Origin of the sequence: Blautia sp. AM29-29 (assembly GCF_003480555.1) — a bacterium.
Lineage (GTDB): Bacteria > Bacillota > Clostridia > Lachnospirales > Lachnospiraceae > Fusicatenibacter > Fusicatenibacter saccharivorans.
Genome location: NZ_QUJD01000011.1, coordinates 1 through 57,493 on the forward strand (window position 1 = coordinate 1; position 57,493 = coordinate 57,493).

57 protein-coding genes and 3 pseudogenes (1 of these 60 cut by a window edge) are annotated in these 57,493 nt (G+C 44.7%); 32 read left to right on the forward strand and 28 right to left on the reverse strand.

Going from position 1 to position 57,493, the window contains the following annotated elements:
* Positions 1-76 precede the first annotated feature (76 nt).
* The 4 genes from DW769_RS09360 (at position 77) to cytX (ending at position 3,381) form a co-directional block, all read left to right on the forward strand.
* Complete coding sequence (locus DW769_RS09360; RefSeq protein ID WP_330425673.1) at positions 77-478, forward strand: hypothetical protein; 402 nt, start codon at positions 77-79, stop codon at positions 476-478.
* A gap of 198 nt (positions 479-676) precedes the next feature.
* Positions 677-1,540 (forward strand): serine hydrolase domain-containing protein, encoded by an 864-nt coding sequence (locus DW769_RS09365; RefSeq protein ID WP_055228665.1) that lies wholly within the window; start codon positions 677-679, stop codon positions 1,538-1,540.
* A gap of 214 nt (positions 1,541-1,754) precedes the next feature.
* The gene (locus DW769_RS09370) at positions 1,755-2,105 is read left to right on the forward strand and encodes an arsenate reductase family protein (protein ID WP_022462799.1); all 351 of its coding nucleotides are present in this window, start codon (positions 1,755-1,757) and stop codon (positions 2,103-2,105) included.
* A 115-nt stretch (positions 2,106-2,220) separates the two neighbouring features.
* Positions 2,221-3,381 carry a putative hydroxymethylpyrimidine transporter CytX gene (cytX, locus tag DW769_RS09375; protein WP_118750327.1) on the forward strand — a complete coding sequence of 387 codons (1,161 nt, stop codon included), beginning with the start codon at positions 2,221-2,223 and terminating at the stop codon, positions 3,379-3,381.
* 416 nt (positions 3,382-3,797) lie between these two features.
* Here the strand turns inward: cytX and DW769_RS09385 are convergent, their stop codons facing one another.
* Positions 3,798-4,640: an AraC family transcriptional regulator gene (locus DW769_RS09385; RefSeq protein WP_158578776.1), complete on the reverse strand. Its 843-nt coding sequence runs from the start codon at positions 4,638-4,640 to the stop codon at positions 3,798-3,800.
* 146 nt (positions 4,641-4,786) lie between these two features.
* On the opposite strand from DW769_RS09385, the gene DW769_RS09390 reads away from it, so the two are divergent.
* The 5 genes from DW769_RS09390 (at position 4,787) to DW769_RS17055 (ending at position 8,734) form a co-directional block, all read left to right on the forward strand.
* The gene (locus DW769_RS09390) at positions 4,787-6,505 is read left to right on the forward strand and encodes a glycoside hydrolase family 2 protein (RefSeq protein WP_118750304.1); all 1,719 of its coding nucleotides are present in this window, start codon (positions 4,787-4,789) and stop codon (positions 6,503-6,505) included.
* A gap of 324 nt (positions 6,506-6,829) precedes the next feature.
* A complete protein-coding gene (locus DW769_RS17430) occupies positions 6,830-7,078 on the forward strand; it encodes a nitroreductase family protein (RefSeq protein ID WP_442857761.1) in 249 nt (82 codons plus the stop codon).
* Positions 7,079-7,158: 80 nt separating this feature from the next.
* Positions 7,159-7,623 carry an 8-oxo-dGTP diphosphatase gene (locus tag DW769_RS09400; RefSeq protein WP_243038338.1) on the forward strand — a complete coding sequence of 155 codons (465 nt, stop codon included), beginning with the start codon at positions 7,159-7,161 and terminating at the stop codon, positions 7,621-7,623.
* Positions 7,624-7,650: 27 nt separating this feature from the next.
* Positions 7,651-8,115: a low molecular weight protein-tyrosine-phosphatase gene (locus tag DW769_RS09405; protein WP_118750307.1), complete on the forward strand. Its 465-nt coding sequence runs from the start codon at positions 7,651-7,653 to the stop codon at positions 8,113-8,115.
* A gap of 490 nt (positions 8,116-8,605) precedes the next feature.
* A complete protein-coding gene (locus DW769_RS17055) occupies positions 8,606-8,734 on the forward strand; it encodes a hypothetical protein (protein ID WP_279220884.1) in 129 nt (42 codons plus the stop codon).
* A 670-nt stretch (positions 8,735-9,404) separates the two neighbouring features.
* Here the strand turns inward: DW769_RS17055 and DW769_RS09415 are convergent.
* Complete coding sequence (locus DW769_RS09415; protein ID WP_022461058.1) at positions 9,405-9,659, reverse strand: heavy-metal-associated domain-containing protein; 255 nt, start codon at positions 9,657-9,659, stop codon at positions 9,405-9,407.
* A 290-nt stretch (positions 9,660-9,949) separates the two neighbouring features.
* Between DW769_RS09415 and DW769_RS09420 the strand changes: the two genes are divergently transcribed.
* Positions 9,950-10,852 carry an AraC family transcriptional regulator gene (locus DW769_RS09420; protein ID WP_118750308.1) on the forward strand — a complete coding sequence of 301 codons (903 nt, stop codon included), beginning with the start codon at positions 9,950-9,952 and terminating at the stop codon, positions 10,850-10,852.
* A 10-nt stretch (positions 10,853-10,862) separates the two neighbouring features.
* On the opposite strand, the gene DW769_RS09425 is transcribed toward DW769_RS09420, so the two are convergent.
* Entirely contained in the window at positions 10,863-12,197 is a 1,335-nt protein-coding gene (locus DW769_RS09425) for an MATE family efflux transporter (RefSeq protein WP_117761791.1), read from the reverse strand.
* Between the two features lie 314 nt (positions 12,198-12,511).
* On the opposite strand from DW769_RS09425, the gene pckA reads away from it, so the two are divergent.
* A complete protein-coding gene (pckA, locus tag DW769_RS09430; protein ID WP_117761790.1) occupies positions 12,512-14,116 on the forward strand; it encodes a phosphoenolpyruvate carboxykinase (ATP) in 1,605 nt (534 codons plus the stop codon).
* Between the two features lie 240 nt (positions 14,117-14,356).
* On the opposite strand, the gene DW769_RS09435 is transcribed toward pckA, so the two are convergent.
* A complete protein-coding gene (locus DW769_RS09435; RefSeq protein WP_118750309.1) occupies positions 14,357-15,847 on the reverse strand; it encodes an AAA family ATPase in 1,491 nt (496 codons plus the stop codon).
* A gap of 303 nt (positions 15,848-16,150) precedes the next feature.
* Positions 16,151-17,077: a DMT family transporter gene (locus tag DW769_RS09440; RefSeq protein ID WP_118750310.1), complete on the reverse strand. Its 927-nt coding sequence runs from the start codon at positions 17,075-17,077 to the stop codon at positions 16,151-16,153.
* A 315-nt stretch (positions 17,078-17,392) separates the two neighbouring features.
* On the opposite strand from DW769_RS09440, the gene DW769_RS09445 reads away from it, so the two are divergent.
* From DW769_RS09445 to DW769_RS09495, 11 genes and pseudogenes are all read left to right on the forward strand, one after another.
* Positions 17,393-19,321 (forward strand): ABC transporter substrate-binding protein, encoded by a 1,929-nt coding sequence (locus DW769_RS09445; protein ID WP_158568572.1) that lies wholly within the window; start codon positions 17,393-17,395, stop codon positions 19,319-19,321.
* Between the two features lie 98 nt (positions 19,322-19,419).
* On the forward strand, positions 19,420-20,424 hold the full coding sequence (locus DW769_RS09450; protein ID WP_117510332.1) for an ABC transporter permease: 1,005 nt from the start codon (positions 19,420-19,422) through the stop codon (positions 20,422-20,424).
* A 15-nt stretch (positions 20,425-20,439) separates the two neighbouring features.
* Positions 20,440-21,693 carry an ABC transporter permease gene (locus DW769_RS09455; RefSeq protein WP_117510331.1) on the forward strand — a complete coding sequence of 418 codons (1,254 nt, stop codon included), beginning with the start codon at positions 20,440-20,442 and terminating at the stop codon, positions 21,691-21,693.
* Between the two features lie 10 nt (positions 21,694-21,703).
* The gene (locus tag DW769_RS09460; RefSeq protein WP_199688479.1) at positions 21,704-22,711 is read left to right on the forward strand and encodes an ABC transporter ATP-binding protein; all 1,008 of its coding nucleotides are present in this window, start codon (positions 21,704-21,706) and stop codon (positions 22,709-22,711) included.
* Positions 22,704-23,522: an ABC transporter ATP-binding protein gene (locus tag DW769_RS09465; RefSeq protein WP_022462701.1), complete on the forward strand. Its 819-nt coding sequence runs from the start codon at positions 22,704-22,706 to the stop codon at positions 23,520-23,522. Before DW769_RS09460 ends, DW769_RS09465 begins: the two co-directional genes overlap by 8 nt.
* A gap of 198 nt (positions 23,523-23,720) precedes the next feature.
* Positions 23,721-25,586, forward strand: coding sequence for a sensor histidine kinase (locus tag DW769_RS09470; RefSeq protein WP_118750311.1), 1,866 nt, complete (start codon positions 23,721-23,723; stop codon positions 25,584-25,586).
* The gene (locus DW769_RS09475; protein ID WP_118750312.1) at positions 25,558-27,006 is read left to right on the forward strand and encodes a response regulator; all 1,449 of its coding nucleotides are present in this window, start codon (positions 25,558-25,560) and stop codon (positions 27,004-27,006) included. Before DW769_RS09470 ends, DW769_RS09475 begins: the two co-directional genes overlap by 29 nt.
* Positions 26,999-28,756 carry an ABC transporter ATP-binding protein gene (locus DW769_RS09480; protein ID WP_118750313.1) on the forward strand — a complete coding sequence of 586 codons (1,758 nt, stop codon included), beginning with the start codon at positions 26,999-27,001 and terminating at the stop codon, positions 28,754-28,756. The genes DW769_RS09475 and DW769_RS09480 overlap by 8 nt, the downstream gene beginning before the upstream one ends.
* Positions 28,757-28,871: 115 nt before the next feature.
* Positions 28,872-29,141, forward strand: coding sequence for a spore coat associated protein CotJA (locus DW769_RS09485; RefSeq protein WP_082424512.1), 270 nt, complete (start codon positions 28,872-28,874; stop codon positions 29,139-29,141).
* Positions 29,138-29,419: a spore coat protein CotJB gene (locus tag DW769_RS09490; protein WP_022462706.1), complete on the forward strand. Its 282-nt coding sequence runs from the start codon at positions 29,138-29,140 to the stop codon at positions 29,417-29,419. Before DW769_RS09485 ends, DW769_RS09490 begins: the two co-directional genes overlap by 4 nt.
* Positions 29,420-29,422: 3 nt before the next feature.
* A pseudogene (locus tag DW769_RS09495) lies at positions 29,423-29,608 on the forward strand (manganese catalase family protein); the annotation flags it as partial.
* A 115-nt stretch (positions 29,609-29,723) separates the two neighbouring features.
* On the opposite strand, the gene DW769_RS09500 reads toward DW769_RS09495, so the two are convergent.
* Complete coding sequence (locus DW769_RS09500) at positions 29,724-31,697, reverse strand: hypothetical protein (protein ID WP_158579815.1); 1,974 nt, start codon at positions 31,695-31,697, stop codon at positions 29,724-29,726.
* 109 nt (positions 31,698-31,806) lie between these two features.
* Between DW769_RS09500 and DW769_RS09505 the strand changes: the two genes are divergently transcribed.
* The 5 genes and pseudogenes from DW769_RS09505 to DW769_RS09515 all read left to right on the forward strand — a co-directional run.
* Positions 31,807-32,013, forward strand: coding sequence for a helix-turn-helix domain-containing protein (locus DW769_RS09505; protein ID WP_118750316.1), 207 nt, complete (start codon positions 31,807-31,809; stop codon positions 32,011-32,013).
* A 206-nt stretch (positions 32,014-32,219) separates the two neighbouring features.
* Complete coding sequence (locus tag DW769_RS17060; RefSeq protein ID WP_279220885.1) at positions 32,220-32,351, forward strand: hypothetical protein; 132 nt, start codon at positions 32,220-32,222, stop codon at positions 32,349-32,351.
* Between the two features lie 288 nt (positions 32,352-32,639).
* Positions 32,640-32,816, forward strand: coding sequence for a hypothetical protein (locus tag DW769_RS16425; RefSeq protein ID WP_158579816.1), 177 nt, complete (start codon positions 32,640-32,642; stop codon positions 32,814-32,816).
* Between the two features lie 79 nt (positions 32,817-32,895).
* Positions 32,896-34,509 carry a recombinase family protein gene (locus tag DW769_RS09510; protein ID WP_118750317.1) on the forward strand — a complete coding sequence of 538 codons (1,614 nt, stop codon included), beginning with the start codon at positions 32,896-32,898 and terminating at the stop codon, positions 34,507-34,509.
* Positions 34,510-34,594: 85 nt separating this feature from the next.
* Positions 34,595-34,843 (forward strand): annotated as a pseudogene (locus DW769_RS09515) (manganese catalase family protein); the annotation flags it as partial.
* Between the two features lie 84 nt (positions 34,844-34,927).
* On the opposite strand, the gene DW769_RS09520 reads toward DW769_RS09515, so the two are convergent.
* The 4 genes from DW769_RS09520 to DW769_RS09535 form a co-directional block, all read right to left on the reverse strand.
* Positions 34,928-36,499: a recombinase family protein gene (locus DW769_RS09520; RefSeq protein WP_055058898.1), complete on the reverse strand. Its 1,572-nt coding sequence runs from the start codon at positions 36,497-36,499 to the stop codon at positions 34,928-34,930.
* A 78-nt stretch (positions 36,500-36,577) separates the two neighbouring features.
* Positions 36,578-36,721: a hypothetical protein gene (locus tag DW769_RS16600; protein ID WP_005427045.1), complete on the reverse strand. Its 144-nt coding sequence runs from the start codon at positions 36,719-36,721 to the stop codon at positions 36,578-36,580.
* Between the two features lie 501 nt (positions 36,722-37,222).
* Complete coding sequence (locus DW769_RS09530; protein WP_009255079.1) at positions 37,223-37,462, reverse strand: helix-turn-helix domain-containing protein; 240 nt, start codon at positions 37,460-37,462, stop codon at positions 37,223-37,225.
* Entirely contained in the window at positions 37,459-37,881 is a 423-nt protein-coding gene (locus DW769_RS09535) for an RNA polymerase sigma factor (protein WP_022615780.1), read from the reverse strand. The genes DW769_RS09530 and DW769_RS09535 overlap by 4 nt, the downstream gene beginning before the upstream one ends.
* A 593-nt stretch (positions 37,882-38,474) precedes the next feature.
* Between DW769_RS09535 and DW769_RS09540 the strand changes: the two genes are divergently transcribed.
* A complete protein-coding gene (locus DW769_RS09540) occupies positions 38,475-38,831 on the forward strand; it encodes a helix-turn-helix domain-containing protein (protein WP_103900081.1) in 357 nt (118 codons plus the stop codon).
* 86 nt (positions 38,832-38,917) lie between these two features.
* On the opposite strand, the gene DW769_RS09545 is transcribed toward DW769_RS09540, so the two are convergent.
* From DW769_RS09545 to DW769_RS09560, 4 genes are all read right to left on the reverse strand, one after another.
* Complete coding sequence (locus tag DW769_RS09545; protein WP_055058897.1) at positions 38,918-39,091, reverse strand: cysteine-rich KTR domain-containing protein; 174 nt, start codon at positions 39,089-39,091, stop codon at positions 38,918-38,920.
* The gene (locus DW769_RS09550) at positions 39,088-39,855 is read right to left on the reverse strand and encodes a MerR family transcriptional regulator (protein ID WP_055058896.1); all 768 of its coding nucleotides are present in this window, start codon (positions 39,853-39,855) and stop codon (positions 39,088-39,090) included. The genes DW769_RS09545 and DW769_RS09550 overlap by 4 nt, the downstream gene beginning before the upstream one ends.
* Positions 39,848-40,759 (reverse strand): DUF2268 domain-containing protein, encoded by a 912-nt coding sequence (locus DW769_RS09555; protein WP_074133956.1) that lies wholly within the window; start codon positions 40,757-40,759, stop codon positions 39,848-39,850. The genes DW769_RS09550 and DW769_RS09555 overlap by 8 nt, the downstream gene beginning before the upstream one ends.
* A gap of 285 nt (positions 40,760-41,044) precedes the next feature.
* Positions 41,045-41,740: a hypothetical protein gene (locus tag DW769_RS09560; RefSeq protein WP_055058894.1), complete on the reverse strand. Its 696-nt coding sequence runs from the start codon at positions 41,738-41,740 to the stop codon at positions 41,045-41,047.
* Between the two features lie 179 nt (positions 41,741-41,919).
* On the opposite strand from DW769_RS09560, the gene DW769_RS09565 reads away from it, so the two are divergent.
* Positions 41,920-42,480: a TetR/AcrR family transcriptional regulator gene (locus DW769_RS09565; protein WP_103900079.1), complete on the forward strand. Its 561-nt coding sequence runs from the start codon at positions 41,920-41,922 to the stop codon at positions 42,478-42,480.
* A gap of 74 nt (positions 42,481-42,554) precedes the next feature.
* On the opposite strand, the gene DW769_RS09570 is transcribed toward DW769_RS09565, so the two are convergent.
* The 14 genes from DW769_RS09570 to DW769_RS09640 all read right to left on the reverse strand — a co-directional run bounded on the left by DW769_RS09570 (position 42,555) and on the right by DW769_RS09640 (position 55,535).
* Entirely contained in the window at positions 42,555-43,463 is a 909-nt protein-coding gene (locus DW769_RS09570) for a conjugal transfer protein (RefSeq protein WP_118298618.1), read from the reverse strand.
* Between the two features lie 16 nt (positions 43,464-43,479).
* Positions 43,480-44,484 (reverse strand): bifunctional lytic transglycosylase/C40 family peptidase, encoded by a 1,005-nt coding sequence (locus tag DW769_RS09575; RefSeq protein WP_118298619.1) that lies wholly within the window; start codon positions 44,482-44,484, stop codon positions 43,480-43,482.
* Positions 44,481-46,811, reverse strand: a complete 2,331-nt coding sequence (locus DW769_RS09580) for a CD3337/EF1877 family mobilome membrane protein (RefSeq protein WP_118298620.1) — start codon at positions 46,809-46,811, stop codon at positions 44,481-44,483. Before DW769_RS09580 ends, DW769_RS09575 begins: the two co-directional genes overlap by 4 nt.
* On the reverse strand, positions 46,811-49,261 hold the full coding sequence (locus tag DW769_RS09585) for an ATP-binding protein (RefSeq protein WP_118298621.1): 2,451 nt from the start codon (positions 49,259-49,261) through the stop codon (positions 46,811-46,813). The genes DW769_RS09580 and DW769_RS09585 overlap by 1 nt, the downstream gene beginning before the upstream one ends.
* Entirely contained in the window at positions 49,245-49,637 is a 393-nt protein-coding gene (locus DW769_RS09590; protein WP_077715683.1) for a conjugal transfer protein, read from the reverse strand. Before DW769_RS09590 ends, DW769_RS09585 begins: the two co-directional genes overlap by 17 nt.
* A gap of 93 nt (positions 49,638-49,730) precedes the next feature.
* A complete protein-coding gene (locus DW769_RS09595) occupies positions 49,731-50,219 on the reverse strand; it encodes an antirestriction protein ArdA (protein ID WP_173879910.1) in 489 nt (162 codons plus the stop codon).
* A gap of 25 nt (positions 50,220-50,244) precedes the next feature.
* Positions 50,245-50,739 (reverse strand): antirestriction protein ArdA, encoded by a 495-nt coding sequence (locus DW769_RS09600; RefSeq protein WP_118298660.1) that lies wholly within the window; start codon positions 50,737-50,739, stop codon positions 50,245-50,247.
* A gap of 73 nt (positions 50,740-50,812) precedes the next feature.
* Positions 50,813-51,319, reverse strand: a complete 507-nt coding sequence (locus tag DW769_RS09605) for a superinfection exclusion B family protein (protein ID WP_118298622.1) — start codon at positions 51,317-51,319, stop codon at positions 50,813-50,815.
* A gap of 185 nt (positions 51,320-51,504) precedes the next feature.
* Positions 51,505-51,726 carry a hypothetical protein gene (locus DW769_RS09610; protein ID WP_002570387.1) on the reverse strand — a complete coding sequence of 74 codons (222 nt, stop codon included), beginning with the start codon at positions 51,724-51,726 and terminating at the stop codon, positions 51,505-51,507.
* A 51-nt stretch (positions 51,727-51,777) separates the two neighbouring features.
* On the reverse strand, positions 51,778-53,001 hold the full coding sequence (gene mobT, locus DW769_RS09615) for a MobT family relaxase (protein ID WP_118298661.1): 1,224 nt from the start codon (positions 52,999-53,001) through the stop codon (positions 51,778-51,780).
* A 151-nt stretch (positions 53,002-53,152) separates the two neighbouring features.
* A complete protein-coding gene (locus DW769_RS09625) occupies positions 53,153-54,550 on the reverse strand; it encodes an FtsK/SpoIIIE domain-containing protein (RefSeq protein ID WP_118298623.1) in 1,398 nt (465 codons plus the stop codon).
* Positions 54,551-54,573: 23 nt separating this feature from the next.
* On the reverse strand, positions 54,574-54,819 hold the full coding sequence (locus tag DW769_RS09630; RefSeq protein ID WP_103900071.1) for a hypothetical protein: 246 nt from the start codon (positions 54,817-54,819) through the stop codon (positions 54,574-54,576).
* A gap of 2 nt (positions 54,820-54,821) precedes the next feature.
* Complete coding sequence (locus DW769_RS09635; RefSeq protein ID WP_118298624.1) at positions 54,822-55,199, reverse strand: YdcP family protein; 378 nt, start codon at positions 55,197-55,199, stop codon at positions 54,822-54,824.
* Between the two features lie 21 nt (positions 55,200-55,220).
* The gene (locus DW769_RS09640; RefSeq protein WP_103900069.1) at positions 55,221-55,535 is read right to left on the reverse strand and encodes a YdcP family protein; all 315 of its coding nucleotides are present in this window, start codon (positions 55,533-55,535) and stop codon (positions 55,221-55,223) included.
* Between the two features lie 229 nt (positions 55,536-55,764).
* On the opposite strand from DW769_RS09640, the pseudogene DW769_RS17290 reads away from it, so the two are divergent.
* The 3 genes and pseudogenes from DW769_RS17290 to DW769_RS09650 form a co-directional block, all read left to right on the forward strand.
* A pseudogene (locus tag DW769_RS17290) lies at positions 55,765-56,022 on the forward strand (manganese catalase family protein); the annotation flags it as partial.
* Between the two features lie 165 nt (positions 56,023-56,187).
* Positions 56,188-56,358 carry a hypothetical protein gene (locus DW769_RS16430; RefSeq protein WP_156327612.1) on the forward strand — a complete coding sequence of 57 codons (171 nt, stop codon included), beginning with the start codon at positions 56,188-56,190 and terminating at the stop codon, positions 56,356-56,358.
* A gap of 188 nt (positions 56,359-56,546) precedes the next feature.
* Positions 56,547-57,493 carry the 5' portion of a glycerophosphodiester phosphodiesterase gene (locus tag DW769_RS09650; protein ID WP_118750319.1) on the forward strand. Its footprint extends 901 nt past the window's final position, so 947 of the gene's 1,848 nt are visible here — the first part of the coding sequence; it begins with the start codon at positions 56,547-56,549; its stop codon lies off the right edge, out of view.

The following is a 57,493-nucleotide window of genomic DNA, read 5'->3' on the forward strand; positions in this document are numbered from 1 at the left end:
TGCAATGGTGGAAGAAACAGGAATCCCCCTGCTTTAGCTGTGGGGAGTGTCAATCAAGCATGAATATGCGCATTACATGCAGTACAATATGCGGATACCTGAGAAGTATAAATGGCAGGCTGGAACACATGGAAGTGCGTGGAAATATTGTTGTTCTCTTATAGGTGCAGCACCGACACCTTATTATAAGGCAGGAGAGGCGCTGTTGGATCATAACTATGATAAAGTATTAAAAAGCCGGATTCATGATAAGACAGTGCCGATTCGAGATACGTATCAGCGCCAGCAGAAAGCACAGAAGCAGAAGGATGAAGTTGTTCAATATAAAATTGGAGACAATATCACACATCCGAAATTCGGAGATGGAATCATAGAAAAGATTAATCTGAGATCTGGCGGAGTTCATCTTCATATTCGGTTTGATGGTGAGGTGAAATGTATTGATCAGAAGTGGTTGATGAGGAGGAAATATACATAGGAATACATAGGAAGATAGGATCAAAGCATATTGTTTGGTTTGGCCGTCGCTTTCCATGAAGGCGTGAGTTGAAATGAATATGCCCGGAATGGCAGAAAACTACCGGAAAGATTGCCTTCCGTGAATTGAATGAAAAATAAGAATTTAAGAAAAGAATCCATCATGATATTATAGTAAAAATAAAGGAGGAACCTAGCTATGGACATATCTGATTTTATAGGAGCTGCAAAAACATTTCACGTTCTTGGAATAAAGGTCACAAAAGATGGCGACCTCATAAATGAATGGTACAGCGAACCCGAATGCCGTAGAAATATCTATTCTGCAACGAAGAGCTTCACATCCTGTGCAGTTGGTTTTGCTGTCCAGGAAGGATTACTGTCTTTAGATGAAAAACTGACGGATGCCTTTCCCGAAGATTTACCCGATGTGATCGATGATAATCTGAAAATGGCAACGGTTCGAGACCTGCTTACGATGTGTTTAGGACAGGAACAGGGCAGCCTTATGGGAGAACAGCGGCCATTATACCAGGAGGATGACTGGGTAAAAATGTCTTTGGCGATTCCGTTTCAATATAAGCCAGGTACACATTTTGTATATAATAATGTTGGTCCCTACCTGGCAGGCATTCTTGTACAGAGACGTTCCGGATGCGATCTGGTCTCTTATCTTACACCAAGGCTTTTTAAACATCTTGGAATCAAGCGGCCGACATGGGAGACAGATCCTCTTGGAAACAGTTTTGGCGCAGGTGGATTGTTCCTTACACTTTCTGAACTTCATAAATTCGGATTGTTTTACCTGAATAAGGGAAAATGGAATGGAAAACAGATTTTATCCGAAAAATGGATAGAAGAAAGTACAGCAGCATCCGATACAGACAATTATGGTTATCTTTTCTGGAGAGGAGAATACAATTCCTACCGGGCGGATGGAAAATATTCTCAGATTTCTATGATCCTTCCGGACAAGAATGCGGTTATTTCGATGGTCGCAGAATGCCGGAACGGGGAAGAACTTATGAGTGCTTTGTATGATTTGGTATGTGCAAAGTTATAGATTATTATTGCATAATTGTGAAAAAGGAAAGACCAAAAGAGCTCAAACAGCTCGTCTATATAAGATAGATGGGCTGGATTCCGAAGCTGATGAAGGTGCTGGAATTGATCTTGGAAGAAGGAAAATAATTGCCGATCCTCCGTTCCTGTGCTGAAATGATTCCGGCAAAAGATACAGGATTATGGATAAATTATATTTGATTGGAGATGGAGAAATGTTATTTATATGTTACCCAAAATGCTCAACCTGCCAGAAAGCGAAAAAATGGTTAGATGCACAGAAAATAGAATATACCGAGCGCAACATCGTGGATGTGAATCCAACCTGCGGTGAGTTAAAGGAATGGTATTCTAAGAGCGGCTTTCCACTTAAAAAGTTCTTTAATACCAGCGGCCTTCTTTATAAAGAAATGAAACTGAAGGACAAACTTCCTGCCATGAGCGAAGAGGAACAGCTGCAGCTTCTTGCCACGAATGGTATGCTGGTGAAACGCCCGCTGCTGATCGATGGTGATACCGTGCTGATCGGCTTTAAGGAAGCAGAATGGTCTGAAAAGCTGGGATGATTGGAGAAAGATTGGGAGTCAGATGAACGGATAGAGTAAATTCATTGCCGCATTTTCCCTTCTGTGCTAAAATGGTTTCCGGTATGAAAATTTAAGCAAAGAGAGGAACATGAAAATGAACGAAAAACGTACCGGCCTGTTCGAGAATGGCCTGATCTGGTTTGGGGCAGGTGTCTCGATTGCCGAAATCCTGACCGGAACATACCTTGCACCGCTCGGCATGGGAAAAGGTCTGGCAGCGATTCTTATCGGCCATATCATCGGATGCCTGATGCTGTTTCTGGCGGGCGTGATCGGCGGAAGGGTCAGAAAAAGTGCCATGGAAACCGTAAAAATGAGTTTTGGACAGAAGGGAAGCATCCTTTTTGCTGTCCTGAATGTATTGCAGCTCGTTGGCTGGACCGCCATCATGATCTATGACGGAGCGCTCGCCGCAGACGGCGTAATGCATACGGGCAGATGGATCTGGTGCCTTGTGATCGGAGTTTTGATTATTCTCTGGATTGTGATCGGAATCACGAATCTTGGTAAAATCAACACGGTTGCCATGGCAGCATTATTTCTGCTTAGCCTGATCCTGAGCAAGGTCATCTTTGCCGGAGGCGGAGCAGGAGCACCATCGGATGACAGTATGACATTCGGTGCAGCAGTAGAACTTGCGGTTGCGATGCCGTTATCCTGGCTGCCACTGATCAGCGATTACACAAGAGAAGCAAAAGAACCGGTCAAAGCAACGGCCATCAGCGCGGTTGTCTATGGAATCGTCAGCTGCTGGATGTATGTGATTGGAATGGGAGCAGCGATCATCACCGGAGAATATGACATCGCGCAGATCATGCTGAAGGCAGGCCTTGGCATTGCGGGCCTTCTGATTATTGTATTTTCAACAGTAACAACAACATTTCTGGATGCCTACTCCGCAGGAATTTCCAGCGAGACCGTCGTAAGCAAATGGAATGGAAAGCATGTGGCCATCGTTGTCACCGTCATTGGAACCATCGCAGCGATTGTATATCCGATGGACAACATCACAGATTTTCTCTATCTGATCGGCTCGGTTTTTGCACCGATGATCGCAATCCAGATTGCCGACTTTTTCCTGCTGAAACGGGACAAGAGCAGCCTGGCCGTACATATTCCGAATCTGATCATCTGGGTGATTGGATTTGCGGTATACCGAATTCTGATGAACATCGACATGCCGCTGGGAAACACTCTGCCGGATATGGTGATTACGATTGTAATCTGCCTGATCGTTGGAAAATTTGTTTCATAAAAAGTGAATAAAAAGATCAGATGACTGTTCTGCCTGCATTTGAGCAGGCGGGGCAGTCATTTTGTGTGCCGAGCATGGCACTAATCTTGCTGGTGCAAGTCCAGTCACGGGTATTTACCGCCAAGTGTAGCGAATCACAAGTCGGTATCAGTAACGGTATGGATGGAGGAAGTGGTGTAGCAAAGTTCTTGAGCCTATGAACAGAAACTTGATCAGGCGATTAGGTGGGTGAGATTGCAAATCAAATCGAAGCCCAAATGGTAAACGTAAACCGAATATGTAGTAGCAATAATTCATACCTTTTTAGCTGTATTTTGTATCGTAAACAGAAAGAAAATGCACTATAATCCAAGGCAATGAAAGTACTTAAAAAAGTAGTTTCGTTGCCTTGGTTCCATTTTTAGAAAGAATAATATTTAGGTGGGAAAATTCCCAGGCGCTGTGTGGAGTTTTCTGTAAGAAGCCGGGGACAGACCGCACTGTTTCTTGAAAAAGTAAGAAAAGTGGTGAGGGTCTAAGAACCCAAGCTGTGTGGAGATGGCAGAAACAGGAAGAGTGGTGCGGCTTAGCATGGACTGGGCCAGCTTGCACTTCTGGGACAGGTAATACTGGTAGGGAGCAACATGATATACCTCCTGGAACAGGTGGATGAGCCTGGAGCGGGATAGGGAAACGGTATCTGCCAGATGATCCAAGGACAGACTTTCTGTTAAGTGCATATCGATATAATTGCGGATCGCCAGTGCAGTAGGATTGATGGGAACTTTGTTTGCCAGAAAATCCGCAAGCTCCTGAATATATTGATGGAGCAGTACAGCCAGCTTGTCAGCAGAGTGTACAGGGTCGGCGGTAAAGGCATCAAGGATCCGGGTCAGAGGTGTTTCGTTATGGAAGCGGGGGATCAGGGTGACACCGTCTAAGCCGTAATCGGAGAGAAGATGCTGTACCAGACTGCCGCTGACATTGAACCAGATCTTGGTCCAGGGATCAACTTTGTCTGAATAGTAGTGGTGGTAGGTGCCGGCAGTAAGGATATAGGCATCTCCGGCATTTACAGTGAGGATACTGCCGTTTCGCTCGATATGTCCACGGCCGCTTAAAACGTATTCAAACACACACAGGGGTCTGCGATAAACCAGGATCTCATAGGCAGGATCCGGGTAAGTGATACCGGCCATGATGGGAGAAAAGCTTTCCGCGGTAGGGCCGGTGTAGACCGTGTATTTTTCAATCTGTGTGCGTGTAATTTCCTGAGGCATGGTGGTTCCTCCATTTTTTGAAAGCAAATTGCAATAATGTAATAACAGCATTGTAGTAAAAAGGAGTAAGCCTGTCAACTATGGCTTTCACCATATAAAATAAAAATGAAATCAACCCAAATAAATGATCACAGGAGGACAAAATTATGACACAAATACCCAGACCGGAGCATCCCCAGCCCCAGATGAAGAGGGAGCATTGGAAAAACCTGAATGGAGAATGGGATTTTTCCTTTGACTTTGGATGCAGCGGCATAGATCAGAAATGGCAGGAAGGAAAGACAGATTGGGAGAAGAAGATCCTGGTGCCCTTCTGCCCGGAAAGTGATCTGAGCGGAATCGGCTATAAGGACTTTATCCCCAGCGTATGGTATCACCGCACCATCACATTGACAGGGGAGGAGCTGAAGGGAGATCTTCTCTTACACTTCGGCGCAGTGGACTATGATGCAAGAGTATGGATCAATGGAGTAGAGGCAGGCAGACACCAGGGCGGTTATGTTTCCTTTACGTTTGATATTACAAAGCTTGTAAAGGAAGGAGAAAATGACATTACGCTTTTTGCAGCAGATGATGTGAGAGGCGGAAAGCAGCCCAAGGGAAAGCAGAGTCATTTCTTCTACTCCAGAGGTTGTGATTATACCAGAACGACAGGTATCTGGCAGACGGTATGGCTTGAGTGGGTACCGGAAAGCTACATTGAAAAAGTGCAATATTATCCAAACCTGGCAGAGGCAACTCTGGGAATTAAGGCGGTAGTAAAGGGGCAGGGCACACTGGAAGCAAAGGCCTTTTATGGGGGAGAGCCCTGTGGCAGCGTAAGCGCAAAGTCAGAGGGCGGCACCGTTACCATGACACTTCCTTTGTCCCGTCTGGAAAAGTGGGAGCCGGGTCATGGCAGACTGTATGACCTTACATTAACCTATGGAGAAGATAAGGTAGAAAGCTACTTTGGTATGCGTGAGGTAAGACTGGATGGAGAGAAATTCCTCATCAACGATAAGAGCGTGTTCCAAAGACTGGTGCTGGATCAGGGCTTCTATCCGGATGGCATTTACACAGCGCCTACAGAGGAAGCACTTGTCAAGGATGTGGAACTGTCCATGGCTGCAGGCTTCAACGGCGCAAGACTCCATCAGAAGGTATTTGAGCCTCTGTTCTTGTATCACTGCGATAAAGCAGGCTATCTGGTATGGGGCGAGCAGGGCTGTTGGGGACTGGATTACAGCAATCCAGCAGCATTAAAATATTTCCTGCCTGAGTGGATGGAAGCCTTGGAGAGAGACTTCAACCATCCCGCCATCATCGGCTGGTGTCCGTTTAATGAGACATGGGATTATGAGGGAAGAAGGCAGGATGACAGCTTACTGGCCAATGTGTATAAGATGACAAAGCTGTATGATACCACCAGACCCTGCATTGATACCAGCGGAAATTATCATGTGGTGACGGACATCTATGACTTACACAATTATGAGCAGGATCCGGCAAAGTTTGCAGCAACCTACGAGTCCTTTAAACAGGGAGGTGATTTGGAAGATAATCATGGCTACAGGCAGACACCTGTAAAGGGTATCCCTACCTTCATCAGTGAGTATGGCGGTATCAAGTGGGACGAGGAAGGTGTTGAAAAGGATGGCTGGGGCTATGGTGCAGGTCCTGCTACCAAGGAGGAATTCCTGAACCGATATAAGGGACTGACCGATGCCCTTTTGGACAATCCCCATATGTTTGCCTTCTGCTATACCCAGCTGTATGATGTGGAGCAGGAGTTAAACGGTCTGTATACCTATGAACGTAAACCAAAGTTTGATATGGATGTGATAAAGGCAATCAATGCCCGTAAGGCAGCAATCGAGGATTAAAAGCATCCCGCAGAGTATAAAAGAAATCGTGTGAGAGACATTGGGGTCTGACCCTCTTACAATTTTCTTGGTGAGATAAAAAACAAGTGCAAAACTTTTAAATGTATAGCTATAAATGAGCAAATTTGAAAAACTGTACAAACAAATCTGCTATACATGGACATTAAGAGGATTAAACAATTTATTGTTAAGGAACTGGAAGTTCACAACAATGAATGCTCCGATTCTGAGACAGGCACTCCGGTCAGATTTTACCTGCGTCACCGGAATCTCAGCATCAGGAAAATATTTCAGGAAGCAAGTTCTTTTAGAAAAGCACTTTCCATGGACGAGCGTGTATCCGAAATCTGCAATTCCCAGTCTATCGGCGCAGCGATTGAGAATATGACGCTGGAGGCTGCCGCACAGGGCCTTGGCAGTCTGTGGATCTGCAATTCCTTTTTTGCCCAGAAAGAACTGAGCGACTGGGCGGGCGGTGAGCTGTACGCAGTTCTTGCCGTCGGCTATGCGGATGAAGCACCCGAGGCCAGACTGCGGAAGAGAACAGAAGATGTGATTGAGTGGAGAGTGTGAGATTTTATATAAAAAGCTATGTCAAAAATGGGATTCCTTTGTTATAATGAAGCCTGTATATGACATAGAAGGAAATCATTTTGAATCGTAAATCACAAGTAGAATTGACAAGCATGTGCCTCATCTGCGATGAAACACGAATTCTGGTGGAGGAAAAGTGCGGCACATCTTATTCGGGCGGCCTGGTTTTCCCAGGCGGCCATGTAGAGAAAAATGAATCGCTGCAGGATTCGGTCATTCGTGAAATGAAAGAAGAGACAGGGCTGACCATAAAGAATCCAAAGCTGTGCGGCGTAAAGGACTGGATCGAGAAGGACGGCACGAGATATCTTGTTCTGCTGTACAAAACAGATCAGTTCGAAGGAGAATTAAAATCATCCGAGGAAGGCCGCGTCTTCTGGCTCGACCGGAAAGATGTTCCGACTGCCAATCTGATCTGGAATATGAGAGAACTGCTGGAGATTTTTGACACGGACAATTACAGCGAGTTTTTCTTCCGGGATGAAGATGATGTAAGACCGGACAGAACAAATCTGCTGGGATAATGCGCAAAAGGAAGGAATTTTAGGAGTATGATAACTGTGTATTTCATTTGCCACGGCAATATTTGCCGCTCGACTCTTGCTGAGAGCGTATTCACCCACAAAGTAAATTCCCTCGGCCTTGCCCACAATTTTGAAATTGACAGCTTCGCCACCAGCCGCGAGGAGATCGGCAATCCGCCGCACTACGGGACAGTCAATAAACTGCGCGAGGAGCACATTCCGCTCGTGCCGCATCACGCGAAGCAGATTACATGGAAGGATTACGAGCGCGCCGACTACATCATCGGCATGGATACCGCGAATATCCGCAATCTGAACCGGATGCTGAAAAATGATCCGGATGGAAAGGTTTACAAATTTCTTTCCTTCACCGGTTCCGGCCGCGATATTGCGGATCCGTGGTATACGGGAGATTTTGAGGCGACGTACCGCGATGTCGTGGAGGGATGCAACGGTTTTCTGGCGTATCTGCGCCGGGAAGGAAAAATCTGAAAAACAAAAAGCGCCGAAAACAAGGCCAGTGCCCATTTGCAGAGAATGCGGCACTGGCCTTTTACTATAAGAAAATCCTATAGCCACTCCAAAAAATTAGCAATTAGACGTAACCAGACAAATATGGTATGATAACTGCATAGAAAACATAGCGAAATAATAGAAAAATAAAAGCTTTCCTATTTGAAAATTCATTCGATAGAACACGCGAAAGAGAGGCAGAAAATCAATGACGAATTATGATTATGAGATTGTAAATGGAAGAAAAATCCGCGTAAGACCAAAAGAAACCGTATCGGAGATCGACAAAAACGGCTATTTCCGCAGATAGCCGAATCACTTCACGACTCCGTTCGGCGACGGTGAAAACGATCTGAAGGCAGAAGGTAATAAGAGATACCGTCTCGTCTGGGCAAAGCTGTGCCACTGGTCCAACCGCGCGGCGATCGTAAGAGAGCTGGAGGGCCTGGAAGATCAGATTTCCGTCAATATGGTAGAACATGCCCCGCATGAGAAAAACCTTGGCTGGGAATACGTTTACAATGAAAACAACATCGACCCGCTGCTCGGTGATCAGTTCCTCTCTGAGGCGTATTACCGTGCTGATGATGATTACTAGGGAAGAACGACCGTTCCGGCGCTGATCGACACAACGACGGGAAAGGTAGTCAACAACGATTACAACTGGCTGACCACTTATTTCGAGGTCAACTTCCGCCCATGGCACAAAAAAGGCGCGCCGGAGCTGTATCCGGTGGAGCTGCGGGAAGAGATTGATAAGATGAATCTCTGGCTCTTCGATAATATCAACAACGCGGTATACCGCAGTTCCTTCTCCAGAAGCAACGAAGGCCATTTCGACGGTGTGAACACCTTCTTTGCAGATTTTGCCGTGCCGCCGGCAGACGCCAGGGAAGAATTGAGGGAGAGGAAGACGGCTTCCGCGCCAGCACACACTACGATCTGGCACTTCCGAAGATTGACTGGGATGCGCAGTGGAAGGTTTCGACCGAGCGCGCCTACCTGTCCTCAGACCCGACCCATCCGATCTATCTTGGAAACAACCGCAGATTCGACATCGACCCGACCTGGTACGATCTGGGCGCAGAATCTCCGAAAAAAGAGGAGAAAGAAACGCCGCCGTCCTGCGGATGCTACTGCGGCTGATCAAATCATAGATAAAAAATAGAAAACACCGTTTCAGAGGCAGATTTCCAAAAGGAAATAAACTTCTGAAACGGTGCTTTTTTCCGATGCACAAACTGCAAAAGGAAAGGCATGAAATCCGCTTATCGTCCGAAATGGAAAAATCCCTTTTTCTCATACGGCTCACTCGTATACGAAACCAGCTCATATCCGATGTCCTTGATCTGCTGTTTCAGATACGGAATATCGAGCGGCGCTTCGCTGATGACAACGGTCTCGCCGTTTTTTGCAGAAGAGTTTACTTTCTTTGGAGAGCAGCTCTTGCGGACTACATCATTCATATGGGATTCGCACATGCCGCACATCATACCATCAATTTTTAAGACTGTTTTAATCATACAATACCTGCTTTCTTCCGGGAATACAGCGAAACGAAAGCGTGCCGGACTGTATTCCTGGGGTTTTGATGAAAAATTTGAAATCACATACCCTATCGGGGTATCTAAAATATAGCGCGGATGAAAAGAAATGTCAATAAGCTGATAAAATATGATAATTATTATCATTTAAGAAGGAAAAATACGGTCATGGAAGGGCGATTCGCCGGCAGAACAGGGAAACTTGCCGGAATCGCAAAGTTCGTGTTACAATTGGGACAGCAGAGCAAAACAAGAGAGGAGACAAAAATATGCTCTCACAGATGAATTACCGAAAAGAAACACAGCCCCACGGTGATGAGCTTTTTCCGCTGAGCATTCACGTTTTCGAGACAGACCTGCAGAGTACCGTGCGGGTGTACTGCCATTGGCATGAGGAAGTGGAGCTCCTTTATGCAGTAAAGGGCGAAGCTGTTTTTCATATGGATACCGAGACCTTTCTCCTGCGGGAAGGGGAGACCGCCTTTGTCAATGCAAACCGTCTGCATGAGGTAGAGGGAATCGACGGACAGGAATTTACGTTTCTTGCCGTTGTATTCCAGCCGCGTTTTCTGTCCGGCACATCGCTTGACCGGATCCAGCAGCAGTATATCGAACCAGTGCTGTCCTCCGAGATCCGTTTTCCATCCAAGACAGAGCGGGGGACACGCCTTGCAGAAAAAACGGCACAGGCCATGCAGGAGATCCGAAATCTGCAGGAAAGAAAAGAACCGGGCTGGGAGCTGCTGTTAAAAGCGGAACTTCTGAAAATCTGGCAGGGATATTACAGTGCGGCAGAAAAGAACGGCGGAAAAACGGATGCCTCGACGAATTACCGTGTCAGCAGAATGAAAGAGATCCTCACATACATGAATGCTCATTTCTGTGAGGATCTCGAAATCGCGGAACTGGCGAGCCAGTTTCATATGAGTGAGAGCGCTTTCTGCCGCTTCTTTAAGTCGATTATGCATATTTCCGCCGTGACGTATGTCAATAACCTGCGGATTGCCGAGAGCTGCCGGCTGCTGCTTTCCACCGAGGAGGCGATCAGCAAGATTGCGAGCGACTGCGGATTCCGAAATATCAGCTATTTTAACCGCGTCTTCCAGGAACGCATGCACCAGACGCCGGGGCAGTTCCGCAGTTTATCCGCAGAAAACCGTACTGCGATATAAGATTCGGAACTTATGCAGGCTTCTGCGATCGGAATGCACGCCGCAGGAAGAAAAGTCCGGTCATATCAGCCAGTGCCCAGCCGATCGGAATGGCGATCCAGATTCCGGCAACGCCAAGCGCCGTGGCGGAGAAAAGGTATGCCAGCGCCACACGCATGCCAAGCGAAATGACGGTCAGAACAACCGACATCTCGGCGCGTTTGACAGCGCGGTAATACCCGTACAGCAGAAACAGCCATCCGATGCCGAGATAGAACGAGCCTTCCAGCCGCAGGTACTGTATGCCGATCGCGATGACCTCCATTTCTGATGCTTTCACGAAAATCTGCATCAGCGGATGCGCGAACAGATTGACAAGCAGAGAAATGACGATGGAAAAAGCAGCGCTCAGTGCAAAAGCATCTTTCGTGCCGCGCCGGATCCGCTCGTGATTTCCGGCCCCGTAATTCTGTGCGGTGAAAGTGGAGTAGGCATTTCCGAAATCCTGCACCGGCAGATAGGCAAAGGTATCAATTTTCACCGCGGCCGCAAATGCCGCCATGACCGCCGGACCGAAGCTGTTGACGAGCCCCTGTACCATCAGAATGCCGAAATTCATGACCGACTGCTGAATGCAGGTCATCGAAGAAAGATTCAGAATCTCTTTTAAAATGGAATGGCTGAAACGCCATTCTTTTTTTGACGGCAGCCACATGCGGCAGCGGAGCAGCACATAGAGCAGAATACCGACGGCGGACACATACTGCGCAAGAACCGTAGCGAGCGCCGCGCCTGCGATGCCGAACGGCAGTACAGCGACAAAGAGCAGATCCAGTGCAATGTTCAGCACAGCAGAGACAGCGAGAAAAATCAGCGGCACAGAAGAGTTTCCGAGCGCGCGCAGCATACAGGAAAAGAAATTGTATACGGATGTTGCAATAAGGCCGGCAAAGATAATCAGAAGATACGTCCGCATGCCGGGACGGACTTCATCCGGGACGCGAAGAAACGTAAGGATCGGCTCGATGCCTGCATAAACAGCGAGATTCAGCACGAGCGTAACGGCAAGGATCAGCAGAAACGCGTGGAGAATCGAAAGTTTTAAAGAAGAAAGATCTTTTCGTCCCTGATAAATCGAAAAGAGCGCACCGGCGCCCATCGACAGGCCGAGAAAAATGGAAGTCAGAAACGTCATCAGCGTATAGGAGGAGCCGACGGCGGCAAGCGCATTGCTTCCGAGAACGCGTCCGACGATCAGGGTGTCGGCAATGTTGTAAAACTGCTGCAACAGATTTCCTGCGATCATCGGCAGGGCAAACAGGATAAGAGAGCGGGAGATTTTCCCGCGGGTCAGATCGTAATACATAAAGAAACTTCTTTCCGAACATAATTATTAATATTATAACATAAAAAATCAAAAAATGTCAATTTGCAGGATGAAGTGTACAAAAATGCAATTGTCAGAAAACTTCGAAAAATCGAAGTTTATAAAATTTTTACAGATTTTGGGACACGTTCTGTAAAAAAACGGAAGATTTTCAGTTGATTTTTTTGGCCTTTTATGTATAATTAGAGTAGAAGAGGTCGGCTGGTCCGGTTTCTTCTAAAGGATACCTTCAAATTTCTGCATTTTGCAGAATGAAGCAGTATTACTATCAAAGGAAAGAGGTTAATTACAAGATGGCACAGATCGATTTAACAAAGTATGGCATCACCGGTACCACAGAAATTGTGTACAACCCTTCTTATGAGCAGTTATTTGAGGAAGAGACAAAACCAGAGCTGGAAGGCTATGAAAAAGGCCGGGAGACAGAGCTTGGTGCAGTTAACGTTATGACCGGTATCTATACAGGCCGTTCACCGAAAGACAAATACATCGTTGTGGACGAGAATTCGAAAGATACTGTATGGTGGACTTCTGATGAGTACAAAAACGATAACCATCCGGCAACCCAGGAAGCATGGGCAGCAGTAAAAGAGATCGCCAAAAAAGAGCTCTCCAACAAAAGACTGTTCGTTGTAGATGCATTCTGCGGTGCAAATAAAGATACCCGTATGGCTATCCGCTTCATCGTTGAGGTAGCTTGGCAGGCACATTTCGTAACTAACATGTTCATCAAACCTACAGCAGAAGAGCTTGAGAACTTCGAGCCGGATTTCGTTGTATACAACGCATCCAAAGCAAAAGTTGAGAACTACAAAGAGTTGGGTCTGAACTCTGAGACAGCAGTAGTATTCAACATCACAAGCCGTGAGCAGGTTATCGTCAACACATGGTACGGCGGAGAGATGAAGAAAGGTATGTTCTCCATGATGAACTACTATCTGCCGCTGAAGGGCATCGCTTCCATGCACTGCTCTGCAAACACAGACCTGAACGGTGAGAACACCGCAATTTTCTTTGGACTTTCCGGAACAGGAAAAACAACACTTTCCACAGACCCGAAACGTCTTCTGATCGGTGATGACGAGCACGGCTGGGACGACAACGGAGTATTCAACTTCGAGGGCGGCTGCTATGCAAAAGTTATCAACCTGGACAAAGAGTCTGAGCCGGATATCTACAACGCAATCAGACGTGACGCTCTGCTTGAGAACGTTACTGTTGATGCAGAAGGCAAAATTGACTTCAATGATAAGAGCGTAACCGAGAATACTCGTGTATCTTATCCGATCAACCACATTGAGAACATCGTTCGCCCGATTTCTTCTGCACCGGCAGCTAAGAATGTTATCTTCCTGTCCGCAGATGCATTCGGCGTACTTCCGCCAGTATCTGTTCTGACACCAGAGCAGACTCAGTACTACTTCCTGTCCGGATTTACTGCAAAACTTGCAGGAACCGAGCGCGGAATTACCGAGCCGACTCCTACCTTCTCTGCATGCTTCGGCCAGGCATTCCTGGAACTGCACCCAACCAAATATGCAGAAGAGCTTGTTAAGAAAATGGAGAAGAGCGGAGCAAAAGCATACCTGGTTAACACAGGCTGGAACGGAACCGGAAAACGTATCTCCATCCGTGATACCCGTGGAATCATCGATGCAATCTTAAGCGGTGCTATCAACGAAGCTCCGACGAAGACTATTCCGTACTTCAACTTCGAAGTTCCGACTGAACTTCCGGGCGTTGATCCGGCTATCCTGGATCCTCGCGATACCTATGCTGATGCTTCCGAGTGGGAGACCAAAGCACTGGATCTGGCTGAAAGATTCATCAAGAACTTTGCAAAATATGAAGGAAACGCTGCTGGTAAAGCACTTGTTTCCGCCGGCCCGCAGAAATAAATTTTCTGAATTGATCGAAAGGAAGCCCCTGACATGAAAGTGTCAGGGGCTTTCTTTTATGAAAATATCTGGAGAAATAAAATAGTTCCCTGCCCGAAAGTACAGACTGATGGGACAGGAAACTATTTTACAGCACACTCTAAAATAATACAAAAAATTTCAGCACCACAGAGCGTGAATTGTTGCGTCACTGGTTTTCGCCGTACCCTGATACGCCTTCAAAATAGAAAATAAGGCAGATCAGCAGGACAAGAGCAGTTCACGTACCATTTCTGCATTAAAGGTAACAGAGGAAACATGGTTGACTTCTATCTGATATAACGCATTTGCTGCGATATGCTCAGCAGCCTGCTCAAGATCACGAATACCGCTTGTGTTTTCGTGGCAGGAGATTACGGCATCGAGTCCTTCCGGTGTCAGAATGCATTCCTTTTCTTTCATACCGATACGTTTTAACACCTTTGGAAGTGCATAGCGGGAGAAAATGATTTTCTTTTCTTCCGGTGTGTAATCCGGAATTTCAATCACAGCGAAGCGGGACATCAGCGGAGCACTGATCTGGTCCTTGTCGTTTGCGGTTGCAATCGGGTATACACCGACGGTCGGGATCATACATTCGATATAGTTATCGGTAAAACCAAGATTATCAAGAAGGGTCAGCAGAACATCTGCCGGGTTTCCATTACCCTTGCCGGAGGCAGCCTTGTCGAGTTCGTTGATGATAAAGACGAGGTTGGATTCGCCGGCCATGGAAAAAGCATCCATGATGATTCCCGGTTTTGCGTTTGCGTAGATGCGGGAGCTTCCGGTCAGCTGTTCCGGGTCATTAATCGAACTCATATCGAGTGTTGTCCACGGTAATTTTAAGATACGCGCAACGGCATAAGCAATCTGCGATTTTCCGGTTCCGGCAGGACCGATCAGTAACAGACCATAGGCCGGCAGCGTATGAGTCCGGTTAATCTGAATGATAGTTTCGATAATTCTCTGCTTCACGCGTTCCATGCCGTACAGTTCTTCATCAAGGATCCGGCGTGCTTCTACCGGATCAATGGCTTCAAAATAATTGCTTTTCCACTGGATGTTCATCATCATGGAAAGGGCGCGCTGTGCGTGACGACGTTCTTCGGGAGAGACTTCGTGGGAACGGGCAACAGCGAGGTTTCGACGAGCCCAAAGGCGGATATTGTCCGGCAGCGTTCTTCCGGCACAGTTCATAAAATCAGTGATGGATTGGATGCTGGTGAGCTTCATGCTGTCACCGGTTTCCTCCTGATCCTCATCCTCAACTTCTTCTTCCGGTGCATTGCTGGCGAGGAGACGTTCAATCATAAACTGTAAAAATCCATCCTCAGCCGAAAGCTTTGCGCCGCCACCGAAAGCGATCTCGCGGATTTTGTAAACTGCATAACCGTCGGATGTTTGTGTACCGGAAAGGCGGACATTGATATGGTTTTCACCGAGCCATTTTAAAAGGCTGACAAAACGGGCATCAATCTGAAGAATGTCGGCAATAAAGGTTTCTTCTTCATCTTTAAATTCAAACGAGGTCCGTTTGGATGGGGTTGTGAAAATACCACAGGGATGATGCGGGAAAGCCTTCTCTTTTGTATCCAGAATTAGGATCGGCTGATCCGGAGAAGTAAACGGTGCGTTTGTGCGGAAAACAGTATACGTACATTCGGAAACTTTTGCTTTTTCCGGGGAATTGCTGAAATCAAAAACGGGCATGACAGAACCTCCTAATAAAATAAGTGCTTATTGGTACAATAAAAACAGTGTAGCACGAATTAAAAAATCCTGCAATCAATATGCAGAATTTTGTATTTTTATGCTATAAAAATGTTAGGCAGGCGGATATTCGCAATGGAAGCAGGGGACTTGCTCGATTCGGTTAAATTTTCGGATGGCGTAAAAAAAGCCCTCCGGGCAGGATCACACTGCGGCGGAGGGAAATTATGTCATTAAAGCAAGCTGCCGTAAGAAAGAAGCTCGCAAAACAGAAATCTTTCTTACACTGAAAAAGGAATAACATCAGGAAACAGCATTGGCTTTGTGAAAGTTCGGAAGCTGTACCAGCACGATCGCTGCAAACATCAGAATACAGCCGGAGAGCTCGCGAGCGGAGAGAGCCTGATGAAGGAGAATCCAACCGGCAAGAACAGAAAAAACGGATTCCAGGCTCATAAGCAGAGAAGCTGTGGCAGGATTTAATCCTTTCTGCCCGATGATCTGCAGGGTATAGCCAATACCTGAAGAGAGAATTCCGGCATAGAGAATCGGCATCCAGGCGTGCAGAAGATCGGAGAAGTTTACGGTTTCAAAGAGAACCATACAGACAGCGGACAGGATCGAACAGGTAAAAAACTGAATGCAGGACATTTTGATGCCGCTGACAAGCGGAGAAAAATGATCAATAACCAGAATATGTACGGTAAATCCGAGCGCGCAGGCAAGCACAAGAAAATCTCCCTTCTGCAAAGAGAAGGAGCCGTCTGTCATACAGAGCAGATAGAGACCAGCGACGGCAATAAGAACTGCGAGCCAGACCTTCGGCTGTACACGCTTTCGGAGAAAAAAACCGCAGACCGGAACAAGTACGATGTAAAGTGCGGTGATAAAACCGGCCTTTCCGACGGTTGTGTACTGGATGCCGATCTGCTGCAGAGTTGAGGCGACAAACAGTGCGATGCCGCAGAGAATACCGCCCGCCCAGAGCGTTTTTGGCTGTGTGGTATTTTCTGACGAAGCATCCGGCGGTAGGGTTCGCTTTTTACGCGAGGAGAAAAAGACAATCAGCGGAAGAAGCGTAAGTCCGCCGAGCAGGTTTCGTGCCGCGTTGAACGTAAAAGGTCCGACATAATCCATACCGGTCTGCTGTGCGACAAAGGCAGAACCCCAGATCGCAGCGGTCAGAAGCAGAAGCGCTGACTGTCGGTACTTATGAGAAACAGTATTCATAATAGAAAAAACCTCCTGAAATTGATACGATATTCATCATAGCACAAAGAGATGGAAAAAGCGAACGGAAAAATGTCGGAAAAGACGGAAAAATAGCACAAATAATCATAATGACGAAATAGTGCAGATGTTGCGAAAATGGATATGTGAAAAATGAGCAGAACAAAGGGAGTTAAAAAGAGTAAAATGAGCAATTTAACCAACATAAAACAAAAAAAGAACACCAAAAACAAAAAATAGACACTGTTTTTCTAACAGTCTTTGTGTATAATGAATTCATCAAGCAAGAACGAAAACCTTAAGGAGGTAAAAAGTATGAAAAAGCGTAACATGAAAGTCCTTGCACTGTTAATGACAGTGACAATGGCAGGAACGATGCTTGCCGGATGTGGAGACAGCGGAAGCACAAGCACTAGTTCAAGCGGAGGAGCAACAGCATCCTCCAGCGGAACAGCAGATGCATCAAGCGATACCACAGCAGCATCTTCCAGCACAGCAGATGCTTCCAGCGAAGATACCACAGGTTCAGATGATGTGGTAGGCGAGCTTCCAAGAAATGAAACTCTTTACTTCGCAGGACAGCAGTGGGGTACCGTCAATGATTACAACCCAATGTCAGCAAACTCAAACAATGCAATGGTTATAGCACAGGGCGATGCTTCACGTGTACTTGTTTATGAAACTCTTTATATGTGGAATCCACTGGATGCAAAAATGTATCCGTTGCTTGCAGACGGAGATCCGGTTTGGAACGATGCCCGTACCGAAATTACCGTTAAGATCAAAGCTGATGCAAAATGGAATGACGGCACACCGGTTACTGCAAAAGATGTAGCAGCTACCTATCATGCACATGTAGATTACAATTCTTCTACCGGCGCTGAAATGAAGAGCTACATTGCAGATGTTGTTGCACAGGATGACAGTACCGTAGTCTTCAAACTGACAACCGATGACTCCGGCGAAGCAGTTAACCCGGTTCTTGCGGAAAGATATCTTCCAATGCTTTATATCATGCAGGAAAACTATCTGAAGACCGTAGCTGACAGAAACAACAACGATGCTGAAGCAATTAAAATGGATAAGATGGACGATCTGGTAACTTCCGGACCGTACAAAAAATACTTTGACAATGACCAGAACGTAGTTCTGATCCGCGATGATAATTATTGGGGACAGGCAGATTCCATGTGGGGTAAGCTTCCGGTTCCGAAATATATTTCTCACCCGATCTTTAAAGATAACGCAGCAGCTACCACCGCATTCCAGAATGGTGATATTGATGTGGCACAGCTATTCATCACAGACCTTCAGAAATTGTGGTTAGAGCAGGATCTTCCGATTTCTACCTATGTTGATGAAGCACCGTATCAGCTGTGTATGACAATGCCTACCCTGTTCTTTAATACAGAAGTAGAAGGACTGGATCAGGTAGCTGTTCGTAAGGCAATCGCTATGGCAGTTGACTACGATCAGGTTATTTCTTCAGCAATGTCCGGACAGTCTCCTACCTTCGCAGATGTTCCGCGTTCTGTCATGAACCCGACCGATGCTGAGCAGGCTATGGTGGATCAGGATGCCTTAAAAGAGTATCAGTGGTCCAATGCCGATGTAGAAGGTGCTAAGAAGCTTCTGGACGATGCCGGAATCGTAGACACCGACGGAGACGGAATCCGTGAGTACAACGGAAAGAACCTTTCCTATAAGGCTGAGTGCCCGACAGGATGGTCTGACTGGAATGCAACCCTTGAAATCGTAGCAGCAGCAGGAAAGAATATTGGTATCAACATTGAGACCTACTTCCCGGAAGCAGCAAACTACAGCACGGATTACAGTACCGGAAACTTCGAAATCACCATGCAGTCCGGCCCTGGTACATCGGTTGCCAACCCGTACATGAGATGCCGTTTCTTCATGAGCTCTGATTACAACGATCTTGAGGTTAACTTCAGTGGTAACTTCGGTCATTATCAGAACGACCGTGTAGATGAAATCCTTGCAGCAATTCCTCATGAGACCGATGATGCAAAACTGAAAGATTACTATACAGAACTTTCCAAGATTATGCTGGAAGATTGCCCGTGTGTACCGTTGATGTACAGACCGCAGGTATTCCACGAAGTAAACGAGTCCGTATGGACCAACTATCCGCAGAAAGACGATGGAAGTAACGTTCCTCCGATGGACTGCACCGATGGTTATGGCGTAGCAGCACTGTACAATCTGGGACTGGTTGACGGCTGATTTGCCAAACAGAAAGAAAGTTCATACTGAATTGTAACAGAGGCGGCCGGAGCCGGGGTGCTCCGGCCGCTTTTAAAAATCAGAAGGAGGGTTCTTCTATGAAAGGAATGAAAAAGTATTATACGCAGAAGATCTTGTGGTATCTTCTGACGTTAGTCTTTGCGGTACTGCTGAACTTCATTCTTCCGCGTCTGATGCCGGGCGATCCGGTTTCAACTATTGCTTCCAAATCGGTAGAAGGTATGACCGATGCGACTGCAATTCAGAAAGTATATGAAGACTATGCAGCAAAATTTGGTATTAACAAACCAATGTATGTCCAGTTTTTTACCTGGGTAAAAAATGCACTTCGCGGTGATTTCGGCGTTTCTTTCAGCCAGTATCCGCGTACCGTATCCGATATTATTTCCAGTTCGGTTCTGTGGACCATATGTTTACAGCTTCCGGCCATTATTGTTGGATGGATTCTTGGTAACCTGCTTGGTGCAATTGCAGCTTATATGAAAGGTGTTTTCGACAAGGCAATCCTTCCGGCATTCCTGTTTATCAGTAACGTACCTGCCTTTGGTATGGCAACCGTACTTTTGTTCATTTTCTCACTGAAATTACATATTGCACCTGCAGCAGGCGGCTATGCGAGCAGTATGATTCCGCATATGAGCCTTGCTTTTATGAAATCTGTGCTTTCACATTACCAGTTGCCATTCTGGTCTATCGTAATCATCACGATCGGCGGCCAGGCTATTGGTATGCGTTCAATGTCAATTTATGAATTGAATGCCGACTATGTAAAATACAGTCGTTTCCTTGGTATCAAGGATCATACGATTGTGAAATATGTGTTCCGTAACGCAATGCTTCCGCAGATCACCGGTCTCGCAATGTCCCTTGGTACCATGATCGGCGGCAACCTGGTAGCTGAGATGGTATTCAGTTACCCGGGACTTGGAACAACGATGCTCTCAGCAGTTACCGGCCAGGATTATCCGCTGCTTTCTGCCTGTACGTTAATCATTACCATCATGGTTCTGCTGGCCAACCTGCTTGTTGAACTTCTGTATGCAGTCATTGACCCACGTGTCAAAGCATCCCAGCAGGATTAGAAAGGAGAATACGCTATGAAAAATACAATCAAACAGATTTTTCATTCAGGAAAATTCGTGACAGGATTTGTAATCTTCTTGGCAATTCTCCTGACCATTATCATCTATCCGTTTGTTGTGGCAAAAGATCCGCTGGCAATGATCGGAAACGGAAACTTTTTCAAACCGGGTACCTATCTTTCGATTCAGGACACCGTAAATTCCGGCAAAACGTATAAGATGAATGTTGATGCAACCGCATCCATCGTTGAAAGCAAACTGACAATGGACAACCGTTCTATGATGGCAGAATGGCTGGAAAAATACGGCGGTGTAGATGCCAGTGAAATCGATGTTACCGATGCAGAAGGTCTGATTGCACTTTGGGAGGAAAAATATGACCCAAATGCAGAACAGAAAGGCCTTATCGCAGCAAAAAAGAAAAAATATCAGCGTCTCGACAACGAAATCGACGGTATTTTAGAGGATGTTCCAACCATTATTGCCGAGAAAAATAAAGAGACCGGTGAGCTGGAAGAGGTTCAGAGCATCGACAGCAAGCAGTATATCAATGAAAAAGATGTCATTAACCGTCAGACCTTCGTGCTTGGTACGGATAACTTTGGCCGTGATGTTTTGACTGAGCTGATCTCTGCAACAGGTTCATCCCTGAAAATTGGTCTGGTTGCGGGAATCATTGCAACCGTGATCGGACTGTTCCTCGGACTTCTTGCAGGTTACCTTGGAGGTTTTGTGGACAACCTGATTCTGTTCTTTACCAACTTGTTCACCGTTATCCCATCCTTCGTTCTCTTGATCCTCATCTCCTATAGCGTAGGTGAGTCTCAGAGGGGAATCATGATGGTGGCACTCCTGATCGGAATTACCGCATGGCCGTGGACAACACGTTCCGTACGTTCCCAGGTTATTTCTCTTCGAAACCGTGACCATGTAAACCTTTCCAAACTGTCCGGCCACAGCATGCTGCGGATTGTCCTTACCGACATCCTTCCGTACGTTGCATCCTACGTTGTTATGGCCTTCATTCTCCAGATTTCCTCCGGAATTCTGGCTGAGGCACAGCTTTCTATGATCGGACTTGGACCGGCAACCACAAAGACGGCAACACTTGGTCTTATGATGCAATGGGCAACCCAGTACAATGCGCACTTAAATGGTGCATGGTGGGCATATTTCCCGGTCATTCTTGTAATCGCACTTATTTCATTCTCTCTTAACCTGATGAACACCGGTCTTGACCAGGTATTCAACCCGCAGTTAAGAGACTAAGGAGGCAGCTATGGGAAAAGTAATGCTGGAAGTAAACAATCTGAAAACGAAATATGTGACTCGTTTTCATGAAGATGTATACGCCGTAGACGGAGTCTCCCTGAAGATTGAGGAGGGAAAATCCCTCGGTGTAGCGGGTGAGTCCGGCTGTGGTAAATCGACGCTGGCGCTGTCCCTGATGGGCTATTATTTCGCACCGCTTCACTACATCAGCGGCGATATTATCGTAGATGGAAGAAAAATTTCCGGAATGAAACCAGACGATGTCCGGAAAAATATTCTGGGCAATGAGATCGCCTACATTCCGCAGGCAGCAATGAATGCTCTGAACCCGACACAGAAAATCATCCGATTTGTAGAAGACGTTATTCATGCGCATGATCCGAAAATGCCGAAAAAGGATATTTATGATCTGGCAAAAGAACGTTTTCAGATCTTAGGCCTGCCGGAGGAGGTACTGCAGAAGCATGCGGTTGAGCTTTCCGGAGGTATGAAACAGAGAACCGTTATCGCAATTTCGACCATTCTTTCTCCGAAGGTACTGATCGCCGATGAGCCGTCATCCGCGCTGGATGTAACTTCCCAGAAAATGGTTATTAAAATGATGCGTGATCTGATGGAAAAAGGATTTATCAAATCCATGATCTTCATCACACACGAGCTGCCGCTTCTTTACAACGTAACCGATGATATTATGGTTATGTATGCTGGACAGATTGTAGAAAAAGGTACCGCAAAAGAAATGGTATTCGATCCGCTGCATCCATATTCCAAAGGTCTGATGGGATCGATCATCGTTCCGGAGGAAGGTGTAAGAGAACAGAAGCTGACTGCAATTCCGGGAACTCCGCCAAACCTGAAGCATCCGCCGGAGGGCTGCCGTTTCGCAGACCGCTGTCCTTATGCACAGCCAACCTGCCGCGGTATGAAACCAGAGGTCATCGAACTGCCGAACGGAAGAGAGTACCGCTGCCTGATGTCTGAGAGAAAGATTCGGGAGGTGTATGCAAATGCGTGATGGTAAAGAATTAAAACCATGCCTCTCCGGAAGAGGCGTAACGAAAGTGTTTGGCTTTGGCGATGCAAAAACGGTCGCTGTAGACCATGTTGATTTCGATTTTCATGAAGGTGAATTTGTTTCTATCGTAGGAGAATCCGGATCCGGAAAAACAACCCTTTCGAAGATGTTGCTCGGGCTGATCAGCGTAACGGAAGGCGAAATTGATTTCCAGGGTAAACCAAGAGACATCTCGAACGGAAAGAAGAAAAAAGAGTACTGGAAGGGAATTCAGGCGATTTTCCAGGATCCGTTCGCTTCCTACAATATGTTCAAACGTGTAGATTCTGTTCTGCTGGATTGCATTAACATGCGCGGTGACAAAAATCTGCCGAAAGAAGAAAAAGAACGTCTGATGACAGAGGCCTGCAGCTTTGTAAACTTAAAATACGCAGAACTGACAAACAAATATCCATTTGAGCTGTCAGGAGGCCAGATGCAGCGACTGATGATCGCACGCATTTTCCTTCTGAAACCAAAGATTCTGCTTGCCGATGAGCCGACGTCCATGATTGATGCCTGCTCACGTGCAACGATCCTTGATATGCTGCTGAAGCTGCGTGATGAGATCAATATGACGATTATCTTCATTACCCACGATATTGGTCTTGCTTACTATGTATCCGATAATGTTTATATTATGGAGCATGGAAAATTTGTAGAATCGGGACCGGCAGAAGAAGTAATTCTTCACCCGACAGCAGCGTATACCAAACGTCTGATCAGCGATGTTCCGAAGATTTATGAACCGTGGGATCTGACAACGGTATAACAATGGTACGAAAGCTGTTTCCCTGGAACCATGCTTTGCGTCATATATGAGTCTTGCGAAAAGAGAGACGGTACACGGAAAAAAAGTGTACCGTCTTCTCTTTTTGTCAATAATTTTTCTGAAAAAATTGCTTTTTGAAGAGAAAACTGGTAAAATTAGTGAAGTTACAGAACCGAAAAGAAAACTGGGGGATGAAAAATGGGAAACTGGTTTCGCGGACTGAAACTGAACCAAAAATTTACCGTAACAACGTTGATCTTTATTTTTATTCCGCTTTTTGGCATGATGTGCTTTGGATTTAGGAGTATCAAAAAGAATGCCATAGATCATGGGGTAAATGAAGCAGTAACGGCAACAGATCTTACCTGTGCGGAGGTGAATGCAAAAGCGAATGCCTGCTCAATGGTTGTAGATACGCTGCAGGAGTATGAACCACTGGAAAAATATCTTCTTCATCTCAGGAGGGGAGAGGAGATCTCGGAGAGCTATTATCGGCAATTTCGGAACAACAGCATCAGCATAATCGATAAAATGCAGGAGGCAATGCCAGATCTGTACCAGATCCATATTTTTGCCATGGCAGATGGTTTTCTGGAGCAGCAGCCGATCCTGTACCAGAAGGAAAAGATGAAAAACTGTTCCTGGTACCGAAGCTATCAGGGCGGTGGACAGTGGTTTTTTGACATACAGGAAAAAAATATTATCTCCGGTACAAAAAAAGAAGGTTCCCATTTGATGACTTATGTACGGGAACTGCGGGATCAAAGCGGAGGAAGGCTTGGCGTGATCGAGGTATCCATGCGTATGGCAGACATATTTCCCGAAATTTATCGATCCGGTGACAGCAGCTGGGCCTGCTTTGTTGATGAAAATTGGAATTTATATGACTGCGGGAAGACAGCGGCAGCCTGCAAATGGCAGTCCTATCGGGGTCTGATTCTGTTCCGGGCAGGAATCCGTGACAAAAAAGAGAGTCAGCAGAGCGCGGTGATTGACCGGAAAAACGTTGCAATTGTACTTCGGAAAGTCGATAAACTCAATGGAATGTTTGTAACACTGACCAATTTGGATGATGCAACCGGAAACATGATCAAACAGCAGCAGAGAATGCTGCTTGAATTTGCCGGCTTCGGGCTGCTTCTGATTGTGGTGGCCAATCTGATTGTGCGTGGCCTGCTGAAGGAGTTTTATGACGTCTTGGGTGAGATGCATCAGATTGACAACGGAACAACAAAGATCAAGGTTTGTTACAGCGCAGAAGAGATGCGGGAAATGAGCTATGGTATCAACGGAATGCTGGAGAGAATTCAGAAACAGAACGAGGAAAGCATCAAAAGGGAGGCAGCGCTGAAAGATACGGCAATCCGGGCAATGCAGAACCAGATTAACGCTCATTTTATTTATAATGTTCTGGAATCCATCAAGATGATGGCTGAGATTAATGAAGAATATACGATTTCCGATGCAGTGACAGCACTTGGTGAAATGCTGCACTACAATATGCGCTGGAATAAATTCCTGGTAACCGTTCAGGATGAGATGAATTATATTCAGAACTATGTGGAACTGATGAATCTGCGGTATGATTTCACAATAACACTGTCCGTTCAGATGCCGGAAAATTTATATCGGCAGGATATCCCGAAGATGTCTCTTCAGCCGATTGTGGAAAATGCAATTACACATGGAATTGAGGAGCTGGATGCAGACGCTGTCATTGAAATCAAAGGAATAGAGCATGAAAAGAGCTTTGAGATTGAAATCACAGATTCCGGAACAGGCATGTCAGAAAAGCAGCTTGCAATTCTGAGACGTAAACTAAGAATGCGCCTGAATTCAGATACACAGCCGAAACATGGAATCGGGCTTCGGAATGTACAGGACAGAATCCACATTCAATTTGGAACAGAGTATGGGCTGTCGGTCTATACAAAAGAGCATTGCTATACGAAGGTGAGTATTCATCTTCCCATCACGAGGGGGAAATATTCTCTGATGGATCAAGAGGGTGACGAGAAAGAGGAAGAAAAAGAAAATGAATACACTGCTGGTTGTAGAAGATGAAAAATTAATTCGACAGGGAATCGTGGCGATGATCCGGCGAAGCAGCGTGCCGGTGGAGGAGATTCTGGAGTGTCGAAACGGAGAAGAGGCATTGGAGATTTTGAGAAAACAGAGGGTGGACGTCATGTTCACTGATATCCGTATGCCCAAAATGGATGGTCTGACACTGGTCGACAAAATGGAGGAGTTGTCACAGAAACCTGTTGTTATTGTTTTAAGCGGCTATGATGAATTTTCCTATGCGGTTGAAATGATGAAGCATGGAGTTCGGGACTATATTTTAAAACCGATCAAGCGGGAGACGATAGAACAGCTTCTGGAAAATCTGGAACGAGAGCTTTCGGAGACCCGGGAAACGGAAGAAGAGGAAGAACGGTGCTTTTTAAATCAGCTCCGTTATCTGATGATGAATGCAGAAATGGCCGAAGAAAACGAATGGATGGATATGGAAAGCAGGATCCGGCGATACATCGGAAACGACAGCTTCCGGATCCTGCTGACCAGCAAGGCAAATGGGGAACGGTTTTCGAAATGCAGCGGAATTCTGCTGGAAGGCGTAGAAGGAGGAGTTCTGTATCTTTTGCCGGAACCGGAGGCAGAGCGGATCATGAAAGAAAAAGATGAGAGATTTTGTCTCGGAGTGGGAAAAGAACATCATTCTGTGATGGAAATTCCAGAGGCATACCAGGAAGCACTGCTGGCCCGGGAAATGGCATTTATACAGAAAAATCCTGTGGAAGAATATCAGAAAAAATGTTTTGAGGAAAAGCCGGAACTGGCACAGTTTCAGGAAAAATTTATTCTGCAGGTGCCAACGGACCGGGCAGATACTGTGCTGCGAAAAATGCGGAACTGGTATTTTGAGGCAGCACATCAGAGGGTTTCCCCCTATCAGCTTCTGGCAGTAACAGAAGCAATCTGTAAAGAGCTGGATCTTTTTCATCGAGTGGCGGAAAAACAGGAAAAATGTCCGCGCCCTCTGCAGTACCGTGATGCAGATCTGTTTCTGGATGCGTTTGAAAAATGGATACACGTTTACAGGGAAAGCCTGAAAAGTCAGACAGCCGGAAAAGAAAAAATGGAAGAGGCAATTTCATATATTCGGGAAAATTATGCAAAAGATCTGAATATGGCAATGGTATCTAACCATATTTGTATGAATTATTCGCTGTTTTCAGCAGCGTTTAAAGAACATACCGGTGTGAATTTTGTGAACTATCTGAAGGAGATCCGCATTGCGGAGGCAAAGCGTCTGTTGATTCAAACAGAAGATAAAATTACGGAAATTGCCAAACAGGTTGGATTTGAAAATGATAAGCATTTCATGAAATCATTTAAAACGGCATGCGGCGTATCACCGTCTGAGTTCCGAAAAGATTACAAAATGGTTTCCAACGGAAAGGGAGGACAGGATGAGTAAAGAAAAAGAAACCGGAAAAGAGAAGAGAAGAATCCGCCAGCTGGCGCGGTATTACATTCCATATAAGGGATTGTTTTTTACCGACATGTTTTTTGCAATGCTTGGAGCAGCCATTACACTGGTGATTCCACTGATTGTACGGTATATTACGAGTACGGTTGTGGAAAAGCCGCTGGAGCAGGCAACGGGTGAGATTATCCGCCTCGGTATTCTGATGATTGCTATGGTTCTGGTTGAAATGTACTGTAACTTTTATATTGCCTATTACGGCCATGTGATGGGGGCGCGGATTGAGCATGATATGCGGAACGAGATCTTCGGCCATTATCAGAAGCTTTCGTTTGCTTTTTTCGATAACCAGAAGGTCGGCCATCTGTTGTCGCGCATCACAAGCGATCTGTTCGATATCAGTGAGCTTTTACATCATGGGCCGGAGGATATTGTCATTTCGTTTATCAAACTGATCGGTGCGATGATCATCCTGTTTGTGGTAAATCCGATGCTGGCATGTGTGCCGCTTGTGGTTATTGTGGTGATGCTGCTATTTGCCTTGGTAATGAACAGCCGCATGAAGAGTGCATTCAAGGAAAACCGTCGTAGAATTGCGGATATCAACAGTCAGATTGAGGACAGTCTTTCGGGGATCCGTGTTGTCAAATCGTTTGGAAATGAGACAGAGGAGATGCGTAAGTTCAATGCGGGAAATGACCGTTTTGTCGATTCGAAGAAGGTCAGCTACCGCTATATGGGAATTTACAATTCGGGAATGGGAGCATTTTCGACGCTGATTACCGTTATTTCGCTGATTGTCGGCGCATTGCTGATGACAGGTGGTAAGCTTGGGGCGGCGGATCTGGTTACATTTCTTCTGTATATTAACAACTGTACAGATCCGGTGAAAAAGCTGGTGAACTTTACGGAACAGTTCCAGAATGGTTATTCCGGTTATGAACGTTTTCTGGAAATTATGAGCATCGCACCGGACATCCAGGACAAGCAGGATGCGTTGCCACTGAAGAATGTGCAGGGTGAAGTAACATTTGAAAACGTTTCGTTTCATTATGAGGAGTCGAAGGAAAATGTGTTAAGCAATGTGAATCTGCATGTCCCGGCAGGAGACTATGTAGCGCTGGTGGGAAGCTCTGGCGCCGGAAAGACGACGCTCTGTTCTCTGATTCCGCGTTTTTACGATGTGACAGAAGGAAGGATTCTACTGGATGGAAAGGATATCCGCGATGTGAAATTGAAGGATCTGCGCGATGAAATCGGTATTGTGCAGCAGGATGTGTACCTGTTTGCGGGAACGATCATCGACAACATCCGCTATGGCAGACCGGATGCGACCGACGAGGAGGTCATCCGCGCAGCGAAAGCGGCCAATGCACATGAATTTATCATGGAGCTGGCGGACGGCTACGACACCGATATCGGCCAGCGCGGCGTAAAACTTTCCGGTGGCCAGAAACAACGGCTTTCCATCGCCCGCGTATTCCTCAAAAACCCGCCGATTCTGATTTTCGACGAGGCAACCTCAGCGCTCGACAACGAAAGCGAAAAAGTCGTCCAGAAATCTTTGGAACTTCTGGCGAAAGACAGGACAACCTTCGTGATTGCGCACCGGCTGTCCACAATCCGGAATGCAAAGCGGATTCTGGTGCTGACGGAGAATGGAATTGCGGAGGAAGGCACACATAAGGAACTGCTCGCGAAAGGCGGGATTTATGCGCATTTGTATGAGATGCAGTTTTGATGAAAATTTCATTAGTATGACAGAAAGGCAGCGGAAGAGAAACCGCTGCCTTTTTTGACACTTTCTTATTTTCTTCATACTCTATAAAGAACAGAAAATGAAAGAGGAACATGGTATGGATTCATCCCGTATGAATCGCGGCTGCTGCGGTGCGAACAATATGCAGAACCGCCGCGCCGCTTCAAACAATATGGAACTGAAGATGGAACCAAGGAATTTCCCGCGGAAAATGCAGCATGTAGATCATATGATACCTGCAATGGCGTACGTTCCGATGCAGCGGTTTGAACAGATCTATGATCTTTCCGCTGCATTAAAAAATGGAACCTTATTCCCGGAACTCTGTAAACCATTCTGTGGAAAGGGAGGAGGACAGTGCCTATGATGCCGCAGATGCCATCCCGCGAAAAGCTGCTCGCCTGGATTGATCAGGTCAGCTTTGCTGTTGTTGAAATGAACCTTTACCTCGACACCCACCCGGAGGATGAAGATGCACTTGCCTTTTTCCGGGAAAAAGTGGAGCTTCGAAAAGAAGCACTGAAACAGTACGCCGAACAGTACGGCCCGCTCACGATCGATACCGCCAACGACCGCATGAGCCGTTCTTTCGAATGGGTTATGCAGCCATGGCCGTGGGAAGTCAACCGGAAAGGAGGGTGCTGACGGATGTGGAATTATGAAAAACGCCTCGAGTATCCTGTAAACATCACGACACCAAACCCTAAAATCGCCCAAATTATCATGAGTCAGTATGGTGGCCCGGATGGAGAGATGGGCGCATCCATGCGGTATCTCTCTCAGCGTTTCACAGCACCGAACCGAATTGTAGCGGGGGTGTTGAATGATGTTGGTAGAACGTTATCGAAATTGCGTATCAAAAATTTATCATTTTTTTGAATAGCACACCACATAAAAAGAAGCACCGACCTTTCAAAAGAGAGATCAGTGCTTCTCGTTATTTTAAAATTTATTTTTGAATTTTACCACAGATAGAGCATACTTTTTGCTTGATAGTCTCAGACCATGCCTCTTTGTCTACGACTTTGATTTCTTCATCCCATGCTGGTACGTCTACGACAGTTTCTGTCCAAGCTTCTTTGTCTACGACTTTTACCTGTTCAGACCATGCTGCTTTGTCTACAACTTTTACCTGCTCATCCCATGCTTCCTGATCGATTACGTACTCGTCCCAAGCCTCTTTGTCGATCACTGTTTTCTCTTCTGTCCAAGCTTCCTGGTCTACAATTTTTACATCTTTTCTTGCATAAGATATTGACTCTCCACGCTCAGCATGGTATACCACATGTGCATCGATGGCATCCTCCCCATCGATGAACTTGCCACACAGACCACAAACTGTGTGGCGTTCTGTATGCGAAACCTCCGGATGCTTGATGTACTCTGTATGAGACTGTGCTTCATGATGAACAGTGTGACCTACTTCCTCATGATGCACTGTCTCTATGTGGGATTCCTCAGGATGGTTTACGGTCTCGTAGTGAAACTCCTCTTCATGATTTACTGTATGGGTTACAGCATCATGATGTTTGATCTCGATGTGACTTTCTTCCGGATAGTTTACAGTTTTCGTTTCTTCTACCCACTTATGTGTATGTTCTTCGTTCTTCGGATCTTTAATCCATTTTCCAGACTGATCGACATAATATCCATCAATCCACGTATCTACAGCCATTTCACCCTTCGCATTCATATAGTAGCAGCTGCCATCAATCCAATGCCAGCCTTCGCCATATCTTTCACCGGTAGTTTTGTCCATATAATATGTAACATTACCAATTTTCTGCCATCCGGTAACCATCCAGCCATCTTTATCAAATCTGTAATATTTTCCATCAATAACTTCCCAGTCATTCTTTGTATAGCTGCCGTCGGCATGGCGATACCATTTGCGGTTTCCGCTGGTGATCCATTTGTCCGCCGGTTTTTCTTTGCTCGGAATCCAGACACCGGATGCATCGACATAATAGTTGTCAATCCAAGTATCGGTTGCCATCGTGCTGTCACTCTGGAAATAATACCATTTTCCATCTGCTTTCAGCCACTCGTTCTGGTAAGCTGCGCTGTTATCATGCAGATAATATTTCTTTCCGCCGGAAGTATACCAGCAGTTCTTATAAGCACCGCCCCAGCTGCGGAAGAAATAGAGCTTTCCACCATCAGTAAAGGCTTCATTCGCTTTCATGCTGCCGTCACTGTTCAAATAATAGAGATTATTTTCCCATGTCTGCCATCCGGTTGCGATCCGTCCGTCTTTTGCCAGTTTCCATATGCCATCCATGGCGATCCACTGGGTATTCGTTACATCTGCACTGCTGTTGAAGGTATAGCTTCTTCCGTTAATCTTAGCGGATCGGTTCTTATAAGCACCGCCCCAGCCGCACAGATAGCGGATTTTTCCGCTGTCGTCCAGCCGCCACTCGTTGCTTCTCATGGTTCCGTCACTGTTCAGATAGTATTTACTTCCCTGCCATTCCTGCCAGCCAGTCGCAATCTTTCCATCTTTTGCCAGATACCAGTTGCCGCCTTTTACGATCCACTGGGAACCCTGCATTTTGCTGTCAGCGTCGAAGGTGTAGCTTCTTCCGTTGATGACAGCGTTACAGTTCTTGTAAGCACCGCCCCAGCTGCGGAAGTAGTAAATGCTTCCGTCGCTGTCAATCATCCATTCATTTGTTTTCATGGTTCCGTCGCTGTTTAGATAGTAGCGTTTTCCATCCCATTCCTGCCATCCGGTGGCTTTGACACCGTCTTTATAGAAGTACCATTTGCCGGATTCTTTCGCCCAGCCCGTCTTTACGGCAGCGTTTACCGTCTGCGCCGACAGCATCGGAGCCGCGTTCATTGCGATCGGAGCCGCAAGCAGCACTGCGCCGGTCATCGTCGCAGCAGCAATTTTCGTCGTTTTTCTCTTTTGTCTCATAAGACTTTCCTCCCTAATCACGCAAGATATTAGCCATATATGGCTAATATGATTATAGCCCATAAACAGGTAGTATGACAAGTATCAAAATGGAAGGAAGAAAGGAAAAATGATATCATACTCCCCGTTATGGAACACATTGAAGAAAAAAGAAATTACGCAATACCAGCTCATTAATAAGTACAAAGTATCCGCCGGACAGCTGTCCCGTCTTCGAGCCAACAAAAATGTTTCAACCCATACTATCGACTTTTTATGCGAAATATTGGAATGTAAAGTAGAAGAGATTATGGTATATATTCCAAACGAAAAATAACAATATATGTCTATGCGCCCAGAGCATCCCAATGGATGCTCTGCTTTTATTTTTGCGAAAAATACAAAAAGGCAGTCACACGCACCTGACTTCGGAATAATAAAACGGTACAATAGATGCATCAGCTGACAAAAACAATTCATGGGCAGCAGGGGATCAGCGGCAGTCATAGTAAATAAAAATATGCTGCTCATCAGGGAGAGGGCGTGATCCTGCTGGATGGTCGGGAAGTAGAAGAAGTTAAGATTCCGTGGGTTGCGGATGTTCCGGGATGGAGAAAACACATGCTGGATACCCTCGGGCAGAGCGCGGACGTTACCGTCCGGTGCGAAGGCTGAGAGGGGATGCAAGCGGGGGTATAGTATTACCCCCGCTTGCACAAAAAGGCCCAGCACCACTCAAAAAATCCAGTATCTATGCGGCTTTCCAGCCCTCCCAATTCTGTTCGCACCCCATAAACAAAAGAAACACAAAAAAAAGGAACGGTAATTTTGTATGAACACATCCAAGTACCGCGAAGCAACCAATTAATAAATACTTTAGAAAAATTTGATCTGATGTTTTATGCATAAACACTTGATAAAAATTTGCATAAGGTATTATCAAAAGGTGGAGATATCGAAATTATGAATGATAAAAATTCATACGATTCTAATAATGCCAATGCATCTATAAACTGTAATGTTTCAAAAGAAGTAAAAGATTCTTTTCGCAGGATGTATAAATGTGGAATTTATAAAGAATTACATAAACGCAAACTCTTATCAGATGCGCAACTTGATGCATTGCTGAGTTTGAAATGAGATTCAAAACAGTTGCGCACCACAGGGCGATATGATATATTGCTCTTGTGGTGTGCTATTTTTATATGGAGGTAGCACAATGCAGGAAAAGTTAAGAGTTGCGGCTTATGCGCGAGTATCCACCGACAAAGATGACCAAACAAACTCTCTTGAAAATCAAAGAACATATTTCAAAAACTACATTTTGGCTCATGAAAACTGGCAGTTAGTAGACGTTTATTATGATGAGGGAATTACTGGAACTCAAACAAAAAAACGCCAGGGCTTTCGGCATATGATCGAAGATGCAGAAAATAAGGAAATAGATTTGATTGTCACGAAAGAAGTTTCTCGTTTTGCCAGAAATACCGTTGATACTCTTTCATACACCCGAAAGCTCAAAGAATTTGCTGTGGGCGTTATATTTACACTCGACAACATCGACACAAGGGATTCTGATGGGGAATTTCGGCTTACCATTATGGCAAGTATCGCGCAGGAAGAATCACGCAAAATATCGGAACGTGTGAAATGGGGACAAAAAAGGCAAATGGAAAAAGGTGTTGTATTCGGTAGAGATCTGCTAGGGTATACCATACAACATGGAGTTCTTGCAATTAATCAAGAAGAAGCTCCGATTATAAAAGCTATTTTCCATATGTACACAAATGAGGGAAAAGGAACCCACGTTATTGCACGTGAATTATCTGAAAACGGTATGCGCCCCAAAAGAGTTCATCAGTGGTCTAATACCGTAATCTTAAAGATATTACGAAATGAGAAGTATGTTGGCGATTTATGTCAGAAAAAGACATTTACGCCAAATTATTTAACCCACGCCAAAAAGTACAATCACGGTGAGGAGGACACGGTTTACTTGAAAGATCATCACGAAGCCATTATTGATCGAGATTTATGGGAACGTACACAGAACGAATTAGAACGACGTTCCCCATCTGCTGAGCAAAAACTAAAACATAGTAATCGTTATTGGTGCAGTGGTAAATTATTCTGTGCCGAATGTGGTAACCGCTTTGTGAGCCGCACAAAAAGGCTTAAAAACGGCGAACAGTATAAAGCATGGAGATGCCATGCAACAGCTGCACATGGTACCTTAAAAAAAGATGCTGACGGCAATTCTATCGGATGTAATAATAATTCTATCAACGATAAGGCTTTACAAGCTTGCATGAATTATTGCATTTCACTTATTCAAAGTGAAAAAGATTCTTTAAGAAAAGAAATCTTGAGCGAAATTGCTTTGATACAGAAAAATACTGTCAAAAAAACAGATACCAAACGAATCAAGAAAAAAATAGAGCAGTTGGAAAGCAAAAAGCGAAAAGCGATTGATCTTATACTGGATGAATTAATTTCAAAAGAAGATTTAAAGGCTCAGACAGATTGGTATAATGCAGAAATAGAAAAATTAAATATACAATTATCTGATTCCCTGCATGAAGCCAAAGAAGAATCACGTCAGAAAAACAAGCTTGAGAAATATATAGCCGCTTTAGACGATATTATGAGTGCTGATAGCAATAATGAATTATTGTACAAAGAGGTGTTAGACCATATCGACATATACAAGGATAATATTCTCACGATATGGTTGAAATGTATTCCGTTTGGCATTCAGTTAAAAATAAGAACATCCGGAAGACAAAGCTGTTTTAAAACAGATATTTTAGAAACCATTTTTATTCAAATATAAAATAGTTTATAATAATTATGTTAATATAATTCTATTTCACCTGTTGGTGAAATGAGTGGAAAATTTTAGTATCTATTGTAATAGGATGCGCAATAACGAAAACGATATAGGGACAGAAGAACTCGCACACCTTGAGATGGTTTCAACGATCGTTCATCAGCTCACCTGCAATCTTTCTCTGGAAGAAATTCAGAATTCCGGTTTTGCTAATTACTATGTAGACCACACAGCCGGAATCTGGCCGCAGGCGGCTGGCGGAGTTCCGTTTAATTCCTGCGAATTTCAGTCGAAAGGCGATCCGTTAACAGATCTGTTCGAAGATCTCGCTGCAGATGGTGCAACTGCATAAGTGCAACATAGAAGTGTTAAGTAGAAGTTCTATATAATCTGGTGTGCCAGACACCAGATTTTACAGAACTTAGAAATTCCAATGTATTTCAATCGGGACATTTCTTGTCCCTGGAATCCGTTTTCCTACTAATATATAATCAATTAGAGTTTCAACGGTTTCTCTGTCTAAATGTTCAAGATTTGTGTATTGCTCAATAAGCTGGCGGCGATTATCGCCTGTCTGGATTTTTCTCTCAATTACATCAAGCTGTTTTTGCGTTTCAATCACCAGCTTTTCAAGCCGTTCTCTGTCATTTGTGAAGTCTTTTGACAAATTCAGGAAATCATTTTCGGAAAGAATCCCTTTTACTTTATCAAGATAAAGTTCTCTGATTACCTTTGCGTCTTCTTCAATCTTTTTTTGATAAGTAGCAAGTTGTGTTTCTAAAGCAGTTTTTTTCTCCTTTACGTTGGAGTGAAATTCCACGTTCTGTTCCAATTCATCTTTATCAAGATATTCTTGTGATAACTTGTTCAGTTCAGAAATAACTGCCTGCTCCAACTTCTTCACAGAAATAAATGAGCCTATGCAAGCGTCCTTTGCAACATGGCGATTTGAACATTGTAAATAATGTCTTCCATCTGTCTGCTTATTAGAACGCATGGTATAGCCACAGTTCATGCAGCGAGCTTTTCTGGCAAACAGCCCTATGGTTCCTACTGTAAATGGTTTTGCTTTTTCAGCTACCATAGATTGTACTCTATCCCAAAGTTCACGGTCAATAATCGGTTCGTGTGTTCCCTCTACTCTGTACCATTCCTCTTTAGGTCTGGGCTTATTTTGTTTTGTCTTATACGAAACACTGCCGTATTTTCCTTGAACCATATTTCCGATATAAATTTCATTTGTCAGCATATCGGAAATAGCAAAATATTTCCATAAGGTACTATTTTTTCTGGTAGGCTGCTTATAGCGTAAACCATGAAGCCGTTTATATTCCGTAGGGTTTGGAATCCCACGGTCATTCAGCATACGGGCAATCGCTGTTTTGCCATATCCCTGTGAAAATAAAGTAAAAACTTCTCTGACAACAGCAGCAGCTTCTTCGTCAATAATCAGGTGTCCCTTTTGTTCGGGGTCTTTTTTATAACCATAAAGAGCAAATGCACCAATATGAAATCCATTCTTCCGGCGGTCAGTCAATACGCTGCGGATGTTTTCTGACATATCCTCTAAATACCACTCATTAACCAGACCATTGATTTGTCTTGATTTTTTGTTTCCTTTATTAGCGGTATCTGCATTATCTACAATACTGATAAAACGAATCCCCCAAATAGGAAACAATCCATGTATGTATTTTTCCACCAACTCTAACTCTCTGGTAAATCTGGATTGTGTTTTACAGAGGATAATATCAAATTTTCGGTGTTCAGCGTCATTTAACAGTTTGTTAAATTCTGGTCTTCGTCTATCTGAACCAGTATAATCGTCATCACTGTATATATTGTAGACTTCCCAACCTTGTTCCAATACATATTGAATCAGCATGGATTTTTGATTTTGAATACTGTTACTATCATCAGTTTCATGTTGTTTGTTTCTATCTTCTTCTGATAAGCGGCAATAAATAGCAACTTTTGACTTTGTGTTCATCATATTTTATCTCCCTTAAAGAGAAGATAAAACAAACATTCCACCTACACTTATTATACCGTGTTGAGAAATGTTTGTCTATCATTTTACAGGTAATACCTGTCCTTTGGATTTTTCTAATTGATTGATGAGTTCTATCCATTTCTGATTGAACTCTTTTTTTAATGCCGACTTATCTTCACACTTAAATACATTTTTGCAGGAAATTTCTGCTTCTTTTGGCATAATTCCACCTCACAGTCTTTACTATGTTTACAGACTATGCAAAAATGCTTGTTCATTATGAAAGAATCATCCTTAGCAAACCGAACAGCTTCCGCTAAAGCTCATGGGAATCTCACCCCTGCATGGTTCTCATCCAGCCGTACCCTTTGCCAGCGGTGCTACATCATCACACGGACTAAGGCTGTACGGAAGTATCATTATCACGATAGAAAGGTCATGGCGGCAGCTATTGCGGTAAGCTGCTTATGGAACGCTGGCAGGAATCGCTATCCGGTTTCATCCCTCCTTTGGTGGGTTACGGCGTGCCAGCCCAACGGCTCTCTTTCTATCGAAACGTATTCGGCTGCTTTATGCTGCGTTGATTAGACGCTTTCTTTTTCAAGGAACAATCTGGCTTTGTCAGCCTGTTAAAATGCACTGGTGATAATGCACTTTAATAGACTGGCAAGCTCTGTCTGGGAAGCATGGGCTTGTCCATGCTTCCACAGGAGAGCGTTATTTTTACTTTGGTTCCCTGATTTCAAAAGATAAAATCTTTGCAATCAGACGTGTTTCCATCCGGCGGCGTAGGGTTTCATCTACAACCATGTGGGTATTGCCATATTCGTCTTTCATGGGACGCATGGAACGGCTGGCAATAAAACCGCTGTAATGGCGTACAATCTGGTTGACTGCTTCAATATCGCCGTCCGCAGCCCTGACAATCACAGGAAACGGAATCATAGGGTGCTTTGCTGTCATGCTTCTTCCTCCATAAATTTTTTGATAAATTCCAGTCCGGCGTGTCTTCTTCTCTGGATGGTAGAACGGTTGACTTCCAGAATTTTTGAAATTTCCGTATCGTCAAATCCGAGGAAATAATATCTCAGGATAACGTCACGTTTCTTTCCATCCAGATTTTCTAATGCTTCTGCTAATAGGCTGTTTTCAATGCGGACAGTAAATCCATCCATTTCAAAAGTATGGAAATGGGAGGGATAGGTGTCTTCGGAAGAAAACAGATTGACGGTGTAATCGTCCATATCACAGAACAGGGTTTCCCGTTTACACTGTCTGGACAACGCTTTGAGATAGTCTTTGCGTTCATCCTCCATAGCGACTTTACAGATATAATCAAACTGGTTCTCTATGGTTGTCTGAAATTCAGATGGCTTCATCATTGCTCACCCCCTTTCCAGCCTTGAAAGGGAGCGAGTTGATAGGAATTTCTGCTTCTTTCCCCCTTTTCGCTCTTAGTCCCGACAGGACAGGGGGTGCAGTTGCGTTTTGAGAAGAAAAATTTAAAAACTTTTTCTTCCAACTAAAAAAGCACGCAAACAGACGATATTTCTGCTTGTGTGCTTCGATAGTTCTTACTATGTATTGTAAAAAACCATATTGCGGGTCAGACTTTTCTAGCGTAGGTGGATGGCTTTTTTTAACGGTTTACCGAATGTAGATATATTTAAGAAAATATTTTGCATAGCGGCTTCCTCCTGTAAGCCGCTGTCTGTATAAAGTAGTAGACTTTAAAAATCATCTATATTTCATGCAAAAAAAGACGGCGGCTTTTGTTAAACCGTCGTCTGGAAAAGATGATGTGATTTTGACGCAGGGAAAGTATGCTGCCAAATAACGGTTTTTTTTATTTCCGTTTCGGCAGCATAGTTTTATCTTTGATACGCATAATAGGAACTGTACAACTATGTAATACGTTTTTCTATACCTGTCGCTATTACAACAGGAACAGTAAAATGTACAGAGGTGGTGTATTATGCGTAAAAAAGAAGATAAATATGATTTCAGGGCGTTTGGGCTTGCCATAAAAGAAGCCCGCAAAAAACAGGGTTTGACCCGTGAACAGGTGGGAGCAATGATTGAAATTGACCCACGCTATTTAACCAATATTGAGAATAAAGGGCAGCACCCAAGTTTACAGGTGCTGTACGACCTTGTATCTCTGCTGAATGTATCAGTGGATGAGTTCTTTTTATCCTCTGATAGTCTGGCAAAAAGCAGCAGACGAAGACAGCTTGAAAGCAAAATTGACAATTTTACAGACGCAGACCTTGTTATCATGGAAAGCGTTGCAGATGGTATTGTCAAATACAAGGAAATGGAAGATAAATAACTTCTATTGCCTGCAAGAATAAGATTGAAATTAAAATGAGCCGATAGTCTATAAGCTATATAGCTTATAAATTATCGGCTCTGCGTCTAGGCGTCTGGCTCTTTGATAATTTCTATTTTGAAGTTATTTACGCATATCAAACTTTCTTTTTTACATTTTGGACAATACAACGGAAAGTTTTTTAGCTGTGTATCTTTTCGTATTTTAATCCTTGTTTTATTGTTGCATATAGGACAAATAACCCACTCCATCATATTCATTCTGAACCTCTGCAAAAAATTTGTATTGCTTCATTAAAAAAAGCTGCAAGATTTCCACTACTAAATCTATTTATAAAAGTGGTAAATCTTTCATCTGTAATATAGAGAACTCCCAAATTAGATAAAATTTGTTTATTACATTCATAAAAGTGTTCAGAAATATATTGTTGCCATTCATGTACTATTGCTTGTACTTCTGAACTTTCCGCAGGACTATTTTCATACATAGCTAGTTTTTCAAAAATATTGCGAGCCATTGAATAAAAAGATTCTATTTCTTTCTCTTGTATTTGCTTTGAATGGGAAGAAAACATAGTCTTGTATTCTCTGAAACTTTCAGTATTTCCCCATTGTTCTAATACTTCTTCTTGAAATTGCGATTGTAACTCAAGTATTTTTGCATTTGAAAATGCAGAAAATTTAATTTCTTTATTTCCGTTGATTGTGTCTTTTACAAGTGAAATCAAAGCTTCTATTCGTTCTTTCTGAGCTTCCAAAATCAGTACATGACGCTCTAATGCTTCTGAACGAACATAATGAGGTGAATCCAGCAGTTCCTTAATTTCTTTTAGGGCGAATCCAACTTCTCTAAAAAACAAAATTTCCTGAAGCCTAGTTAAATCGTCGTCTGTATACTGACGGTATTTTGCTTCGGTTATAATAGATGGTTTTAATAAACCAATTTCATCATAATAATGTAGTGTTCGAGCAGTAATACCTGTTAATTTAGCAACTTCATGGACTGTTTTAGCTTTTTCATTCATTCCAAAAATCCTCCGTAGCATTTAAAATTTCTTTTGCAGGTAATAGAGTTGCTTCGACAATGTTTTTTCCAGTCTTTTGCAAGTAGTGTTTAATCAAGTGATAGCCACACGCATATCCGGAACAATAGGGTAATCCGACCTGAGGATAGTTTTGTAATGCTGCCATTTCATCACCATAAAGGTATGCATTCAGATTTTCTAATCCTTGAACATTTAAACCGTCCCGAATAATAGGCTTAATATATTCATTTAAGGTTTCTATATCAGTTTTTGTTACCCAAGGACCTGCTTTATCTTCACCATACAGAAATGTTGCAAAGTTTTCTGCCAATCCCTCATTGACTATCATTTCACCAAGAGTGATGTCATTCTTCCATTTAATAAATTGAAATCGTACGTTGTGATTAGTTTCATGTGCTAATGCTACATGAAGATGTGATAAAGTGTATTCATTAGGTAGTAACCAAGAAAAAATATATCCTGGAATACCACCATCACCACAGTAACCATCATTTAAAATAATGTAAGGATTTTTAGCATTTGCAAGTAAAATTGTAAACGCATATTCTTTAATGGGTAGATTAACACCGTGTTCAACAAAGCAATTCAACGACTGCTGAATGGATAACTCACATTTTTCCCAGAGTGTATTATCAGAAATTAGCTTAATATTATTTTGTTGCTTTTGGTCAACAGCGGTTGGGGCGATATGTCCAAGCATTTCGCTTGCCATAATTACATCATATCCATTAGGCGTTAGAGCTTTCATAGGAACACTATAACAAGCCCACTTTTTTTCAAAAGGCTTCATAAGTTCATATCTATAAATGTCATTTTTTTTGTCTAACGGTGCATTCATAATTTTTGAATAAACTTTGTCAGAACGGATAGCGGATATTTTCATAATTCTAGTTCCTCCTTTTGGTTTTATCATATACTATGACGTAACGTTAAAGTCAATAGGCAAATTAAAAATTATCACAGATGTATGGTAAATAATTAAATGTCTTAGTAGACAAAGGAAATAGAGGTTAAACAACATAAATTAACTTGATTGTCGAAGTAGAAATTGTTGTTTGAAATATTGATGGAAAAGTAAATAAAAATTGCAATAGGCAGATGGTATTGTCAAATCTAAGGAAGTGGGGGAAATGTAAATCCTCCACTTTTGCTTATAATTGCAGTGATATTAGAATTGATACTCTGCAATATTTTTGAAATCATTGTTCAACACATAATATACCTTATTTTTAGTAACGGAATATACAAAAGAAACTCTGGTTGCCCAAAGTCCTTCCTGACGTACTGACCTAAGTACATCAAAGGCGTTGGAAATAGAGAAGTTTTCTCCATATCCTTGCAGTAAATCCTTTGCCTTTTCATATCTGTTATCCCCAGATAAAACATATGGATTAGTCAATTCTGGTTTTAAAATGGAGTAATTTGTTATTAAGGAATATTTTTCTTTTTCCAAACGATACCCAATCCCCGGTTCAATAATGAGAACACGCCCAGTTCTATCTGAAAACATAGCCTGCATAGTAGTGTCAGGAGCATAAGTAATTTTCTTTTTTTTCACTATTTCCAATGAATCATCAAAAGAGAGGTTGCCTTTTATAAAATTTTCTGTCAAATCAGCTATTGTATAGCATGATTCATTACCGCAAAATTGTGCATTGTCATTTCCATGTACATACAACAATGTGCCAACATTCCCATTTCTATTGATTCCGTGAAAAGAGTGATACTTATTATCGGACATTTTTATCCCTATAAAAAAACGGTCTTTTTCAGCAATTACGGTATGTTCCCATTCAGAAAGGTCAATATCAAAATTGAACCCAACAATGGTTTCTTTCCCATTATACACAAATCTTGTACACATATTTGTAGTTCCTTTCATAAACTAATTATAGTAGTATTAAAACTAATTATATTAGTAATATTAAATATTATAAGACAATTTGTCAATATAAAAGTTCTTTTTTTCTAACCTAATTATTGACTTCGCTAATTTAATTACTTAAAATGAGGTAAATGATGTGAAGAAAGAGGAAAATGAATATGCGAGTTACAAGAGCCGAAGTTATAAAAACAGCGTCTGATATGGCTGATAGAAATGGACTTCATAATGTTTCTTTGAAAGCTATTGCTGAAAATTTAGGGATTCGTACCCCCTCCTTATATAATCATATAGGAAGTTTGGATGAACTTCTTAGGGAGATAGCACATAGTGGTATGCGTACTATGAATGAAAAAATGATTCGTGCAGCAATCGGTAAGACAGGGGATTCAGCGTTAAAATTAGTGGCAGTTGAATATCTTAATTATATGATTGAACATCCCGGTGTGTATGAAATAATTCAATGGGCTAGTTGGAATGGAACAGAGGAAACAGCAATCATTTTTAATGATTATCTATCTTTACTTAAAACACTTATTTGCTCATGTGGCTTTAATCCAGATAAGACCACTGAAATTTTGAGCATGGTAACAGGTATGCTTCATGGTTATACAACATTACAATTAAGATATGCCTTTTCAAATCCTGATAAAGTAAGAAAAGAATTATCCGAAGCAATTGATACACTACTGCTGGGAGCTAATCAAAAATATAAAGATTAAACGAAAATTTCTTTTAAATACTTTGTAAGAGAAACGTGCAAATCTCCAAATGAGAAATGCACGTTTCTCTATAACTATTTCACAATTTTCCAGTTTTCCCCGTTCTTTTCCAGCACAAGGTAAAACTGCGATACCTGTGTTGTCATGGTCTGGTTATCCAGATATTTTACTGCAAGGGAAGCTGTCACCTGATTTCCGTTTCGGTTGTAGACAGGATTTACCAGTTCCGAGAAGATATATTCTTTCCCCACAGGGTTCAGCACGCCCTCATTCACATAATAGGTCAGCTCCTTTGCGGTTGCCGTAGGGTACAGCTTGAAAAAGGTAGTGAGAAATTCGTTGATTTCCTCCGTGGTGATGGAATCCACCGTACCGTCACTTTGTACCGCTTTTGGTGTATAGCCGGACTTTACGGGAACACTGGTGATGGTAGGGTTCTGGATAATCGTCAGGTTTCCAGAGCTGTCTACATAGACCGTCACCTGATAAGCGGAACGGACGGTTTTACTGGATTCTCCCTCTGTGATACGCTGTTCCACCGTATAGGTCACTTGATAATGCTGCTCCTTTTCTTCTGTGATTTCCCATATCTGAAAATCGGTCAGGGCAGACGATACAGGGATGTCTTTTCGGACAGTATCTACATTCAGGGCTTGCAGTTCTCCGGTGAGATAGCCTTTTAAAGCATTTGTCCGGTTATCAATGGAAGCAGCGGACTGTTCCCATGAATAGTAGACTTCTGCGAAATTCTCCACAAAATTCTCTATCTTGTGGGTGTCGAGGATGGTTTCCTCAATCACTTTGGTTTCATGGACAGTATGAATGTCTATCGCCGTGAAATTCTTATAGACGGCAAACAGGAAGCTCACTGCCAGCAGCACCCACAGGGCAATCACGGTTTTTTTATGGGTATTGACTTTGTAGATTTTCAGTTTCTTTTCTTTCTGCTTTTTCTGGTTATCCTCTTTTCTAATCTGAATCATATCGGTTCATCCTTTCTTATTGTTTGATTCGTCCGGCTCCGGCAAGGTGCTGTTGCCAGTAGGAGCCTGTCAGGTCTGCGTAACCAATGGGATTTCCGGCATGGTACATCCGGTTATTTCCCACATACAGCCCCACATGGGTGATGTAGGTTCCGGCGTTGTAGGTGGAGTGGAAAAAGACTAAATCCCCTGCTTTTGCTTCGGACAGGGGGATGTGCTGCGTCACATTGTACTGTTCCTGTGCTGTCCGTGGCAGGGCGATTCCTGCCTTGCCATAGCACCACTGCACCAGTCCCGAACAGTCAAAGGAAGTGGAGGGGGAATCGCCCCCATACACATACGTCCAGCCCTCATACTTTAAGGCTTCCTCCATGATAGCCTGTACCGTTTCATCATCAAACTGTGCCACGGTCAGGTATTGCGATACCAAGAGGACATAGAACATATTTCCATAGGAATACCGCCAGCCCCCGTTTTTCTCTACCGCAACAGGGTTGGTGTAGGTGACTTTCTTTCCGCCGGATTTGTCCCTTGCGAAGCTTTCTGCCAGTTCAAAGGTGTATTTTTTTCCGTGTACTGCCACATAGTCTAGGAAACCGCCGCCGTAATTATAGGATTGAATCACGCTGTTTAAGTCACAGCCCTTTGTTTCTGCCGCTGCGAGCAGTTCCGAGAAATACTTGCAGCCCTGTTTGATGGATTCCTCTGTACTAAGGGAGTTCGGGGGAAGCCCCAGAGATTCCGAGGACTGCATAACGTCTTCCAGCGTGCCGCCGGATTCCACCTGAATGATGGCGAGCAGCACATTTAAGTATTCCTCTATGCCATATTCCCTTGCATACTTTTCCAGCATAGGCTTATGGGCGAGGACTTCCTGTGATACGCTCACGCCCCCATAGATAAGGTTTCCGCCGCTTCCGCCGTCTTCCTCATCCGAGAAGACAATCACCACCAAAAGGAGCAGGGAGAACATCATCACGAACACGCCGGAACAGGCAAAGAAAAGGTGTCTTAACTTCATGGTTTCTCCCCTTTCTTTTGTTTGGCAGCCGCTGTTACCGTTTTTGTCCACTCCTTTCTGGCGGTGGTACGCCGGATGGTAAAGTTCGATTCTTTTACCGCAGGGGCAGCCCGTTTTCTTTCCGGTATCACAGGAGCCGTATTTGCCTTTTGTCTTTCCTCTGGTTTGTCTGGGGAAGCCGGAGGGAGTATCTGGCGTTCTGTCCTTGCAGACGGTAGCTGTTCATGGTGGATGGAAGCTGCCTTTACTACCGGAACCGAAGCCCGTTCTGCCACAGTTCCCCCATAAGGAACCTGTCCCCGTTCCCTGATGGATGGGGAAACCGGCTGCATGGCTGGTTTTCCTGTATGAGTGGTATCTGCATGATGTCGGAAATCTTCCGGCTGCTTTGCAGTAACAGGGCGTTCATGGACGGGAGCCGCCCCTTTGGGGGATTCGGAAGCTGTCTGTTGCGGCTGTTTTGCCTGTTCCAGTTCCGCCCTGCGTTCTGCAATGGTCTGTCTGCGGCTTTCTGCCTGTGCGTTCCGCTGTTCGGCTCTGGCAGTTCGGGTCTGGGTCACGCTGGAAGTAAAATCCCGTACTCCCTCTGATACCTGTGTTTTCCCGTGGTAAAGGGCGTACTTTGCATTGACAGGCAAATCCTTTGCCTGCTCCCGAAGCTGTCCGGCAGTATCGGCTATCTTATCTTTGGTATCTGCCACCGCACCCACAGCAGAGCCAGCCCGTTTCCATGCAGATTCCTTTTCTGGTGCTGCCCGTCCGTTTGGTCGGGTGTGGTCTGCCTGTGTATTTTTGGAAGTACCGGAGTTGGAAGCATTTCTCTGGTCTGGGCTAGCTTGTTTCCCTGCGTGGTATGCAGCCGTTCCAGCCCCAAGAGCTGCCACAGAACGCCCTAACTTATGCTGTAAACGGTGCATATGGGCGTGCATGAGCATACGGGGTCTTCGCATGATACGGCTCCCCATGCTTTGGGAATCCCCACTCTGTAAGGAGAACATCCCCATCAAATCCCCCAGCTTAAAATAAATTCCGGCAAAGGTCACTATCTGCAAGAACGCCGTCAGGAAGAACGGATATTCCCCAGACAGGTTGTAGAGCATGGTGGAAATGCTGAACGCTACCGTGATAATCAGGGTGATTCCGGCTCTGGTAAGGATGGTATTGAACAGTTTTGTAATGGCACGTTTGGACATCCCCTCAAAAGAGGGAACCATGCTAAGGAGGAAGCTCACAGGCAGGAACATGGCGTAGATGATAAAAAGCACCTGTGAAAAAATCATTATCCCTGTGAGCAGGAATACAAAAACGGAGATACCGATATTGAACATGAACAGGAAGAAGACGGTTCCCAAGCGGTTGATGGTCTTTGTGATGGTAAGGTTGGTATTTTCCCTGTCTTCGATTTCCTCCACCACGATTTCTTCCCTGTCCTGCCCGTTGTTTTCGTCTGGACTGGTTGAGAGCAGGTGTTCCACACGGTCAGCCCCAATACTTTCCACATCCGAGTTGCCGTATTGCAGCAGGAGCCACGGCTGTTTGACCTGAATGGAAAACAGGCTGTCCCGTATCAAATCCACACTGTCTTTTCCCTGGCTTTCCGAGTTTGGCAGCACAATCTTTGTGCCAAGGGTCAGGCTGGCATTGCTGATGTCTGCGGAAAATTCATTGATTTTCCCGATATAATCAGGAGCATAGGCGATAAAGGCAGCGGACAGCACGAACACCACCACGAAATTCACAACGGCATGGATGGCTTTTGTGGTTTCCCGTTTGATAAGCCCTGTGTAGGCAACGTAAATCCCCACCACCAGAATGAGAATCAGCAGGAACCCGATATAAAATCCCTCCGAGGACAAGCCGCCTGTGGTAACGCCTGCCAAGGTCTGCATATTTTTCCCAATGGAATCCGCCGTAGAGGAAATGAAGTCCAACGAGTAGGCTTCCTGAATCAGATACCCTGTGGCGTTGGAAAGGTACAGGCTGATTGTCCAGATAAAATTTGTGATGGCATACAGCCCGTACATCACCTGTTTTCCGATACCGTCCAGCCAGTTCCACGGGAGCCAGTCCCATCCGCTGTCCACATAAAAATCAAGCTGGTAGTTGTCCAGAGGGTATTTGCTGTATTCGTTGGCAGCGTCCACCGTATCATCCACCAGTCCGGCAGCGTGGGCGGCTGTGCCGAAGACTGCAAGCAACAGGAGGATGAGCAGGAGTGCCAGAAGCACCCTGCCAATCAATTTTCCTGCTATTTTCCAAGACAAGCCCTTTTTTGCTGAATAGGGAACAGGGAGTTGCTGCCCGTTGGAAGTTCTATGTATCACCATCAATCCACCTCTTTTCTCATGGGCGGTCTGGTATCAAAGGCATGGAACAGGTCTTCAAAGATAGGATGGAACTGTATCACTCCCACACGCCCGTACAAATCACTGATAAGGCACTGCCCGTTTTCCAAGTCACGGAGCCGCTTCTGGTTGTTTTCATCTTCGGAATCCACCCCAAAAAAGGCGAGGGTCTTCTTGATTTCGTTGATGTCTGTGGAACGGAACGCAAACTTCAAGCCCAGATTGTTTTTCAGCTTTTCATCCAGCAAATCGTCCGTGTTCTGGGTGACAAAGTAAACGCCTGCGTTCATGGCACGTCCGGCACGAACCAGCTTCATAGAGAGGGTCTTGCCCTGTGCCACCTGTAAGAAGCTCCATGCTTCATCCAAATCCACAATCTTAAACACGCTGCGGTCGGTGTGGATAAAGTCGAGGGCAAAGGTGCTGATTACAATGAGCATTGCCACGGAAAGCAGCTCCATTGTGGTGTATTCTTCAAACGAGGTTTCTTTATCCGGCAGCACCAAATCCGCCACCTGAATGATATTGAGCTGCTTTTCAAGGCTGATGGACTGTGTGACATCCCCATCCGAAAAGAGCAGGTGTGCAAAGTCATAGTCCGTAAAGGATTCGATATGGTCGGCTATGCTGGTGCTGATGGTGGTTCCCTCCGCCCGAAGTTCCTCAATCACTTTGAAAAGTCCCCGTTCCTCACTGTTTGTCACTGCACGGATGGCTTTCCGAAGAACAGGGAACTTTTCCCCGTCACGGCTGGAAATGCCGGTTAAAAAGGTCAGGATGTCGATTGCCAGTGATTCGGAATCCTTTGGGTTCTCCATAATCACATAGGGGTCAAGTAAGCCCCTGTTCTGTTCCTCTGAGGTCAGGTTTACGATATTGATTTCATGGGCGATTTCCGGCAGGGTTTCTTTCCAGCGTCCCCGTTCCGCTTTCGGGTCAACAATGAGAGCCTGTGCCCCAAATAGTACGGAATAATAGACAATCATGTTGTTGCTGAATGATTTTCCACCGCCGAGGGAGCCGACAAAAGCGGCAGCAAGGGCGTTGGTAACAGAGCCTTTTACCCCTTGACTGGCAAGGGCAGGTTTTAAGTACACATTTCTTCCTGTATCAAGGCTGTACCCGATATAAATACCCTCTGGTTCCCCCAACATCTGGGTTGCTCCGAAACCAAGACCAGCGAGGAAGTCACTGGTGACATACTGGATGTAATCGTTCAGATACCGTTTGCTGGCAGGGAGAAATTCCCCATGCAGCCCTAGCATATCCCCAAAGGGGCGAACCAGCTTCACGTTCAAATCGTCATAAAAATCTTTCACCTCATTGCAACGGCGTTTCAGTTCCTCCAAGTCGGGAGCCGTCACACGCACCACATAGGACAGCTTATACATGGATTCCTTACTCTGGTCTAAGGTGGATTCCAGCTCATTTACGCTGTCTAAAGCGTCCACCACGTTTGTGCTGGTTTCGCTGTCATTCTGCCATGCGTGGTTATCCAAATCTTTCAGCTCTTTTTTCTTGTTCCGCACCGTGGAGAGGGCTTTCCGGTTTGTGACAATCTCCACATTCATAGAGGTATCAATGGGAAAGGTGAATTGCTGCTGCTGATAGTAAAAGATTTCCGAGGATGGGAAGTCCAGTTCCCCCACAATGCTGTTGATGGTGAAGTAGGCGGCATAGACCGTCCCGTCTTCCTGTTCGATTTTCAGATACCGCTGGTTTTCCTCTATCAGACAACGGGTGGGTTTGATGAGGTCATAGTATTTCACCAGCGTTTCCTCCTGAAACCGTTTTTTCGGAAGATAATACTCATAATCTTCGTAGGCGGTTCCGGTCTGCCCGTATAAATGCTCAATCAGATAGCCAAAATCGTCCTTATCAAGCCGCCGGACTTTAAAGCGGCGTGAGATTTTATTCTCTAACAGTTTTTCCATCTTCTGAAACCGCCAGATTTCCTCATTGCTCATGGAAACAAAATCCCCCATGAGTTTGTGGTTGACTTCATGGAGAAAATCGGAAACGGCGGTCTTTGCTTCCCTGCGGAACTGCTTCATGGTGACTTCCTGCTCATTGACAAGCAGCTTGAAGCCGATAAAAAAGCGGTAGTCCACCTGATTTTCCCCTATCATGGAAATCAGGGCTTCGGTCTGTGCGTCAATCTTTGCACAGGCAATATCTTTTAACTTGCCTGTTACTTCCTGTTTGGAGCGTTCCTGTGCTGCCCGTATGCTGGATTCGGTGCTGATTTGCAGGGCGTGAATCTTCCCGTCCCTGTTCTGGGCGATAAGCTGCCGGAAGGAATCGTGTACCTGATATTTCTGTTCGGGGCTTAAAAAAGAATAGTTGTAGGGAAGCAGCTCATAGTAAGCAAAGCACTCCCCGTCATGGTTGAACACAAGGTTATTTTCGATATATTTAATCGGATATGCCATAAATATCACTCCTTACTGCCGTGATGGGCTGTGCCGGATATTCCTTTTCCAGCTTCACGGGCTTTCCTGCATAGGTCAGTTTCGGGCGTACCAGATATGCCAGTACGGATTTCAGGAAGCCGTAAGGCTTCTTCCCGTCAAAGGTCTTCTGGCACATGAACCAAGTGAGGGCAAAGGGTACGCCGAAGTATTTCAAAAATGCCCCGTCAATGAACGAAAGGGGAGGGAGGTTCCCTAAGAGTATCACTGCAAACACCGATACCACGAACCACGCCATCTGCGTAAATGTGATGGGGAATGGCAGCTTAAAATCATTGATGGAATAGAGTACCTTTTCCACCGACCAGATACTGGTATAGCTTCGTATTTTCTTCATGTTGTCCGTCCTTTCTAAAAGATGGGGGCAGCAAACGAGCTGCCCCTGAATCAAAAAATCCGCCTGTATTTCCTGAAAGAGATACAGACGGGTCTACCGTAAGATTTCATATACGCCGTGGTTTGTGGCAACAAAGGTTCCCTCCAATTCCATGTCACGCCCATAGGCGGCGTAGTCGATATAGTTTTGTAAGTGTGCCGGAAGTTCGCCAAGCTGTCCGCTTTCTTCCAGATAGCAGCGAGCCACATCCGCCATATCATCACAGCCGGAATGGCAGATAATATCGTCTTCATGCTCACAGAGTTCTTCGATACTGCCAAAGTAGGATTGCAGCTCTGATAGTTCCTCCTGAATGTACTCCGGTAAGTCCTCCACCATTTCACACAGGCGGTTGACTTCTTCAATGGGGGTATATTCGTCAATCTCAAAGGGCAGCTCATAATCATGGATGGCGTATTCCTCATATTCATCATTCAAACCGATACGTTCCTTGACTTCCTCAAAGTCCACAGGCGGCGTGAACCATGCCCCGACCAGTTCGCCCTCATTGTATTTTCCTAAGTTGGCAATGTAAATCCGCATTTCCTCCAAGTTCTTCTACCTCCTTTTAGCGGTAATAAAAGATACCATTGCCCGTAAACAGGTAGTTTTCGCTGGTTTCCAGTTCCCGACCAATGGCAGCGTAGTCGATATGGTTCAACAGGTCTGGATGTACTTCTCCAAATAGCTGTACCTCCTGCACCAGATAACGGGCGAGGGATTCCCCGTCCTGCACCGGATAGCAGCGTATCTGGTCTTTGTGGTCGATAAATTCCGTAAAGCTGGAAAACCACCGTTTTTGTACCACATCCATTTCATAATAGAGGGGCGTTCCCTGCATTTCCTGTACCATCCGGCAAAGGGCGTTGATTTCCCAGAGCCTTGTGTTGCCCTCCAATGGAAAGGGCAGCTCATAGTCTTCAATTTCGATTTCTTCCTCACTCTGAACCCCAAGACGTTCCCTGATTTCTTCAAAATCCACAGGGCAGGAAAACCATGCCCCAGGATATGCCTCAAAATCTTCATGGTAAAACAGTGTGGTGTTCAGGATGTAGATTCTCATTTCCTCAATCAGTATCACGTCCTTTCTTAGAACAAAAAATGGCAACTAACTTTGTTTGTCAGTTGCCATTTTTCTAATAAAATATTCGCTTTAATTCTTCATTACTATTGATTTTTTTAATTACCCAAGGTTGTAAAAAATAATTGATTTGTGGGTCTAACATACTTACTAAATGAGTTTGTCCGGCAGGGGTTAATATTTGTAAATGTTGAAGTTCTATTACTAATCCATTGTTCATGGGTAATGGCAGGGTGTGAGTTGGTTCACGTAAAAACTCCCGAATGATTGTCACCTGTTCTGGTGTCATATTTTTCAAATATTTAATCTGAGCAGTTCCTAATCTCTTAGAAGCATACTTGTCATAAAAGAAATGAAAAATTTTAGATAGTAATAAAACGATTAGTAAAGCTGTGGAAATCACAAAAACAATGCCTATTGTAAAACCATATTTTTCTCGAAAATTTATAATATAAAACTTTTGGGCTAACTTTTGAGGCAATAATAATAATGTACCACTGGCAATAGATAAAGCTCCTAAAATGTTCGGTGGTAATTTCAAAAAATCAATAAAATCCTTCATACATTTCCTCCACTTTCAATTACTATTAAAGAAATTATACCACCATTCTTAGTTTATCTCAATTATCATACACTATCATATTACATCTTCTTTCTTTTGGGGAGTTACGCTCCCCAAGCCCCTAGTGGACTTCCGCCATGAAGCAATCAGAGCTTGCTCCATAACGGAAGTGTAAAATGGGTTTCCTATGCACCGATAATCTTATTGAACAGTTCCAGTAAGATGTCCTTTACACCGTCCGCATTGAAGACCAGACCGACCGCTACGAGGGAAACTACTAAAAAGCCGATAAGTTTGGAAAATTCCCTCTTAAATCCGAGGTACAGTCCAATCACCACGATTGCCAGCAGCACAAGGGACTGGGCGTTGGATAAAAACCAGTTGTAAAGATTCTGTCCGAAATTCATAAAAGCTCCTTTCTTTCCTGTAAGATTTCTTAGGTTCTAAAATTGCCGCCGTTAAAGCACCACCTCCTTTGCAGCGGCGGCTTGCTGCTTCAGGATTTTTTCATGCTTCTCCGTCAGCCTTGCATGGGTGATGATGTCATGGACAATCTGGGTGTGGTTCATCTTATCCAGACGGAGAGCCAGCTTTAACGTGGGGGCTACCTGATGGGAGAGCCAGTGCAGGGTGCGTTCAAAGGAATAGGGTTCCGGTTTGGTTGTCAGTTTCAGGCTTCCCCTGTGTTCCCCCATAAACCACGCCCATTCCTCATTGATACGCCAGTCAGAACGGGGCTTCGTATCGTCCCTGTCCACGAACCGGACATAGCGGTTGATGATTTGAAACGCTGTCCGTTCTGGATTGTCATGTTCTAACAGGTCACGGATGGCGTAAAAGGCACGCTCATTTTTCAGCCGGATTTCAAAGCGGTTCTTTACCTCTGCGTCCGCAATGGGAATATCGTGCTTTTTGTACTGCTCATAGTCTTTTTCATAAATGCAGAAGTACACCTCACTTTGGAGGGAGCCGATATACAGGGTGTTCCCCATACATTCTTTTTCCTCACACCGTACCAGTTCGCCGCTGCGGTAGCTTTTAAAGCTGCGAAAGACCGAGATACATTCTTCATTCCGGCACTTCTCTGTCAGATGGGGAATGTTCAGGATTCCCGTTTTGTCATTGATGGCGAGGTCAAGCCGTTTCATCACGCCGTCCTCCATGAGAACATCCATGAAAAACTCATACCAGCTCCGTTCCTGTGCCAGCAGATAGCTTTCAAACTGGCGGCAGCCACGCCCTTTCAGTTCCAGCAGCACCCCTTTTTCCAGTTCCGGCGATACCAGAACGAAAATATCACCCAGGTAGTAATGCTCTGTGTAAGAATAGAAGCCGTAGTCTTCATGGATAAAGTAAGGCAGCTTTAGCCGCAGCACGTCTTCCACGATATGCTTCACATCCGTAGTAGGAAAGCGAATCCGAACATAGTCAAAGAGCATTTCAAGGGGATTGTCTGGATTGAAGCGTTCCAGAGCTTCTGAGATGGCTTCCTGTAATGCTTCGGATGGGTGAGCCTTGCCCGTTTCAATATCGCTCAGGTACGGACGGGTGATTCCGGCAGCTAACGCAAGTTTCTGTTGTGAGATGCCGTAAACTTCCCGTTTTTCTTTGATGTCCTGTACCCATGTTTCTTCATTCAGTGAAAATCCCTCCTGTCTAAAAAAGCGTATGTCAACTTTCAGAGTCTTGTTGACATACGCCGGATATGGGAGAATCCCTTGTGTATCGTGGGATTCTGCCCTGTTGTTTGATTGTTGCCTGTCGATTTGTACCCCTCTGTTAGATACGAGGGGTTCATGCTGGCGTGCCTTGCGGCACACCAGCCACAGCAGGTCAGTCCGTTTCTGCGGCTTTCGCTTCGCACGCCGCCTGCACTTCCTGCCTGCTGTCTATCAGTTTTTTTATTTCTTTGAGGAAATCGTGTCCTTTTGGCACAAAGGGCGTGTAAAATTCCGAGATAACGCTGGTTCCCACATCCACATAGCCACGCCCTTTTATCTGCTTTAGGAAGAAATCCTTTGTGGTTTCCCCGAACATCATTCCATAGCCCATTTCCGACATCCGCCCCAGAGCCACACGGAAATTAAACTGGTCACGGATTCCGTCCCCCAGATACTTTGCGTCTGGACGCTGGCAGGCGAGAATCAGGAAGAAGCCAGCCTGCCGCCCAAGCATAACGATTTGTTTTAATTTGTTGAGGACAGCGGCATTTTCCTTTGTGCCGAGCATTTCCATAAATGCTACATATTCATCAAAGATAAGGAAATTTGCAGGAAGCCCCAGATAAGCGTAATTTTCCCCTGTCCGGTAATTCTCCATGAGCTTCATGTCTTCGCTGCGTTTCATCATTTCTTCATAGAAACGGTCAATGCAGTCGAGTATATCTTCCTTTTTGTAGTACACATCCGGCATAACCGCCTGTAAATCCGCAAGGTCGGCGTTCTTTGGGTCTAACACGAACAGGACGGCGTTGGTGCGGAGCAGGGCTTCAATGAGGGTCAGGATGAAGTAGGTCTTTCCGCCGCCGGTTCCTCCGGCAATGAGCATATGGGGGAGCTTGTCATACTCCCACCAGACATTTTCCATGAGCCGGAGCCTGCCGTCCTTTGCCTGTACATCCTCAATGGAGATACGGTTCGCAATGGTATCATAGAGCAGGGTGTACTCCACATAGGAATCCTTTAATTCCTTATCCGTCAGCTCACAGTACAAGCCGCTTTCCAGCTTTCTCTCCAAGTTTAAGAGCTGTTCCTGATATTTCCCCAAGGTGATTTCCACACGGATATGGAGCAAGCCTTGTTTCATCCGGTAGTAGATTTTGGGAAAGTAAGTGATGGTTTCTTTGGAACGGCTGGAAGACAAGTCCTTGAAAAAAGCGTCCTCCTTTCTCTGCTCCGATTCATACCACTTGTTTTCCAACACCATCCTTGCCAGCTTTTGGCGGTGGATGAGCTGCTTTACTTCATCCCTGCGGTATCGCCAGAACAGAAGAACTGCTGTAAGGCACACCAGTCCTGCCACGCCCATGCTAAATAGCAGATAAGGGATATTTACATCCTGTACTATCTGGGAGAGGGACACTTCCTGCCAGTTGGTTCCGGCAATCTGCCCGATATGAAACAGCAGGACAACCAGCAGGAAGACAGGGAGCAGAGAAGCAAGGGCAGTATAGAATACAAGGTCTTTATCCGTGGGACGGATACGTTTTCCACGGGGGAAAAGCTGTTTCATGGGAACAATCCTCCTTTCCGTGATTAAAAATAGCCCATATAAAGCAGCGAATATCCTTTCTTGTTGTCTTCCATATGGGCTTGAAATAAAAAAGTATAGCCGGACAACTCCCTGCACAGACATTCCGGCATATAAACTGCCAGATTTTCCGGCGGCTGATAATCTTCTAGGGCTTCGATAAGAAGCTGACCTGCCATCCAGCAGTATTCCGGCAGAGAAACCAGCCGGAAGTCCTGTTCGTATTCTTCATATCCAGTAATTGCGTCCATACTTATTTTTCTGTTGGCGGTTCTTTCTTTGGTGATTGCGGATTCATGGCAGCACATTTTTTCAGAACAATATCATCAGCCTTGATGTACCAGTCCACCTCTGCTCCCTGAAAGGTAGCCGTTGCCACGGTATCTGCCACAGGATGGATAATTTCCACCTCTGCGTTGTAATCGAACTCCTTTAATGGCACGCTGGCAGGGATAGAAACCTGAATCATACGCCCCTGTCCTCTGGATTTTAAGTCATAGGTACGCTCCTTGATTTCTTCTGATACCGAGCCGTCTTCATTCTGGAGGTGAACCTCACGGCGGAGGGCAGAAAATTTCAATGCCCCGAATGTTGCTTCCTTGTCAATCACGATTCCGTTTGCTAATCTCATAGTCTGATGTCCTCCTTTTCCTTACGCTTTTATCATATCATCAGCGTGTAAAATGTAGTTGGTAAAGCCCCTTGTGCCGATTTTATAGCCCTCTGCGGTGATACGGGGATTGACGAGCTTCACACGTTCCTCAAAGTTAAAATGTTTCTCTCCGGCTTCGGCAGGGAGGATAACCACAATATCATCCGCCCTCTGTACGTCTGAATAAAGGTTGAAGCTGCGAGAGAGTACCGCCATGCGTCCGTTGATTCTTCTCTGTTCTGTTTTGTCTTCTCCGGCAAACTCCAAGTTGCCGAATGTTTTTTCCATGTTGGGGATAACGAATTTTAATTCCATATAGATGTACCTGTCCTTTCTGAATGTTGTGTTTGATGGTTGGTTTCGGGTTCCGGTCTGGAAGCCGGAGGGGAACGCTCCGGCGGTGGTGATTTCTTCGTGGTATCACATCCTTTCTGGCTTTAGAGTAAAAAAATAGACGCTCATTTCTGAACGTCTGAATTGATACACTGGAAAGGCGGAATATCTGCTTTACCCTCTATATTTTTGTATATGTTGTACTTACAAGGTCGCCCCAGAACAGAAAGCCCGGTCAACGTACGACAACATCCTTCGCTTGGTAAAAGATCCGGAGGTAGCTGATCCGATTCGTTTCCTGCGGGCGCGTGAAGTTGTGCATTTCCAGCGTTTTGGTGAAGCACTGCGTTCTGTACAGGACGAATTGAATTCGAAGAACTTTTATGCGTTTAATCCGTCGTTTGATGCAAAGACTTTCTGTGCGGCACCGCAGCCAGGGGCAGGTCAGGGGAATTGCTGCACAAGATAGTAAATTAAAAATCAAAGAACAGCACACCACTGGAAAATCCCATCTGAAAAACAGGTGGGATTTTTTTGGTTTACAGTAAGAAAATCTTATCCAGTCGTAAATCATTATCCCATCATAATATAGAAAAAAGACTTTCAAAAACAGAACAGTCAGAAAGGATGTTCCATGGAAGCAATGAATTATGTAAAGCCCGAACTCATCGTCGTTGCGTTCGTGCTGTATTTTTTCGGTGTTGCTTTGCGGCAGGCACCGGATGCGGACAGCAGGATGGAAAAATCAGTAAGCAGCCCATCCGCCATGGTAAAAAAACTGCAGAAGTGGTGCAACCAGAAATAGAAAAAAGAATACTCAAAGACCCGGTTTTGTGTTATACTGGAAGATAGTTTAAAATGAACAGAAAGAAAAAGAGCTTCAAAAAAGACTCGAAGTGTCAAATGTAAAATACAAAAGAGAAAAAATAAAGGTAATTTTTGCATACAGATTCATCGGGGGGAATTGCGGCTGACAGGAGAGAACAACAGCAGATGAGAAAAAAGGCAGTAAAAAATGCAGGAATGATACGAATTTATCTGAATATGGCATGGAAACTTTTGCAGAAAAACCTGCTTAGCATCGTGATATTTGAGACGGTCTACTGCCTGTTTTCCAGCCAGCTGGTTTCAAGACTCGCCAATGCGGCGATCAACTTTTCCTTAAAACAGCTGGGAACGAGTTATATGACATCGGAAAACTTCAACAAGATCATGCTGCATCCGCTGACCCTTCTGTTGATTTTTGGAATTCTGCTTGTTTTCTTTTTCTGTATGCTGTTTGAAATCTATGCTGTCATGGCGGCTCTGGAGGCCTCCTGGAAACGAAAACGGATTTCCGTTCCTGTCATGATGCTTGCCGGCGGAAGAGGAGCTGCACAGTTTGTGCGTGCCCGCCCGTGGACCTGGTTTTTCTACATGGCAGCGAGCTTCCCGTACCTTTGGCTGCACAGCAGCTATAGCGCCATCCGCAGTATGAAACTGCTTCAGGTTTCCCTGACGAAGATTTTCAATGCCTTCCCGGCATACTGGATCCCGGTGGTGCTGACGATTCTGCTTGTCGCGTTCTCGTTTGTGTTTTCCTACACCATCCCGTTCCGGTGCATGATGACGGAAAAAGAGAAAAATACCCATCTGCGGGTGCGCCAGACACTGGAAAAACGCGTGCTGCGTGAGCTTGGCATCAACGTCTTTTTCCAGGTGATGATTTTTCTGATTACGTGGGTTTTGTATCTGATTTTCGGAACGGCTGTCGTTGCCTATGCAAAGCTGGTGAAAACGCCGTCTACCGTTGTCAGTACCGTCATCGTCTACGGTGACTGGGTCAAATCGACGATGAGCCTGATCGGCGGAGCGTTCGGCCTTATCGGAAGCATTACGTATCTGTATCTGATTTTTATCCGTTCCTCCCGAAAGGGCTACCAGAAGAGCCGGACAACGAA

Bases quoted from the DNA above. Each gene is read 5' to 3' on its own strand.
- DW769_RS09605 (WP_118298622.1), bottom strand. From the start codon at position 51,319: ATGAAGGATTTTATTGATTTTTTGAAATTACCACCGAACATTTTAGGA.
- DW769_RS09600 (WP_118298660.1), bottom strand. From the start codon at position 50,739: ATGAGAATCTACATCCTGAACACCACACTGTTTTACCATGAAGATTTT.
- DW769_RS09555 (WP_074133956.1), bottom strand. From the start codon at position 40,759: ATGAAAATATCCGCTATCCGTTCTGACAAAGTTTATTCAAAAATTATG.
- DW769_RS09485 (WP_082424512.1), top strand. From the start codon at position 28,872: ATGGATTCATCCCGTATGAATCGCGGCTGCTGCGGTGCGAACAATATG.
- DW769_RS16430 (WP_156327612.1), top strand. From the start codon at position 56,188: ATGGAAGCAATGAATTATGTAAAGCCCGAACTCATCGTCGTTGCGTTC.
- DW769_RS17055 (WP_279220884.1), top strand. From the start codon at position 8,606: ATGGTAGAACATGCCCCGCATGAGAAAAACCTTGGCTGGGAATACGTT.
- DW769_RS09435 (WP_118750309.1), bottom strand. From the start codon at position 15,847: ATGCCCGTTTTTGATTTCAGCAATTCCCCGGAAAAAGCAAAAGTTTCC.
- DW769_RS09445 (WP_158568572.1), top strand. From the start codon at position 17,393: ATGAAAAAGCGTAACATGAAAGTCCTTGCACTGTTAATGACAGTGACA.
- DW769_RS09420 (WP_118750308.1), top strand. From the start codon at position 9,950: ATGCTCTCACAGATGAATTACCGAAAAGAAACACAGCCCCACGGTGAT.
- DW769_RS09610 (WP_002570387.1), bottom strand. From the start codon at position 51,726: ATGAATTTCGGACAGAATCTTTACAACTGGTTTTTATCCAACGCCCAG.
- DW769_RS09520 (WP_055058898.1), bottom strand. From the start codon at position 36,499: ATGATGAACACAAAGTCAAAAGTTGCTATTTATTGCCGCTTATCAGAA.
- DW769_RS09385 (WP_158578776.1), bottom strand. From the start codon at position 4,640: ATGCCTCAGGAAATTACACGCACACAGATTGAAAAATACACGGTCTAC.
- DW769_RS09510 (WP_118750317.1), top strand. From the start codon at position 32,896: ATGCAGGAAAAGTTAAGAGTTGCGGCTTATGCGCGAGTATCCACCGAC.
- DW769_RS09535 (WP_022615780.1), bottom strand. From the start codon at position 37,881: ATGATGAAGCCATCTGAATTTCAGACAACCATAGAGAACCAGTTTGAT.
- DW769_RS09360 (WP_330425673.1), top strand. From the start codon at position 77: ATGCAGTACAATATGCGGATACCTGAGAAGTATAAATGGCAGGCTGGA.
- DW769_RS16600 (WP_005427045.1), bottom strand. From the start codon at position 36,721: ATGCCAAAAGAAGCAGAAATTTCCTGCAAAAATGTATTTAAGTGTGAA.
- cytX (WP_118750327.1), top strand. From the start codon at position 2,221: ATGAACGAAAAACGTACCGGCCTGTTCGAGAATGGCCTGATCTGGTTT.
- DW769_RS09590 (WP_077715683.1), bottom strand. From the start codon at position 49,637: ATGAAGAAAATACGAAGCTATACCAGTATCTGGTCGGTGGAAAAGGTA.
- pckA (WP_117761790.1), top strand. From the start codon at position 12,512: ATGGCACAGATCGATTTAACAAAGTATGGCATCACCGGTACCACAGAA.
- DW769_RS09565 (WP_103900079.1), top strand. From the start codon at position 41,920: ATGCGAGTTACAAGAGCCGAAGTTATAAAAACAGCGTCTGATATGGCT.
- DW769_RS09530 (WP_009255079.1), bottom strand. From the start codon at position 37,462: ATGACAGCAAAGCACCCTATGATTCCGTTTCCTGTGATTGTCAGGGCT.
- DW769_RS09460 (WP_199688479.1), top strand. From the start codon at position 21,704: ATGGGAAAAGTAATGCTGGAAGTAAACAATCTGAAAACGAAATATGTG.
- DW769_RS09595 (WP_173879910.1), bottom strand. From the start codon at position 50,219: ATGCGGATTTACATTGCCAACTTAGGAAAATACAATGAGGGCGAACTG.
- DW769_RS09450 (WP_117510332.1), top strand. From the start codon at position 19,420: ATGAAAGGAATGAAAAAGTATTATACGCAGAAGATCTTGTGGTATCTT.
- DW769_RS09480 (WP_118750313.1), top strand. From the start codon at position 26,999: ATGAGTAAAGAAAAAGAAACCGGAAAAGAGAAGAGAAGAATCCGCCAG.
- DW769_RS17430 (WP_442857761.1), top strand. From the start codon at position 6,830: ATGGACGAGCGTGTATCCGAAATCTGCAATTCCCAGTCTATCGGCGCA.
- DW769_RS09365 (WP_055228665.1), top strand. From the start codon at position 677: ATGGACATATCTGATTTTATAGGAGCTGCAAAAACATTTCACGTTCTT.
- DW769_RS09455 (WP_117510331.1), top strand. From the start codon at position 20,440: ATGAAAAATACAATCAAACAGATTTTTCATTCAGGAAAATTCGTGACA.
- DW769_RS09580 (WP_118298620.1), bottom strand. From the start codon at position 46,811: ATGGTGATACATAGAACTTCCAACGGGCAGCAACTCCCTGTTCCCTAT.
- DW769_RS09390 (WP_118750304.1), top strand. From the start codon at position 4,787: ATGACACAAATACCCAGACCGGAGCATCCCCAGCCCCAGATGAAGAGG.
- DW769_RS16425 (WP_158579816.1), top strand. From the start codon at position 32,640: ATGAATGATAAAAATTCATACGATTCTAATAATGCCAATGCATCTATA.
- DW769_RS09470 (WP_118750311.1), top strand. From the start codon at position 23,721: ATGGGAAACTGGTTTCGCGGACTGAAACTGAACCAAAAATTTACCGTA.
- DW769_RS09545 (WP_055058897.1), bottom strand. From the start codon at position 39,091: ATGAATATGATGGAGTGGGTTATTTGTCCTATATGCAACAATAAAACA.
- DW769_RS09490 (WP_022462706.1), top strand. From the start codon at position 29,138: ATGATGCCGCAGATGCCATCCCGCGAAAAGCTGCTCGCCTGGATTGAT.
- DW769_RS09625 (WP_118298623.1), bottom strand. From the start codon at position 54,550: ATGAAACAGCTTTTCCCCCGTGGAAAACGTATCCGTCCCACGGATAAA.
- DW769_RS09440 (WP_118750310.1), bottom strand. From the start codon at position 17,077: ATGAATACTGTTTCTCATAAGTACCGACAGTCAGCGCTTCTGCTTCTG.
- DW769_RS09370 (WP_022462799.1), top strand. From the start codon at position 1,755: ATGTTATTTATATGTTACCCAAAATGCTCAACCTGCCAGAAAGCGAAA.
- DW769_RS09575 (WP_118298619.1), bottom strand. From the start codon at position 44,484: ATGAAGTTAAGACACCTTTTCTTTGCCTGTTCCGGCGTGTTCGTGATG.
- DW769_RS09465 (WP_022462701.1), top strand. From the start codon at position 22,704: ATGCGTGATGGTAAAGAATTAAAACCATGCCTCTCCGGAAGAGGCGTA.
- DW769_RS09635 (WP_118298624.1), bottom strand. From the start codon at position 55,199: ATGAGATTAGCAAACGGAATCGTGATTGACAAGGAAGCAACATTCGGG.
- DW769_RS09585 (WP_118298621.1), bottom strand. From the start codon at position 49,261: ATGGCATATCCGATTAAATATATCGAAAATAACCTTGTGTTCAACCAT.
- DW769_RS09500 (WP_158579815.1), bottom strand. From the start codon at position 31,697: ATGAGACAAAAGAGAAAAACGACGAAAATTGCTGCTGCGACGATGACC.
- DW769_RS09550 (WP_055058896.1), bottom strand. From the start codon at position 39,855: ATGAATGAAAAAGCTAAAACAGTCCATGAAGTTGCTAAATTAACAGGT.
- DW769_RS09560 (WP_055058894.1), bottom strand. From the start codon at position 41,740: ATGTGTACAAGATTTGTGTATAATGGGAAAGAAACCATTGTTGGGTTC.
- DW769_RS09540 (WP_103900081.1), top strand. From the start codon at position 38,475: ATGCGTAAAAAAGAAGATAAATATGATTTCAGGGCGTTTGGGCTTGCC.
- DW769_RS09415 (WP_022461058.1), bottom strand. From the start codon at position 9,659: ATGATTAAAACAGTCTTAAAAATTGATGGTATGATGTGCGGCATGTGC.
- DW769_RS09570 (WP_118298618.1), bottom strand. From the start codon at position 43,463: ATGATTCAGATTAGAAAAGAGGATAACCAGAAAAAGCAGAAAGAAAAG.
- DW769_RS09425 (WP_117761791.1), bottom strand. From the start codon at position 12,197: ATGTATTACGATCTGACCCGCGGGAAAATCTCCCGCTCTCTTATCCTG.
- DW769_RS09405 (WP_118750307.1), top strand. From the start codon at position 7,651: ATGATAACTGTGTATTTCATTTGCCACGGCAATATTTGCCGCTCGACT.
- DW769_RS09505 (WP_118750316.1), top strand. From the start codon at position 31,807: ATGATATCATACTCCCCGTTATGGAACACATTGAAGAAAAAAGAAATT.
- DW769_RS09640 (WP_103900069.1), bottom strand. From the start codon at position 55,535: ATGGAATTAAAATTCGTTATCCCCAACATGGAAAAAACATTCGGCAAC.
- DW769_RS09630 (WP_103900071.1), bottom strand. From the start codon at position 54,819: ATGGACGCAATTACTGGATATGAAGAATACGAACAGGACTTCCGGCTG.
- DW769_RS09475 (WP_118750312.1), top strand. From the start codon at position 25,558: ATGAATACACTGCTGGTTGTAGAAGATGAAAAATTAATTCGACAGGGA.